Annotated in this window: 45 protein-coding genes and 1 pseudogene; 33 read left to right on the plus strand and 13 right to left on the minus strand. The window is 74.1% G+C overall.

From position 1 onward, the window contains the following. The 5 genes and pseudogenes from HOY81_RS27410 to HOY81_RS15515 form a co-directional block, all read left to right on the plus strand. Window positions 1-766 (plus strand): annotated as a pseudogene (locus HOY81_RS27410) (serine/threonine protein kinase); the annotation flags it as partial. A 53-nt stretch (window positions 767-819) separates the two neighbouring features. Further along, the gene (gene mqnC / locus HOY81_RS15500) at window positions 820-2,016 is read left to right on the plus strand and encodes a cyclic dehypoxanthinyl futalosine synthase (RefSeq protein WP_237320995.1); all 1,197 of its coding nucleotides are present in this window, start codon (window positions 820-822) and stop codon (window positions 2,014-2,016) included. A 134-nt stretch (window positions 2,017-2,150) separates the two neighbouring features. After that, a complete protein-coding gene (locus HOY81_RS15505; RefSeq protein WP_237320996.1) occupies window positions 2,151-2,762 on the plus strand; it encodes a Uma2 family endonuclease in 612 nt (203 codons plus the stop codon). A 66-nt stretch (window positions 2,763-2,828) separates the two neighbouring features. Next, complete coding sequence (locus HOY81_RS15510; RefSeq protein WP_237320997.1) at window positions 2,829-3,524, plus strand: demethylmenaquinone methyltransferase; 696 nt, start codon at window positions 2,829-2,831, stop codon at window positions 3,522-3,524. Between the two features lie 229 nt (window positions 3,525-3,753). Further along, window positions 3,754-5,049: a geranylgeranyl reductase family protein gene (locus HOY81_RS15515; protein ID WP_237320998.1), complete on the plus strand. Its 1,296-nt coding sequence runs from the start codon at window positions 3,754-3,756 to the stop codon at window positions 5,047-5,049. A 143-nt stretch (window positions 5,050-5,192) separates the two neighbouring features. On the opposite strand, the gene HOY81_RS15520 is transcribed toward HOY81_RS15515, so the two are convergent. Continuing rightward, window positions 5,193-6,014, minus strand: a complete 822-nt coding sequence (locus tag HOY81_RS15520) for a C40 family peptidase (protein WP_237320999.1) — start codon at window positions 6,012-6,014, stop codon at window positions 5,193-5,195. Window positions 6,015-6,452: 438 nt separating this feature from the next. Next, window positions 6,453-8,027 (minus strand): peptidoglycan-binding protein, encoded by a 1,575-nt coding sequence (locus HOY81_RS15525; RefSeq protein WP_237321000.1) that lies wholly within the window; start codon window positions 8,025-8,027, stop codon window positions 6,453-6,455. Window positions 8,028-8,619: 592 nt separating this feature from the next. Between HOY81_RS15525 and HOY81_RS15530 the strand changes: the two genes are divergently transcribed. The 18 genes from HOY81_RS15530 to HOY81_RS15615 all read left to right on the plus strand — a co-directional run bounded on the left by HOY81_RS15530 (window position 8,620) and on the right by HOY81_RS15615 (window position 31,441). Continuing rightward, a complete protein-coding gene (locus HOY81_RS15530) occupies window positions 8,620-8,979 on the plus strand; it encodes an NADH-quinone oxidoreductase subunit A (protein ID WP_237321001.1) in 360 nt (119 codons plus the stop codon). A 12-nt stretch (window positions 8,980-8,991) separates the two neighbouring features. Next, on the plus strand, window positions 8,992-9,546 hold the full coding sequence (locus HOY81_RS15535) for an NADH-quinone oxidoreductase subunit B family protein (protein ID WP_237321002.1): 555 nt from the start codon (window positions 8,992-8,994) through the stop codon (window positions 9,544-9,546). Further along, the gene (locus HOY81_RS15540) at window positions 9,543-10,286 is read left to right on the plus strand and encodes an NADH-quinone oxidoreductase subunit C (RefSeq protein ID WP_237321003.1); all 744 of its coding nucleotides are present in this window, start codon (window positions 9,543-9,545) and stop codon (window positions 10,284-10,286) included. Before HOY81_RS15535 ends, HOY81_RS15540 begins: the two co-directional genes overlap by 4 nt. Further along, window positions 10,286-11,623 carry an NADH-quinone oxidoreductase subunit D gene (locus tag HOY81_RS15545; protein ID WP_237321004.1) on the plus strand — a complete coding sequence of 446 codons (1,338 nt, stop codon included), beginning with the start codon at window positions 10,286-10,288 and terminating at the stop codon, window positions 11,621-11,623. The genes HOY81_RS15540 and HOY81_RS15545 overlap by 1 nt, the downstream gene beginning before the upstream one ends. After that, the gene (gene nuoE / locus HOY81_RS15550) at window positions 11,620-12,489 is read left to right on the plus strand and encodes an NADH-quinone oxidoreductase subunit NuoE (protein WP_237321005.1); all 870 of its coding nucleotides are present in this window, start codon (window positions 11,620-11,622) and stop codon (window positions 12,487-12,489) included. The genes HOY81_RS15545 and nuoE overlap by 4 nt, the downstream gene beginning before the upstream one ends. Beyond that, entirely contained in the window at window positions 12,486-13,829 is a 1,344-nt protein-coding gene (gene nuoF, locus HOY81_RS15555; protein WP_237321006.1) for an NADH-quinone oxidoreductase subunit NuoF, read from the plus strand. The genes nuoE and nuoF overlap by 4 nt, the downstream gene beginning before the upstream one ends. A gap of 97 nt (window positions 13,830-13,926) precedes the next feature. Further along, window positions 13,927-16,494, plus strand: coding sequence for an NADH-quinone oxidoreductase subunit G (locus tag HOY81_RS15560; RefSeq protein WP_237321007.1), 2,568 nt, complete (start codon window positions 13,927-13,929; stop codon window positions 16,492-16,494). Next, window positions 16,491-17,900 carry an NADH-quinone oxidoreductase subunit NuoH gene (nuoH, locus tag HOY81_RS15565; RefSeq protein WP_237321008.1) on the plus strand — a complete coding sequence of 470 codons (1,410 nt, stop codon included), beginning with the start codon at window positions 16,491-16,493 and terminating at the stop codon, window positions 17,898-17,900. The genes HOY81_RS15560 and nuoH overlap by 4 nt, the downstream gene beginning before the upstream one ends. Next, window positions 17,893-18,588: an NADH-quinone oxidoreductase subunit NuoI gene (gene nuoI, locus HOY81_RS15570; RefSeq protein ID WP_308341064.1), complete on the plus strand. Its 696-nt coding sequence runs from the start codon at window positions 17,893-17,895 to the stop codon at window positions 18,586-18,588. The genes nuoH and nuoI overlap by 8 nt, the downstream gene beginning before the upstream one ends. After that, entirely contained in the window at window positions 18,585-19,496 is a 912-nt protein-coding gene (locus HOY81_RS15575) for an NADH-quinone oxidoreductase subunit J (RefSeq protein WP_237321009.1), read from the plus strand. Before nuoI ends, HOY81_RS15575 begins: the two co-directional genes overlap by 4 nt. Continuing rightward, a complete protein-coding gene (gene nuoK / locus HOY81_RS15580) occupies window positions 19,493-19,792 on the plus strand; it encodes an NADH-quinone oxidoreductase subunit NuoK (RefSeq protein WP_237321010.1) in 300 nt (99 codons plus the stop codon). The genes HOY81_RS15575 and nuoK overlap by 4 nt, the downstream gene beginning before the upstream one ends. A gap of 13 nt (window positions 19,793-19,805) precedes the next feature. Then, complete coding sequence (nuoL, locus tag HOY81_RS15585) at window positions 19,806-21,752, plus strand: NADH-quinone oxidoreductase subunit L (RefSeq protein ID WP_237321011.1); 1,947 nt, start codon at window positions 19,806-19,808, stop codon at window positions 21,750-21,752. 1 nt (window position 21,753) lies between these two features. Beyond that, window positions 21,754-23,349, plus strand: a complete 1,596-nt coding sequence (locus HOY81_RS15590) for an NADH-quinone oxidoreductase subunit M (RefSeq protein ID WP_237321012.1) — start codon at window positions 21,754-21,756, stop codon at window positions 23,347-23,349. Continuing rightward, entirely contained in the window at window positions 23,346-25,010 is a 1,665-nt protein-coding gene (nuoN, locus tag HOY81_RS15595) for an NADH-quinone oxidoreductase subunit NuoN (protein ID WP_237321013.1), read from the plus strand. The genes HOY81_RS15590 and nuoN overlap by 4 nt, the downstream gene beginning before the upstream one ends. 125 nt (window positions 25,011-25,135) lie before the next feature. Beyond that, a complete protein-coding gene (locus HOY81_RS15600) occupies window positions 25,136-25,873 on the plus strand; it encodes an ABC transporter ATP-binding protein (protein ID WP_237321014.1) in 738 nt (245 codons plus the stop codon). Next, window positions 25,870-28,401, plus strand: a complete 2,532-nt coding sequence (locus tag HOY81_RS15605) for an FtsX-like permease family protein (protein WP_237321015.1) — start codon at window positions 25,870-25,872, stop codon at window positions 28,399-28,401. Before HOY81_RS15600 ends, HOY81_RS15605 begins: the two co-directional genes overlap by 4 nt. An 18-nt stretch (window positions 28,402-28,419) precedes the next feature. Further along, complete coding sequence (locus HOY81_RS15610; RefSeq protein ID WP_237321016.1) at window positions 28,420-29,784, plus strand: cytochrome P450; 1,365 nt, start codon at window positions 28,420-28,422, stop codon at window positions 29,782-29,784. Window positions 29,785-30,016: 232 nt separating this feature from the next. Continuing rightward, window positions 30,017-31,441 (plus strand): cytochrome P450, encoded by a 1,425-nt coding sequence (locus HOY81_RS15615; protein ID WP_237321017.1) that lies wholly within the window; start codon window positions 30,017-30,019, stop codon window positions 31,439-31,441. Between the two features lie 90 nt (window positions 31,442-31,531). Here the strand turns inward: HOY81_RS15615 and HOY81_RS15620 are convergent, their stop codons facing one another. After that, window positions 31,532-33,388 (minus strand): FAD-dependent oxidoreductase, encoded by a 1,857-nt coding sequence (locus HOY81_RS15620; RefSeq protein WP_237321018.1) that lies wholly within the window; start codon window positions 33,386-33,388, stop codon window positions 31,532-31,534. A 140-nt stretch (window positions 33,389-33,528) separates the two neighbouring features. Here HOY81_RS15620 and HOY81_RS15625 point away from each other — a divergent pair, with 140 nt between their 5' ends. From HOY81_RS15625 to HOY81_RS15635, 3 genes are all read left to right on the plus strand, one after another. After that, the gene (locus HOY81_RS15625; protein ID WP_237321019.1) at window positions 33,529-34,554 is read left to right on the plus strand and encodes a cyclopropane-fatty-acyl-phospholipid synthase family protein; all 1,026 of its coding nucleotides are present in this window, start codon (window positions 33,529-33,531) and stop codon (window positions 34,552-34,554) included. A 255-nt stretch (window positions 34,555-34,809) separates the two neighbouring features. Further along, window positions 34,810-36,045: an NAD(P)/FAD-dependent oxidoreductase gene (locus HOY81_RS15630; RefSeq protein WP_237321020.1), complete on the plus strand. Its 1,236-nt coding sequence runs from the start codon at window positions 34,810-34,812 to the stop codon at window positions 36,043-36,045. 145 nt (window positions 36,046-36,190) lie between these two features. Continuing rightward, entirely contained in the window at window positions 36,191-37,090 is a 900-nt protein-coding gene (locus HOY81_RS15635) for an NAD-dependent epimerase/dehydratase family protein (protein WP_237321021.1), read from the plus strand. Window positions 37,091-38,163: 1,073 nt separating this feature from the next. Here the strand turns inward: HOY81_RS15635 and HOY81_RS15640 are convergent. The 8 genes from HOY81_RS15640 to fahA all read right to left on the minus strand — a co-directional run bounded on the left by HOY81_RS15640 (window position 38,164) and on the right by fahA (window position 47,129). Beyond that, a complete protein-coding gene (locus HOY81_RS15640) occupies window positions 38,164-39,816 on the minus strand; it encodes a benzoate-CoA ligase family protein (protein ID WP_237321022.1) in 1,653 nt (550 codons plus the stop codon). Next, window positions 39,813-41,021: a beta-ketoacyl synthase N-terminal-like domain-containing protein gene (locus HOY81_RS15645; RefSeq protein ID WP_237321023.1), complete on the minus strand. Its 1,209-nt coding sequence runs from the start codon at window positions 41,019-41,021 to the stop codon at window positions 39,813-39,815. Before HOY81_RS15645 ends, HOY81_RS15640 begins: the two co-directional genes overlap by 4 nt. Then, window positions 41,021-42,526: a beta-ketoacyl-[acyl-carrier-protein] synthase family protein gene (locus tag HOY81_RS27415; RefSeq protein WP_272892854.1), complete on the minus strand. Its 1,506-nt coding sequence runs from the start codon at window positions 42,524-42,526 to the stop codon at window positions 41,021-41,023. The genes HOY81_RS15645 and HOY81_RS27415 overlap by 1 nt, the downstream gene beginning before the upstream one ends. Beyond that, on the minus strand, window positions 42,523-42,780 hold the full coding sequence (locus HOY81_RS15660; RefSeq protein WP_237321024.1) for an acyl carrier protein: 258 nt from the start codon (window positions 42,778-42,780) through the stop codon (window positions 42,523-42,525). The genes HOY81_RS27415 and HOY81_RS15660 overlap by 4 nt, the downstream gene beginning before the upstream one ends. A 26-nt stretch (window positions 42,781-42,806) precedes the next feature. Further along, a complete protein-coding gene (locus HOY81_RS15665; RefSeq protein WP_237321025.1) occupies window positions 42,807-43,847 on the minus strand; it encodes a UbiA family prenyltransferase in 1,041 nt (346 codons plus the stop codon). Between the two features lie 13 nt (window positions 43,848-43,860). Next, a complete protein-coding gene (locus tag HOY81_RS15670; protein ID WP_237321026.1) occupies window positions 43,861-44,871 on the minus strand; it encodes a polyprenyl synthetase family protein in 1,011 nt (336 codons plus the stop codon). 303 nt (window positions 44,872-45,174) lie between these two features. Beyond that, window positions 45,175-45,852, minus strand: coding sequence for a hypothetical protein (locus HOY81_RS15675; RefSeq protein ID WP_237321039.1), 678 nt, complete (start codon window positions 45,850-45,852; stop codon window positions 45,175-45,177). An 86-nt stretch (window positions 45,853-45,938) separates the two neighbouring features. Further along, a complete protein-coding gene (gene fahA, locus HOY81_RS15680; protein WP_237321027.1) occupies window positions 45,939-47,129 on the minus strand; it encodes a fumarylacetoacetase in 1,191 nt (396 codons plus the stop codon). A 221-nt stretch (window positions 47,130-47,350) separates the two neighbouring features. Between fahA and HOY81_RS15685 the strand changes: the two genes are divergently transcribed. The 6 genes from HOY81_RS15685 to HOY81_RS15710 all read left to right on the plus strand — a co-directional run bounded on the left by HOY81_RS15685 (window position 47,351) and on the right by HOY81_RS15710 (window position 54,158). Further along, window positions 47,351-48,361, plus strand: a complete 1,011-nt coding sequence (locus HOY81_RS15685) for a polyprenyl synthetase family protein (protein ID WP_237321028.1) — start codon at window positions 47,351-47,353, stop codon at window positions 48,359-48,361. Window positions 48,362-48,594: 233 nt separating this feature from the next. Next, window positions 48,595-49,842 carry a DUF2092 domain-containing protein gene (locus tag HOY81_RS15690; RefSeq protein ID WP_237321029.1) on the plus strand — a complete coding sequence of 416 codons (1,248 nt, stop codon included), beginning with the start codon at window positions 48,595-48,597 and terminating at the stop codon, window positions 49,840-49,842. Window positions 49,843-49,980: 138 nt separating this feature from the next. Then, the gene (locus tag HOY81_RS15695) at window positions 49,981-50,934 is read left to right on the plus strand and encodes an ABC transporter ATP-binding protein (RefSeq protein WP_237321030.1); all 954 of its coding nucleotides are present in this window, start codon (window positions 49,981-49,983) and stop codon (window positions 50,932-50,934) included. Further along, on the plus strand, window positions 50,921-51,940 hold the full coding sequence (locus HOY81_RS15700) for an ABC transporter permease (RefSeq protein WP_237321031.1): 1,020 nt from the start codon (window positions 50,921-50,923) through the stop codon (window positions 51,938-51,940). The genes HOY81_RS15695 and HOY81_RS15700 overlap by 14 nt, the downstream gene beginning before the upstream one ends. Before the next feature lie 326 nt (window positions 51,941-52,266). After that, window positions 52,267-52,773, plus strand: coding sequence for a phospholipase (locus HOY81_RS15705; RefSeq protein ID WP_272892856.1), 507 nt, complete (start codon window positions 52,267-52,269; stop codon window positions 52,771-52,773). Window positions 52,774-53,015: 242 nt separating this feature from the next. Continuing rightward, entirely contained in the window at window positions 53,016-54,158 is a 1,143-nt protein-coding gene (locus HOY81_RS15710) for a site-2 protease family protein (RefSeq protein ID WP_237321033.1), read from the plus strand. A 19-nt stretch (window positions 54,159-54,177) separates the two neighbouring features. Here HOY81_RS15710 and HOY81_RS15715 read toward each other — a convergent pair whose 3' ends face one another. Together HOY81_RS15715 and HOY81_RS15720 are read right to left on the minus strand one after the other, a co-directional pair. Further along, the gene (locus HOY81_RS15715) at window positions 54,178-54,627 is read right to left on the minus strand and encodes a VOC family protein (RefSeq protein WP_237321034.1); all 450 of its coding nucleotides are present in this window, start codon (window positions 54,625-54,627) and stop codon (window positions 54,178-54,180) included. 101 nt (window positions 54,628-54,728) lie between these two features. Then, window positions 54,729-55,550 (minus strand): AraC family transcriptional regulator, encoded by an 822-nt coding sequence (locus HOY81_RS15720; RefSeq protein ID WP_237321035.1) that lies wholly within the window; start codon window positions 55,548-55,550, stop codon window positions 54,729-54,731. Window positions 55,551-55,600: 50 nt separating this feature from the next. Between HOY81_RS15720 and HOY81_RS15725 the strand changes: the two genes are divergently transcribed. Next, the gene (locus tag HOY81_RS15725) at window positions 55,601-56,059 is read left to right on the plus strand and encodes a DUF2000 domain-containing protein (protein ID WP_237321036.1); all 459 of its coding nucleotides are present in this window, start codon (window positions 55,601-55,603) and stop codon (window positions 56,057-56,059) included. Window positions 56,060-56,237: the final 178 nt, after the last annotated feature.

Consider the following 56,237-nt stretch of genomic DNA (forward strand, 5'->3'; position numbering starts at 1 on the left):
GGCGGAGCCCGGGCGGGCCGGGCCGTCCGGTGCCGGTCCGGGCGTGCCCGGGCCGCCGGCGGCGGGCGGCTTCGGGCCGCCCGCCCCGGCGTACGCCCCGGACGACCCCGCCGGAGAACCGGGGCCGCAGAGCGGGCGGGGCCGTTTCCGGGTGGCCGCCGCGGCCGCCACCGGCACCCCGCCCGGCGCCACCCGTGGGCGCCAGGTGAGCTGCACGCTGGTGCTCTCCGTGGCGGGTGCGCTGGTCGCGGTGCTGCTCGCCGCGACCGTCGTGTTCGACCTGCTGCCCGGCGGGGAGCGGGGTGACACCGCCCGGCCCCCGGCCTCCGACGGGCCGACGGCCTCCGGTGCACCCTCCGCCGAGCCCACCTCCGAGGACTCGGAGGGCTCGACCGGCGGGGCGGACGGCGGGGACGACGAGCCCGCCGTCCCCGAGGACTTCCTCGGCACCTGGAAGGGCTCCCTGACCACGGACAGCGGACTCCCCGCCGGCACCATGGAACTCACCATCGAGCAGGGCGCCGAGGGCGAGAAGGTCGCCTCCGGCACGGTCACCCTGCTGAGCCTGGTCTGCCCGGCGGAGTGGACGCTCACCTCGGCCACCGGGAGCAAGCTCGTGATGGACACCTCCGTCACCCGGCAGACCCCCGGGTGCACCGGCGGCACGGACGAGTGGTTCACCCTCCGTGAGGACGGCACGCTCCGCTACGAGGCCCGGGACGAGGCGGGCGGCAACCCCACCGGGACGCTGCGCAAGATCGGCTGATCCACCTGGCGTACGCTGGAGCGGTCGTTGCCGCCACCCGAAGGGACGTCACGGTGCCCGAGCACGCCGAGTGGAAGTCCGTACTCGACCGCGCCGCCGACGGCGGGCGGGTCACCCCGCAGGAGGCGCTCGACCTCTACCGTTCCGCCCCCCTGCACGCGCTCGGCCGGGCGGCCGACGCGGTGCGCCGCCGGCGCTACGCCGGCACCGAGCACATCGCGACGTACATCATCGAGCGGAACATCAACTACACCAACTCCTGTGTGACGGCGTGCAAGTTCTGCGCCTTCTACGCCTCACCGAAGAGCGACCAGGTGTGGGTCCGGGACCTGGACGACATCCTGCGGCGCTGTGCCGAGACGGTGGAGCTGGGCGGCACCCAGATCATGTTCCAGGGCGGCCACCACCCCGACTTCGGCGTGGAGTACTACGAGAAGCACTTCGCCGCCATCAAGAAGGAGTTCCCGCAGCTCGTCATCCACTCGCTGGGCGCCTCCGAGGTGGAGCACATGGCGCGGATCTCCGGGGTGAGCCCGGAGGAGGCGATCCGCCGTATCCACGACGCCGGGCTGGACTCCTTCGCCGGTGCCGGCGCCGAGCTGCTGCCCGAGCGGGCCCGGAAGGCCATCGCCCCGCTGAAGGAGTCCGGCGAGCGCTGGCTGGAGATCATGGAGACCGCCCACCGGCTGGGTGTGGAGTCCACCTCCACCATGCTGATGGGCACCGGCGAGACCAACGCGGAGCGGATCGAGCACCTGCGGATGATCCGGGACGTGCAGGACCGCACCGGCGGCTTCCGCGCCTTCATCCCGTACACCTACCAGCCGGAGAACAACACCCTGAAGGGGCAGACGCAGGCCACCCTCTTCGAGTACCTGCGCATGATCGCCGTTGCCCGGATCTTCCTGGACAACGTCGCGCACATCCAGGGCTCCTGGCTGACCACCGGCAAGGAGGTCGGCCAGCTCTCGCTGCACTACGGCGCGGACGACCTGGGCTCGGTGATGCTGGAGGAGAACGTCGTCTCCTCCGCGGGCGCCCGGCACCGCTCCGACCAGATGGAGCTCATCGAGCTGATCCGCGCGGCCGACCGGGTGCCGGCACAGCGCAGCACCACCTACGAGCACCTGGTGGTGCACGACGACCCGGCGCAGGACCCGGTGGACGACCGGGTGGTCTCGCACTTCTCCTCCACCGCCCTCGACGGCGGCAGCGCCCACCCCGAGCTCAAGCTCGTCGACACGGTCTGACCGGCCCCCCTCCACCCGGCCGCCCGGCCCCACGCCGCCGGGCGCGTCAACCGGCATGGCGGCCGTCCCTCCCGTCGAGTGAGGGTACGGTCGTTTCAGGGACCACGGCACGTGTGTCGTCCACGCTTGCGCCCATGGGAGTAGTGATGACCCGCGAACGGCAGGAGCAGGCCACTCCGGACACCTGGATGAGCCCGCCGGAGGGCGGCTGGCGCTACGACCAGGTCAGGGAACTGGATCTCCCCTTCGACTGGGAGCTGGTGGACGGAGAGATCGTGCCCCGAGGGATGACGCACTTCTGGCATGACCGTGTGCGCAACAGGCTCTTCCTTGCCCTGAGCAAGGCAGAAAGGGCCCCGTACACGGCAGATGTCGAACGCTGCGTCATGCTCGACGAGCACACGGTGATCAAGCCGGACCTCGTCGTCTACGACAAGACCGGCCTGGACGTCTTCACCCTGGAATGCCTGCCGGTGTCGCAGGTGCGTCTGGTGGTGGAGGTCGTCTCGCCCGGCTCGCGCAGCGAGGACCGGTTCCGCAAGCCCGGGATACTCGCCGAGGTGGGCGTGCCGTACTACTGGCGCGTCGAGCGGGGCGAGGAGGGGGTGCCCGTGGTGCACGAGTTCTGGCGGCACCACGAGGCCGGGACGCTCGCGCCGCCGGATCACCCCACCCACCGCCTGCGGCTGAAGACCGACGTGCCGTTCCCCGTCGCCGTGGACCTGGCGGAGCTGGTCGAGCTCTGAGGACCCCGCCCCGCCGGAGGCGTGCCCCGGCCGCCGGGGGCCGGGGCGGGGCGGGACAATGGTCGTGTGACCCGAGCATCCCTGGAGAAGCAGCCGCACGAAGTCGCCGCGATGTTCGACGACGTGGCGGCGCGCTACGACCTCACCAACGACGTGCTGTCGCTCGGCCAGGCCCGGCTCTGGCGGCGAGCCGTGGCACGGGCCGTCGACGCCCGGCCGGGCGAGCGGGTGCTGGACCTCGCCGCCGGTACGGGCACCTCCTCGCTGCCGTTCACCGGCGCCGGCGCGTACACCGTGCCCTGCGACTTCTCCACCGGCATGCTCGCCGAGGGGCGCCGCCGCCACCCCCGGTTGCCGTTCACCGCGGGGGACGCCACCCGGCTGCCCTTCCGGGACGGCGTCTTCGACGCCGTCACCATCTCCTTCGGGCTGCGGAACGTGCAGGACACGGACGCCGCGCTGGCCGAGACGCTGCGGGTGACCCGGCCCGGCGGGCGGGTGGTCGTCTGCGAGTTCAGCCACCCGGCCTGGGCGCCCTTCCGCACCGTCTACACGGAGTACCTGATGCGGGCGCTGCCCCGGGTCGCCGAGGCGGTCTCCAGCAGCCCGGACGCGTACGTCTACCTCGCCGAGTCCATCCGCGCCTGGCCGGACCAGCCGGCGCTGGCCCGGCGGCTCCAGGCCGCCGGCTGGTCCCGGGTGGCCTGGCGTAACCTCAGCGGCGGGGTGGTCGCCCTGCACCGCGCCTGGCGCCCGGCGTAGCGGCTCCGCACCGCCGGCGCGGGCCGCCTGCCCGGAACCCCGCCGTCCCGGCATGCCCGCAACCTGCCTGCCGGGGCCGTGCCCGGGGCCGGCACCGGGCGACGCGACCCCGGCCGCGCGGCGTCCGTGCGGGCCCGTCCGGCCCGGCGCGGGGCGTCCTCCTAGACTGGGCGTGTCCAGCGCCCGGCACGGCCGGCACGCGCCACACCGAGTCTTGCGGGAGACCGTCGTGACCGAGCCCCAGACGAAGGCAGCCTCCGAGCACCACGCCGACGTGATCGTGGTCGGCGCCGGGCCGGCCGGGTCCACCACGGCCTACCACCTCGCCCGCTCCGGCCTCGACGTGCTCCTGCTGGAGAAGACGGCCTTCCCGCGGGAGAAGGTGTGCGGCGACGGCCTGACGCCGCGCGCGGTGAAGCAGCTCGCGGGGATGGGCGTCGACATCTCCGAGGAGGCCGGCTGGCTGCGGAACAAGGGCCTGCGGATCATCGGGGGCGGTCAGCGGCTCCAGCTCGACTGGCCCGAGCTGGCCAGCTACCCGGACTACGGACTGGTCCGCAAGCGGGACGACTTCGACCTCCAGCTCGCCCGCCAGGCGGAGAAGGCCGGGGCCCGGCTGCACGAGCGGTGCAACGTCGGCGAGCCGCTCCTCGACGACCGTACGGGCCGGATCATCGGCGTGCAGGCGAAACTCGGCGAGGAGCGTACCCCGGTGACCTTCCGGGCGCCGCTGGTGGTCGCCGCCGACGGCAACTCCACCCGGCTGTCCCTCAAGATGGGCCTGCACCGCCGGGACGACCGCCCGATGGGCGTCGCGGTGCGCACCTACTTCACCTCGCCCCGGCACGACGACGACTACCTGGAGTCCTGGCTGGAGCTCTGGGACCGCCGGGGCCCGGAGGACCGGCTGCTGCCCGGCTACGGCTGGATCTTCGGCATGGGCGACGGCACCTCCAACGTGGGGCTGGGCGTGCTCAACACCTCCGCGGCCTTCAAGGACCTGGACTGGCGTGAGGTGCTCAAGGCCTGGTGCGCCTCCATGCCCGAGGACTGGGGCTACACCCCGGAGAACATGACGGGCCCGATCCGCGGCGCCGCGCTGCCGATGGCCTTCAACCGGCAGCCGCACTACACCCGCGGTCTGCTGCTGGTCGGCGACGCCGGCGGCCTGGTGAACCCGTTCAACGGCGAGGGCATCGCGTACGCCATGGAGTCCGGGGAGATCGCCGCGCAGGTCGTGGTGCAGGCGCAGGCCCGCAGCACCCCCTCCCAGCGGGAGCTGGCGCTGCGCTCCTACCCGCGGGTGCTCAAGGACACCTACGGCGGCTACTACACCCTGGGCCGCGCCTTCGTGAAGCTCATCGGCAACCCGAAGGTGATGAAGCTGGCGACGGAGCGCGGGCTGAGCCACCCGGTGCTGATGCGCTTCACCCTCAAGATGCTGGCCAATCTCACGGACCCCACGGGCGGGGACGCCATGGACCGCATCATCAACGGGCTCTCCAAGGTGGCGCCCAAGGCCTGAGGGGCCACCGCCCGGCGGGTCCGTGCGACGGGCCCGGACAGAGCGACGGGCCCCGGACGCGAAGGCGTCCGGGACCCGTCGTGGCTGTGCGGTGCCGGGGCGCGACTGCGGCGCGGCGGTCGTGATACGGCGTCAGCGCGGCGTCACAGGACGCGGGTCGCGCCGTCCGGCGGCCAGTCGGAGACGTTCTGCACCACGACGCCCTTGGAGGGGTTCGCCGCGTCGATGTACTGGCCGCCGCCGACGTAGACGGCCACGTGGTGGGCGCTGCCCGCGCCGCCCCAGTAGAGGATGTCGCCGGGCTGCGCCTGGCTCACGGACACCTGGGTGCCGGCGGCCGACTGGCCCTGCGAGACGCGCGGCAGGCTGACGCCGATCTGCCGGAACGCGGTCTGCACCAGTCCGGAGCAGTCGTACGCGCTCGGCCCGGAGGCGCCCATCACGTACGCCTTGCCGACCTGGGCGCGCAGGAAGCCGACCAGTTCGCCGACGCTGCCGGTGGCTGCGACGTCGATCTCGGTGCGGGGTGCCGCGCGGGACGCCCGCTCCTCCTCGGCGGCGGCCCGGGCACGGGCCTCGGCCTTGCGGCGGGCCTCCGCCTTGCGGTGGGCCTCGGCCTCGGCCTTCGCCTTCTTCTGGGCGGCGATCTCGGCGGCCTCCTCGGCCGCCCTGTCCCGTGCGGCCGCCAGGTCGTAGCGGGCGGCGGAGGTCTGGAGTGCCTGCGCGGTCCGCTCGGTGCCGGCCGTGAGGTCGGCGGCGAGCGTGGGGACCGTGGGGATCTCTGCGGTCGTCTCGGCGGCGGTCTCGCCGGCGCCGTCGGCACCGTGCGCGGAGGAGGGCGTGGCGCCCGAGGTCACCGCGATGGTGCTGAGCACGCCACCGGCGACTCCGGCGCGCCAGGCGGCCTGACGGCCGCTGCGCACCCGGGGCTTCCGGTGGCTGGGTATGACTGCGTTCGGGGACATGGGAACTGGCTATCAGGGGGCCCGGGTTCCCTTCAATTGGGGTGGGATGCGCCACACTCGTCGGCTACCGGGCCTGTTGGGGGGATTCGGAGCCCTCCGTGCACCCCGGAGGGCGGCCTTCCGCGCCCGACTACGCGGCCATACCCAGGGAGTTGTCCGGGAGGTCCGGATTGCGTCTTCGGCTTATCACGCGACGGTAACGCGCGCAACGACGGCGGATCGCGGCGGCCCGGGGGCGTGGTGCACCTCACGTGGCGGTGTCGCACCGTCAGGTGGAGGTGCCCGAAGTGCCCCTGCAAAGCGGTCATTCCGCCGTTAACGGAGCATCGGCGGACGCACTGCCCGCCGCGTCGTGGTGCCGCCCCGTCCACGGCGGGCGGCGCGCCGGCCGCACGGGGGCGTGCGGCCGGCGCGCCGTCAGGAGCGGGTGGCGGCCGGTCACCGGCCGGACTGCAGCGCTCCCCAGGTCTCGTCGCCGACGAGGCCGTCCACGCCCAGTCCGCGGCCGGTCTGGTAGTCGCGGACGGCTTCCTCGGTCTTCGGGCCGAAGAGCCCGTCGGTCTCGACGGTGCGGCCGAGGGCGGCGGTCAGGGCCCGCTGGAGCCGGGTCACCGCGGCGCCCGAGTCGCCGTTCTGCAGCAGCGGTGTGGACCCGGCGGAGAGCAGCGCCGTCCAGGTGCGCTTTCCGACGACGCCGTCGGCGGTCAGTCCGCGGTCGCTCTGGAAGGAGCGCACGGCGGCGTCGGTGGCGGGCCCGAAGATCCCGTCCACGCTGCCGGCGTCGAAGCCCTGCGCGTTCAGCAGGTACTGGGCCGCCTTCACCTGGTCGTTCCGGTCACCCTCGCGCAGGGTGTCGTAGGAGGGGAAGCTCAGCCGGGGCGTGACCTCGCCGCTGCCGCCGACGAGTTCCATGTAGTAGTCCCAGTCCCAGTACGGCCCGGGGTCGGTGTGGTCGTTGCCCGGCACCTCGTGGTGGCCGACGACGTGCGCCCGGTCCTTCGGGATGCCGTACTCGTCGCACAGGTGGCGGGTGAGCGCGGCGGAGGAGCGGTACATGGCGTCGGTGAACCAGGTCGGGTCGTCGACGTACCCCTCGTGCTCGATGCCGACGGAGTAGGGGTTGCCGGAGCGGGCGTGCCAGGCGGTGTCCCGGTCCCGCACCATCTGCGTCACCTCGCCGTCCGAGGAGCGCACCACGTAGTGGGCGCTCACGTCGGAGGAGGGGTTCTGGAACCAGCTGATGGTCCCGGCGTAGCTGCCCTGGGTGACGTGGACGACGACGGTGGTGATCGAGGAGGCGCGGCCGGAGGAGTAGTTGCTGGGGTCGGCCGGCACCCAGCGGGCCGGCGGGTAGTCGGCGCTCTGCAGGGCCGCGCCGTCACCGGAGCCGTCCAGGGAGGGCACCGCGGCGTACCGGCCGCGCTCGGGGTCGACCGGGCGCGGGCGCACGGTGACCCGCTCGCCGGCGGGGGTGTGGGCGCTGACGCCGTCCGCGAGGAAGCGGTAGACGGTGTCGGCGTAGAGCCGGGCGGTGCGCGGGTCCTCGGCGCCGCCGTAGCGGGCCACGGCCGGGTACCAGGCGTCCGGGTCGCGGCGCTCGGCGCCGGTCAGGCCCAGCGCCCGGGCGTGGTCGGCGAGCACGGCGGCGCCGCCCCGGATGTTGGCCACGGTGTCCCGGCGGAGCACGGAGCGCGGGGTGCCGGTCAGCTCGGCGGCCCGTTCCAGGCTGTGCTGTCCGGGGTTGTCGGCCAGGTGCATCACGCCGTAGCCGTTGGCGTGGCTGGGACGCCCGTCGTGGCCGTCCAGATGCGTCTCGCCGTACCCGACGGCGACCAGCAGGTCGCGCGGGACCCGGTACTCCTCGGCGGCCTCCGTGAAGGCGTGGTTCATCGTGGGGGGTTCCGCGGGCGCGGGGGCGGCCTGCGCGCTCTGGCCGGTGAGGACCAGGGCGGCGGCCAGCCCGCCGAGAGCGACGGAGCGGAGCCGCCGCCACAGCGGGGTTCCTCTGGACATCGGTGACCTCCTGCGGGGGTCTCGTGGGGGTGAGCCCGGCCGGTGGACGGCACTGTCGAGGGCATGTCAAACATGCGGGTCGCGCGTGACGCACGTCAACCAGCGGTGCCCAGGAAAGAAAGAGCCACAGGAGCAGACCACTGAAGCGTCCCCCGCGGGTGGCGGCGAGGCCCCGGAGGATGCGCTTCCGTCTTGTGCCGGCGTTCACGACCGGCGCCCTCCCGTCCGTGCGCGCGAGGGGCGCCCCCGGTCGCCGGGCCGCTCGCCGCGGGCGGTGCGAGTAGCACGCGGAGCTGTCCAGCGCGAATTTGCCATCGCATTATGCTGGGTGCTAAGGGGACCTGCTGCACGGCAGGTCAGGCGCCTTGGGACGTCACCGTTGGTGATGGCTTCAGAGCTTCGCGTATGAAGATCGCCAGATGTGTGACCGGGTGATCCGCCGCCGGGTGGTGAAGATCACAAAGTCGTTGTCGTACCCCGTGTCGCAGATCACAGAGCCGCAGGCATAGGATGCCCTTCGCCAGGGCTTGTGAACTGCCTCACATAGGAGCGATCTTCCTGACGTGGGGGCGACCGGAAGGAGCGAGGAGCGGTGAACGCGTACGCGCCCATCCTTGTGCTGGGGGGCCTGGGAGCGGCCTTTGCGATCTTCTCCGTGGTGATGGCCTCGATCATCGGCCCCAAGCGCTACAACCGGGCCAAGCTCGAGGCCTACGAGTGCGGGATCGAGCCGACTCCCCAGCCGTCCGGCGGCGGCCGCTTCCCGATCAAGTACTACCTGACGGCGATGCTGTTCATCGTCTTCGACATCGAAATCGTCTTCCTCTACCCCTGGGCGGTCACCTTCGACGCCCTGGGGCTTTTCGGGCTCGTGGAGATGCTGCTCTTCGTGCTCACCGTCTTCGTCGCCTACGCCTACGTGTGGCGGCGCGGCGGCCTGGAATGGGACTAGGGGCGTAGAGAAATGGGACTCGAAGAGAAACTGCCGAGCGGCTTTCTGCTCTCCACCGTCGAGCAGGCCGCCGGGTGGGTCCGCAAGTCGTCGATGTTCCCGGCGACCTTCGGACTCGCCTGCTGTGCCATCGAGATGATGACGACAGGCGCGGGCCGCTACGACCTGGCCCGCTTCGGCATGGAGGTCTTCCGCGGCTCACCCCGCCAGGCGGATCTCATGATCGTGGCAGGGCGGGTCAGCCAGAAGATGGCCCCGGTGCTGCGTCAGGTCTACGACCAGATGCCCAACCCGAAGTGGGTCATCTCCATGGGCGTGTGCGCCTCCTCCGGCGGGATGTTCAACAACTACGCGATCGTGCAGGGCGTCGATCACATCGTCCCCGTGGACATCTACCTGCCCGGCTGCCCGCCGCGCCCGGAGATGCTGATGGACTCCATCCTCAAGCTCCACGAGCACGTCAAGAACGAGAAGCTCGGCGTGAACCGCGAGCGCGCGGCCCGCGAGGCGGAGGAGGCGGCGAAGCGTGCGCTTCCGACGATCGAGATGAAGGGGCTGCTGCGGTGAGCGCATCGAGTGAGCAGAACGGGCACAACCCCGACCAGGACGTGAACGCGAACAACCTCCCCGGGCAGCGCGGGGACGCCGGCGAGGTCATCGGCGTACGCCGCGGGATGTTCGGCCCCAGCGCCGGCGGCGACACCTCCGGCTACGGCGGTCTGGTCCGTACGGTGCGGCTGCCCGGTGCGGCCCAGCGCCCGTACGGCGGCTGGTTCGACGAGGTGGCCGACGAGCTGGAGGGTGCCCTGGAGGAGCAGGGGCTCGCCCCCGAGGAGGCGCTGGAAAAGACGGTCGTCGACCGCGAGCAGCTCACCTTCCACGTGGCCCGGGAGCACCTGCGGCAGGTCGCCCGCACCCTGCGGGACGACCCGGCGCTGCGCTTCGAGATGTGCACCGGCGTCAGCGGGGTGCACTTCCCCGGCGACGAGGGCCGCGAGCTGCACGCCGTCTACCACCTGCGCTCGCTCACCCACAACCGGATGATCCGGCTGGAGGTGAGCGCGCCCGACGCGGACCCGCGCATCCCGTCGATCGTGGAGGTCTACCCGACCAACGACTGGCACGAGCGGGAGACCTACGACTTCTTCGGCATCGTCTTCGACGGCCACCCCGCCCTGACGCGGATCATGATGCCCGACGACTGGCAGGGCCATCCGCAGCGCAAGGACTACCCCCTCGGCGGCATCCCCGTCGAGTACAAGGGCGCCCAGATCCCGGCTCCCGACCAGCGGAGGTCGTACAGCTGATGTCCACTGCACACGCACCCCACGCGACGGCCGGCGCCCGTGAGACCACCGAGGGCACCGTCTACGACGTCACCGGCGGCGACTGGGACGAGCTCGCCTCGGCGGCCGCCCGCAGCGACGACGAGCGGATCATCGTCAACATGGGTCCGCAGCACCCGTCCACGCACGGCGTGCTCCGGCTCATCCTGGAGATCGACGGCGAGACCGTCACCGAGGCCCGCTGCGGCATCGGCTACCTGCACACCGGCATCGAGAAGAACCTCGAGTACCGCACCTGGACCCAGGGCACGACCTTCGTGACGCGCATGGACTACCTCATGCCGCTGCACAACGAGGCGGCCTACTGCCTGGCGGTGGAGAAGCTGCTCGGCATCGAGGACGACGTGCCGCAGCGGGCGAACGTCATCCGGGTGCTGCTGATGGAGCTCAACCGGATCTCCTCGCACCTGGTCTACCTCGCCACCGGCGGCATGGAGCTGGGCGCCACCACCGTCGCCATCTCCGGCTTCCGGGACCGCGAGATGATCCTGGACCTCTTCGAGCTGATCACCGGCCTGCGGATGAACCACGCGTACATCCGGCCCGGCGGTCTCTCCCAGGACCTGCCGCCCGGCAGCATGGACGCGCTCCGCGAGTTCGTGAAGAAGTTCAAGAAGAACCTGCCGGAGTACGACAAGCTCGCCGTCGGCAACCCGGTCTACAAGGCCCGGCTCAAGGACATCGGCTACCTCGACCTGGCCGGCTGCATGGCGCTCGGCGCCACCGGGCCCATCCTGCGCTCCGCCGGCCTGCCGTTCGACCTGCGCAAGGCCCAGCCGTACTGCGGCTACGAGACCTACGACTTCGACGTCCCCACCACCGACACCTGCGACTCCTACGGGCGCTTCCTGCTCCGCATCGAGGAGATGCGGGAATCCCTGAGGATCGTCGAGCAGTGCCTCGACCGGCTGGAGCCCGGGCCCGTGATGGTGGCCGACAAGAAGATCGCCTGGCCCGCCCAACTGGCCCTCGGCCCGGACGGGCTGGGCAACTCCCTGGACCACATCCGGAAGATCATGGGCACCTCCATGGAGGCCCTGATCCACCACTTCAAGCTGGTCACGGAGGGCTTCCGGGTGCCGCCGGGGCAGGCGTACGCGGCCGTGGAGTCCCCCAAGGGCGAGCTGGGCGTGCACGCCGTGAGCGACGGCGGCACCCGCCCCTACCGGGTGCACTTCCGCGACCCGTCCTTCACCAACCTCCAGTGCATGGCGGCGATGTGCGAGGGCGGCCAGGTCGCCGACGTCATCGTCGCCGTCGCGTCCATCGACCCCGTGATGGGAGGCGTCGACCGATGACCGACGTAGAGCTGGGCATCCCCGGGATGCCCGCCCCCGACTACCCGTCGGACGTACGGGCGCGGCTGGAGCAGGACGCGAAGGAGATCATCGGCCGCTATCCGGACAGCCGCTCCGCGCTGCTGCCGCTGCTGCACCTGGTGCAGTCCGAGGACGGTCACGTCACCCGCACCGGCCAGCGGTTCTGCGCCGAGATGCTGGGCCTCACCACCGCCGAGGTGAACGCCGTCGCGACCTTCTACACCATGTACCGGCGGAAGCAGGGCGGCGACTACCAGGTCGGCGTCTGCACCAACACGCTCTGCGCGGTGATGGGCGGCGACGCCATCTTCGCCGAGCTCCAGGAGCACCTCGGCGTCGGGAACGGCGAGACCACCGGCGACGGCAGGGTGACCCTGGAGCACATCGAGTGCAACGCGGCCTGCGACTACGCGCCCGTGGTGATGGTCAACTGGGAGTTCTTCGACAACCAGGACCCCGCCTCCGCCAAGCGTCTGGTGGACGACCTGCGGGCCGGCCGCGAGGTGCGGCCCACCCGTGGCGCCCCGCTGTGCAGCTTCAAGGAGACCTCCCGCATCCTCGCCGGCTTCCCCGACGAGCGCCCCGGCGCCGTCGAGGCCACCGGCGGCGCGGGACCGGCCTCGCTGGCCGGGCTGCGGCTGGCCAAGGGCGAGGCGGAGTCCCCGGCCCGGGTGGTCGCGCCGCGCGGCGCGGGCGGCGACGAGGGCGGGGACGTGCCGGGCCCCGGCGCCCGTACCACCGGCGAGGAGCGGGCCACCCACCCGAGCTCGCACGACGCGCCGCAGGCCACCGCGCCCGCCGACCCGGCGCACCCCAGCGGACCGGTCACCGAGGAGGACCAGTGAGGACCACCGAGTCGCCCGAGAAGCTGCTGGCCCCGGTGCTCTCGGCCTTCTGGGACCAGCCGGAGTCGTGGACGCTGGAGACCTACCGGCGGCACGACGGCTACCAGGGCCTGCGCAAGGCGCTGGCGATGGACCCGGACGACCTCATCGCCTACGTCAAGGACTCGGGCCTGCGCGGCCGCGGCGGCGCCGGCTTCCCCACCGGCATGAAGTGGCAGTTCATCCCGCAGGGTGACGGCAAGCCGCACTACCTCGTCGTCAACGCCGACGAGTCGGAGCCCGGCACCTGCAAGGACATCCCGCTGCTCTACGCCAACCCGCACTCCCTCCTGGAGGGCATCGCGATCGCCTGCCACGCGATCCGCTCCGACCACGCCTTCATCTACCTCCGCGGCGAGGTCGTCCCCGTGCTCCGCCGGCTCCACCTGGCGGTGCGCGAGGCCTACGAGGCGGGCTACTTCGGCAAGGACGCCCTCGGGCCGGGCAAGGACCTCGAGGTCACCGTGCACGCCGGCGCCGGCGCCTACATCTGCGGCGAGGAGACCGCGCTGCTCGACTCCCTGGAGGGGCGCCGCGGCCAGCCCCGGCTGCGTCCCCCCTTCCCGGCCGTCGCCGGTCTCTACGCCTGCCCCACCGTGGTGAACAACGTCGAGTCCATCGCCTCGGTTCCCGCCCTGCTGCACCGCGGCAAGGAGTGGTTCCGCTCGATGGGCAGCGAGAAGTCCCCGGGCTTCACGCTCTACTCGCTCAGCGGCCATGTCGCCCGGCCGGGCCAGTACGAGGCGCCGCTCGGCGTCACGCTGCGGCAGCTCCTGGAGATGAGCGGCGGCATGCGGCCCGGCCACCGGCTGAAGTTCTGGACGCCCGGCGGCTCCTCCACCCCGCTGCTCACCGATGAGCACCTGGACGTCCCGCTGGACTACGAGGGCGTCGGCGAGGCCGGCTCCATGCTCGGCACCAAGGCCCTGCAGTGCTTCGACGAGACCACCTGCGTGGTCCGGGCGGTGACCCGCTGGACCGAGTTCTACGCCCACGAGTCCTGCGGCAAGTGCACCCCCTGCCGGGAGGGCACGTACTGGCTGGTCCAGCTTCTCCGCGACATCGAGGCCGGCAAGGCAGGCCAGGCCGACCTCGACAAGATCGCCGACATCGCCGACAACATCAACGGCAAGTCCTTCTGCGCCCTCGGCGACGGCGCCGCGTCCCCGATCTTCTCCTCGCTGAAGTACTTCCGCGAGGAGTACGAGCAGCACATCGGCGGCCGGGGCTGCCCCTTCGACCCCGCCCGGTCCACCGCGTGGGCCGACGCGCAGAACCCGCACATGGAGGTGTCCGCATGACCGTGGCGCCCGGGCCCGCGCGGGGCCGCGGCTTCGCCGCCGGCCGCCCCGCGGGCCGCGCACCGCTGAGCAGCCCGTCCCACCCGGAGGTGCAGGCATGACCGTCACGTCCTCTTCCGCACCCTCCGGCGGGGGGAACGCGGTGCCCCCGGCCGAGGAGATGGTCTCGCTGACCATCGACGGCGCGGAGATCAGCGTGCCCAAGGGCACCCTGGTGATCCGCGCGGCGGAGCAGCTCGGCATCGAGATCCCGCGGTTCTGCGACCACCCGCTGCTGGACCCGGCGGGCGCCTGCCGGCAGTGCATCGTGGAGGTCGAGGGCCAGCGCAAGCCGATGGCCTCCTGCACCATCACCTGCACCGACGGCATGGTGGTGCGCACCCAGCTCACCTCCCCGGTGGCGGAGAAGGCCCAGCGCGGCGTGATGGAGCTGCTGCTCATCAACCACCCGCTGGACTGCCCGGTCTGCGACAAGGGGGGCGAGTGCCCGCTGCAGAACCAGGCCATGTCCGCCGGGCAGGCCGACAGTCGTTTCGAGGGCCGCAAGCGCACCTTCGAGAAGCCGGTGCCGATCTCCACCCAGGTGCTGCTGGACCGCGAGCGCTGTGTGCTCTGCGCGCGCTGCACCCGCTTCTCGAACCAGATCGCGGGCGACCCGATGATCGAGCTGCTGGAGCGCGGCGCCCTCCAGCAGGTGGGCACCGGCGAGGACGAGCCCTTCGAGTCCTACTTCTCCGGCAACACCATCCAGATCTGCCCGGTCGGCGCCCTCACCTCCGCCGCCTACCGCTTCCGCTCCCGCCCCTTCGACCTGGTCTCCTCGCCCGGCGTGTGCGAGCACTGCGCCGGCGGCTGCGCCATCCGTACGGACCACCGGCGCGGCAAGGTGATGCGCCGGCTGGCCGCCGAGGACCCGGAGGTCAACGAGGAGTGGGTGTGCGACAAGGGCCGCTTCGGCTTCCGCTACGCCCAGCGCCCGGACCGGCTCACCACCCCGCTGGTGCGGAACGCGGAGACCGGTGAGCTGGAGCCGGCGAGCTGGCCGGAGGCGCTGGAGGCCGCGGCCCGCGGGCTGGCCGGCTCCTGGGGCCGTACCGGTGTGCTGACCGGCGGCCGGCTGACTGTCGAGGACGCCTACGCCTACGCGAAGTTCGCCCGGGTCGCGCTCGGCACCCACGACGTGGACTTCCGGGCCCGGGCACACTCCGCCGAGGAGGCTGCCTTCCTCGCCGCGCACGTCGCCGGGCGCGGCCGGGACCTGGACGGCACCGGGCTCACCTACACCGCGCTGGAGCAGGCGCCCGCCGTGCTGCTGGCCGGTTTCGAGGCCGAGGAGGAGGCCCCCGGCGTCTTCCTGCGGCTGCGCAAGGCGATGCGGAAGCACGGCCAGCGCACCTGGTCGCTCGCCCCGTACGCCACCCGGGGCCTGGAGAAGGCCGGCGGCACCCTGCTGCCCGCCGCGCCCGGCACCGAGACCGAGTGGCTGGACGCGCTGGCGGGCGGCGTCGGGCTGGAGGGCGACGGCGAGCAGGCGGCCGAGGCGCTGCGCCAGGAGGGCGCGGTGCTGCTGGTCGGCGAGCGGCTGGCCACCGTGCCGGGCGCGCTGACCGCCGCCGTACGGGCCGCCACCGCCACCGGGGCCACCCTTGTGTGGATCCCGCGCCGGGCCGGGGAGCGCGGGGCGCTGGAGGCCGGCGCCCTGCCGACCCTGCTGCCCGGCGCCCGCCCGCTGGACGACGCCCGTGCCCGGGAGCAGGTCGAGCGGGTCTGGGGCATCGGCACGCTGCCGTTCGGGCAGGGCCGGGACACCGCGGGCATCGTGGAGGCGGCCGCCTCCGGCGAGCTGACCGCGCTGGTGGTCGGCGGCGTGGAGCTCGCCGACCTGCCGGACCCGGCCCGCGCGGCCGAGGCACTGGACACGGCCGGCTTCCTGGTCAGCCTGGAGCTGCGGCCCTCCGCGGTCACCGCCCGGGCCGACGTGGTGCTGCCGGTGGCCGCCGCGGCCGAGAAGTCCGGCACCTATCTCGACTGGGAGGGCCGTGCGCGCCCCTTCGAGGCCGCGCTGAAGCCCGACCAGATGACCCGGCGGCACGTCCAGTCCGACGGCCGGGTGCTGCACATGCTCGCCGACGCCCTCGCCGCCCGCGCCGAGGCCGACGGCGGCTCCGCCGCGGCGCCGCTGGGGCTGCCGGACGTGTGGGCCGCGCGCCGCGAACTCGACCGGCTCGGCGGCTGGGACGGGCCCCGCCCCGCCGCCCCGATGGAGCGGGCGCGGCCGCTGCCGCAGCCCGGCGCGGGCCGCGCGGTGCTCGCCGGGCACCGGCTGCTGCTGGACCAGGGCCGGCTCCAGGAGGGCGACGAGGCGCTGGCCGGCACCCGGCACGCCGCGCTCGCCCGGCTCTCCGCGGCCACCGCCGCGCAGGCCGGCGTCCGGGACGGCGATCTGCTGGCCGTCGAGGGCCCGCGGGGCTCGGTGAGCTTCCCGCTGCGGGTCACGGAGATGCCGGACCACGTGGTCTGGCTGCCGCTCAACTCGGCCGGGGACGGCGTCACCGCCGACACCGGCGCGCTCCCCGGCGACCTCGTACGGATCGGTCCGGACGGGCCCGGCGACGGGCCGCAGGACGCCCCCGGCGGGCAGGACGCACAGGAGGTGGAGGCGTGACGCAGGGCACCGGCCCGCAGGGCTTCGAGGGGGCGCTCGCCGCCGCGGACCTGTCGGCCTTCGGCACCGACCCGTGGTGGCTCATCGGGATCAAGGCGGTCTTCTGCTTCGCCTTCCTGATGGTCACCGTGCTGCTCTCCATCGTCTTCGAGCGGAAGATCCTCGCCTGGATGCAGCGCCGGGTCGGCCCCAACCGCCACGGGCCGTGGGGCATGCTCCAGTCCCTGGCGGACGGCATCAAGCTGATGCTGAAGGAGGACGTGATCGTCCGGGGCGCCGACAAGGCGGTCTATCTGCTGGCCCCGATCGTCGGCGCGATCCCCGCCTTCATGGCGTTCGCGGTGATCCCCTTCGGCCCGGCGGGCAACGAGGTCTCCATCTTCGGCACCCGCACCGCCATGCAGCTCACCGATCTCCCGGTGGCGGTCCTCTACATCCTGGCCACCAGCTCCATCGCCGCCTACGGCGTGGTGCTGGCCGGCTGGTCCTCCGGCTCCACCTACCCGCTGCTCGGCGGTGTGCGGGCCACCGCCCAGGTGATCAGCTACGAGGTCGCGATGGGCCTCAGCTTCGCGGCGGTCTTCCTGCACTCCGGGTCGATGTCCACCTCGGCCATCGTCGACGCGCAGGACGAACGCTGGTTCGCGGTGCTGCTGCCGGTGTCGTTCCTCATCTATCTGGTGTCGATGGTCGGCGAGGCGCACCGTGCGCCGTTCGACATGCCGGAGTCCGAGGGCGATCTGGTCGGCGGCTTCAACACCGAGTACTCGTCGATCAAGTTCGCGATGTTCATGCTCGCCGAGTACATCCACATGGTCACCGTCTCCGCCCTCGCGGTCACCCTGTTCCTGGGCGGCTGGCGGGCCCCGGCGCCGCTCTCCACCTGGTGGGAGGGGGCGAACCACGGCTGGTGGCCGCTGCTCTGGTTCACCGTCAAGATGAGCGTGCTGCTCTTCGGCTTCATCTGGCTCCGGGCCACGCTGCCGCGGGTCCGCTACGACCAGTTCATGAAGCTGGGCTGGAAGGTGCTCATCCCGGTCGCCATGGTCTGGCTGATGCTGGTCGCCGCCGTCCGGGCCATGCGGAACGAGAACTACTCCTTCACCGACATCATCTACTGGGTCGGCGGCGGCGTGATCGCGCTGCTGCTCCTCTCCTTCCTGATCGACGTCTTCCGCGAGCGTGCGGAGAAGGCCGAGGAGGCGCGGAAGCGGGCGGAGGCCCCGCCGGACACCGCGTTCGACCCGATGGCGGGCGGCTACCCCGTGCCGCCGCTGCCCGGACAGACCCTCCCGCCCGTGCCGCGGCGCCGCTCCCGTGCGGACCGCACGCTCGTCGGCACGGCGGCCGAGACCGAGGGCGCCCAGGACGGGACCAACGAAGGAAGGGAGGCCGACGGTGCCTGACAACCCCGTGGCCGGCTTCGGCGTGACCTTCAAGGCCATGTTCAAGAAGCGGCTGACCGAGCAGTACCCGGAGTACAAGAAGCCCACCGCGCCGCGCTTCCACGGCCGTCACCAGCTCAACCGGCACCCGGACGGGCTGGAGAAGTGCGTGGGCTGCGAGCTGTGCGCCTGGGCGTGCCCGGCGGACGCCATCTACGTGGAGGGCGCGGACAACACCGACGAGGAGCGTTACTCGCCGGGCGAGCGGTACGGCCGCGTCTACCAGATCAACTACCTGCGCTGCATCCTGTGCGGGCTCTGCGTGGAGGCGTGCCCGACCCGTGCGCTGACCATGACCAACGAGTACGAGCTCGCCGACGACTCGCGGGAGTCGCTCATCTACACCAAGGAGGAGCTGCTCGCGGGCCTGGAGGAGGGCATGGTCGACACCCCGCACGCGATCCACCCGGGGATGACCGAGAAGGACTACTACAGCGGCCTGGTCAGCGAGGCCGCCCCCGGCACGGTCCAGCAGGAGGCGCACTCCAGGACCCCGCTGAACGAGCCGCCGCAGGCCGCGAAGGAGACCTACGGTCCCGACGAGCCCGCTGCCGCGGCGGCCGCCGCGCACGGCGCGGCAGCCCCCGGCGGCTCGGCGGAGGGCGAGGCCGCGGGCGGCGTCGACGGCGCCGGGGAGGCCCACCGATGACGTACGCAGACCTGGCGGCGACCACCACCTCCACCGGCGAGGCGCTGCAGTTCTGGGTGCTGGGCACGGTCGCCGTGCTCGGCGCCCTGGGCACGGTCCTCATGAAGCGGGCCGTGCACTCCGCGCTCTGCCTCGCCGGGACCATGATCGTCCTGGCGGTCTTCTATCTCGCCAACGGCGCCTACTTCCTCGGCATCGTGCAGATCGTCGTCTACACCGGTGCCGTGATGATGCTCTTCCTCTTCGTGCTGATGCTGGTCGGTGTCACCGCCGCCGACTCGCTGCGGGAGACCATCAAGGGCCAGCGGTGGATGGCCGCCCTCTGCGGCCTCGGCTTCGGCATCCTGCTGCTCGGCGGGCTGGGCAACGCCTCGGTCTCCACCTTCACCGGGCTGGCCGAGGCCAACGCGGGCGGCAACGTGCAGGGCCTGGCCCGGCTGGTCTTCACCGACTACGTCTTCGCCTTCGAGCTCACCGGGGCCCTGCTGGTGACCGCGGCCGTCGCCGCCATGGTGCTCACGCACCGCGAGCGGACCGAACGCCGCGGCACCCAGCGGGAGCTGGCCGAGCAGCGGGTGCGCGAGGGCAAGCACCTCCCGCCGCTGCCCGCCCCCGGCGTCTACGCCCGGCACAACGCCGTGGACCTGCCCGGCCTGCTGCCGGACGGCACCCCGTCCGAGCTGACCGTCAACCCGACGCTGCGCAGCCGGGGCCAGGTCCGGGACGTCTCCCGGCAGGCGCTGGCCGACCTGGCCGCCCTGGAGCGGCGGGCCGAGCAGCACCTGGAACGCGCCCACCCGGTCGAGCCCGCGGAGCCGGAGGGCCCGGACGCCCCGGAGGGCCGGGACGCGAACGGGCCGGGCCGGACGGCCGGCGATCGCGACGGTGACAAGGAGAACGCCCAGTGAATCCGGTCAACTACCTCTACCTCGCCGGGCTGCTCTTCACCATCGGGGCCACCGGCGTGCTGATCCGGCGGAACGCCATCGTCGTCTTCATGTGCGTCGAGCTGATGCTGAACGCGAGCAACCTCGCCCTGGTCGGCTTCTCCCGGCTGCACGGCAACCTCGACGGGCAGATCATGGCGTTCTTCACCATGGTCGTCGCCGCCGCCGAGGTCGTGGTCGGCCTGGCGATCATCGTGACGCTCTACCGCTCCCGCCACTCGGCCTCGGTCGACGACGCCAGCCTGATGAAGCTGTAAGGAGTACGGACCAGTGGAATCACTCATCGGGCTGCTCGTCGGCGCCCCGCTGCTCGGTGCGGCCGTCCTGCTCTGCGGCGGCCGCCGGCTCGACCGCACCGGACACTGGCTGGGCACCGCCCTGGCCGGCGCGTCCTTCGCGATCGGGCTGGTGCTCTTCGCGGAGATGCTGAGCAGGGACGCCGAGGACCGCGCCCTGCACCAGCACCTCTTCAGCTGGATCCCGGTCGGCGGCTTTCAGGCGGACGTCGCCTTCCAGCTCGACCAGCTCTCCATGACCTTCGTCCTGCTGATCACCGGGGTCGGCTCGCTGATCCACCTCTACTCCGTCGGCTACATGGAGCACGACGAGCGGCGCCGGCGCTTCTTCGGTTATCTCAACCTCTTCCTCGCGGCGATGCTCCTGCTGGTGCTCGCCGACAACTACCTGCTGCTGTACGTCGGCTGGGAGGGCGTCGGTCTCGCCTCCTACCTGCTGATCGGCTTCTGGCAGCACAAGCCCAGCGCGGCCACCGCCGCCAAGAAGGCGTTCCTGGTGAACCGGGTCGGCGATGTCGGCCTCTCCATCGCGATCATGGTCATGTTCACCACCTTCGGCACCTTCGCCTTCGAACCGGTGCTGACCTCGGTGGGGGAGACCGGCGAGGGCACCCTGACGGCCATCGGCCTGATGCTGCTGCTCGCCGCCTGCGGCAAGTCGGCCCAGGTGCCGCTGCAGTCCTGGCTCGGCGACGCGATGGAGGGCCCGACCCCGGTCTCCGCCCTCATCCACGCCGCGACCATGGTGACCGCGGGCGTCTACCTCATCACCCGGTCCGCGGACATCTTCAACGCCGCCCCGGACGCCCAGCTCGCGGTGGTCACGGTCGGCGCGGTCACGCTGCTCTTCGGTGCCATCGTCGGGTGTGCCAAGGACGACATCAAGAAGGCGCTGGCCGGCTCGACCATGTCGCAGATCGGCTACATGATGCTGGCCGCCGGGCTCGGCCCGATCGGCTACGCCTTCGCCATCATGCACCTGGTCACCCACGGCTTCTTCAAGGCCGGGCTGTTCCTCGGCGCGGGGTCGGTGATGCACGGGATGAACGACGAGGTGGACATGCGCCGCTACGGCGGCCTGCGGAAGTACATGCCGGTCACCTTCGTCACCTTCGGACTCGGCTATCTGGCGATCATCGGGTTCCCGCCCCTGTCCGGCTTCTTCTCCAAGGACCTGATCATCGAGGCGGCCTTCGCCAAGGGCGGCACCCAGGGCTGGATCCTGGGCTCCTGCGCGCTGCTGGGCGCGGCCCTCACCGCGTACTACATGACGCGGGTGATGGTGCTGACCTTCTTCGGGGAGGAGCGCTGGCGGAACCGGCCGACGCCGTCGCCCGAGGCGTCGGACGTGGAGCCGGCGGCGCAGCACCGCGGCGAGCACGCCGAGCCGCACCCGCACGAGTCGCCGAAGACCATGACGATCCCCATGATCGTGCTGGCCTTCGGTTCGGTCTTCGCGGGCTTCTTCTTCGACCTGAACGAGGCCTTCGTGCACTGGCTGGAGCCGGTCACCGACTTCGAGCACGGTCACCCGCCGGTGTCGGCCTTCACCGTCACCACCGCCACCGTGGTGGCGCTGCTCATCGGTGCGGGCACCGCCGTGGCCCAGTACGGCCGCCGCCCGGTCCCGGCGACCGCCCCGCGCGGCAGCCTGCTCACCCGGGCGGCCCGGCGCGACCTGCTCCAGGACGACTTCAACCACGTGGCGCTGGTCAAGCCCGGCGAGTACCTGACGCGCGGCCTGGTCTACCTCGACCACAAGCTCGTCGACGGTGTGGTCAACGGCACCGCCGCCGCCTTCGGCGGCGCGTCCGGACGGCTGCGCCGGGTCCAGAACGGTTTCGCCCGCTCGTACGCGGTCTCGATGTTCGGCGGTGCGGCGGTGCTCGTCGCCGCCACCCTGCTGATGAGGGCGGTCTGAGATGTCATTTCCCCTGCTGACGGTCACGGCCGCGGTCCCGGCGATCGGTGCGATCGCCACCGCCGCCGTGCCCGCCGCCAAGCGCACCACGGCGAAGTGGCTGGCGCTGTTCACCTCGCTGGCGACGGTCGTGCTGGCCGCCGCCGTGCTGGTCCGCTTCGACCCGGGAGGCGACCGCTACCAGCTCACCGAGTCGCACGCGTGGATCGCCGACTTCGGCGTCCGCTACGAGCTGGGCGTGGACGGCATCGGCGCCGTGCTGGTGGCGCTGACCGCGGTGCTCATCCCGTTCGTCATCCTGGCCGGCTGGCACGACGCCGACCTCCGGGAGGGTGAGGAGCCCCGCGGCCGGTGGCGGCCCACCCAGGGCTTCTTCGCCCTGATCCTGGCCGTCGAGGCGATGGTGATCCTCTCCTTCCTGGCCACGGACGTCTTCCTCTTCTACATCTTCTTCGAGGCCATGCTCATCCCGATGTACTTCCTCATCGGGGGCTTCGGGGACCGTGCCCACGAGCACGGCGAGGAGGAGGCGGCGCGGCAGCGCAGCTACGCCGCGGTGAAGTTCCTCCTCTACAACCTGGCCGGCGGCCTCATCATGCTGGCCGCCGTCATCGGGCTGTACGCGGTCACCGCCGACCAGCTCGACGCCGGCACCTTCTCCCTGCAGGCCATCACCGAGGCGCGCGCCGCCGGCGAGCTGGACATGGCCACCAGCACCGAGCGGCTGCTCTTCCTCGGCTTCTTCTTCGCCTTCGCGGTGAAGGCGCCGCTGTGGCCGCTGCACACCTGGCTGCCCAACGCGATGGGCGAGTCCACCGCGCCGGTGGCCGTGCTCATCACCGCGGTGGTCGACAAGGTCGGCACCTTCGCGATGCTCCGCTTCTGCCTCGGCCTCTTCCCCGGCGCGAGCGAGTGGGCCACCCCGGTGGTGCTGGCGCTGGCGCTGGTCAGCATCGTCTACGGCGCCCTGCTGGCGGTCGGCCAGCGGGACATCAAGCGGCTGATCGCCTACGCGTCCATCTCCCACTTCGGCTTCATCATCATGGGCATCTTCGCGATGACCTCGCAGGGCCAGGGCGGCGCCACGCTCTACATGGTCAACCACGGCCTCTCGACGGCCGCCCTGATGCTGGTCGCCGGCTTCCTGATCTCGCGGCGCGGCTCCCGGCTCATCGCGGACTACGGCGGCGTGCAGAAGGTGGCCCCGGTGCTGGCCGGCACCTTCCTGGTGGGCGGCCTGGCGACGCTGTCGCTGCCCGGGCTGGCGCCGTTCGTCAGCGAGTTCCTGGTGCTGGTCGGCACCTTCAGCCGGTATCCGGTGGTGGGTGTCATCGCCACCGCGGGCATCGTGCTCGCCGCGCTCTACGTCCTGGTGCTCTACCAGCGCACGATGACCGGCCCGGTGCGGGCCGAGGTCCGCCGGATGCCGGACCTGCGGGTCCGGGAGCTGGCCGTGGCGGCACCGCTGATCGCCCTGCTCATCTTCCTCGGCGTCTTCCCGAAGCCGCTGACGGAGATCGTCAATCCCGCCGTCGAGCACACCCTCTCGGACGTGCGGAAGGAAGACCCTGCTCCGGAGGTGGAGGCGGCCAAGTGAGCGTGAGCCAGAGCACCACACACGCCGTCCACGGTCTGTGGACGCTGGGGGCGGAGTCCCCCGAGAAGATCCCGACCCCGCACTTCGAGTACGCCCAGCTCTCCCCGATGCTGATCGTGCTCGGCGCCGCGCTGGTCGGGGTCCTCATCGAGGCGTTCGCGCCCCGCCGGGCCCGCTACGGCGCCCAGTTGCTGGTCGCCGTCGCCGGTCTGGCCTCCGCCTTCGCGGCGGTGGTCGCCCTGGCGCTGGGCGGGCACGGCACCACCGAGGCGCAGATCGCCGCCATGGGGGCGATCGCCGTGGACGGCCCGGCCCTCTTCCTGCAGGGCACCATCCTGCTGGTCGGGCTGGTGGCCGCGTTCACCTTCGCGGAGCGCAGGCTGGACCCGGTCGCGCACGGCCGGCGGGTCGACTCCTTCACCCCGCAGGCGGCGGCCACCCCGGGCGGCCCGGCCGAGGAACAGGCGCTCAAGGCGGGCTTCACCACCACCGAGGTCTTCCCGCTCGCCCTGTTCGCGATCGCCGGCATGCTGATCTTCCCGGCGGCCAACGACCTGCTGACCCTCTTCGTGGCGCTGGAGGTCTTCTCCCTCCCGCTCTACATCCTCTGCGCGCTGGCCCGCCGCAACCGCCTGCTCTCGCAGGAGGCGGCGGTGAAGTACTTCCTGCTGGGCGCCTTCTCCTCCGCCTTCCTGCTGTTCGGCATCGCGCTGCTGTACGGCTACGCGGGCGCGGTGGACTACGCCGGCATCGCCCGGGTCATCGGCAACGCCGAGACCACCACCACCCCGGCGCTCGCGGAGACCACGGGCAACGACGCGCTGCTGCTGGTCGGCGGCGCGATGGTGCTGATGGGCCTGCTCTTCAAGGTCGGCGCGGTGCCGTTCCACATGTGGACCCCGGACGTCTACCAGGGCGCTCCGACCCCGGTCACCGGCTTCATGGCGGCGGCCACCAAGGTGGCGGCCTTCGGCGCGCTGCTGCGGCTGCTCTACGTGGTGCTGCCGGGGCTGCGCTGGGACTGGGAGCCGGTGCTGTGGGGCGTCGCCATCGTCACCATGCTGGGCGGCGCGATCGTGGCCATCACCCAGACCGACATCAAGCGGCTGCTGGCCTACTCCTCGATCGCGCACGCCGGCTTCATCCTCGCCGGTGTCATCGCGACCTCGGAGGACGGCGTCTCCTCTGTGCTGTTCTACCTGGGCGCCTACTCGTTCGTGACGCTGGGCGCGTTCGCGGTGGTGACCCTGGTGCGGGACGCCGGCGGCGAGGCCACCCACCTGTCGAAGTGGGCCGGGCTGGGGCGGCGTTCGCCGCTGGTGGCCGCGGTCTTCGCGGTGTTCCTGCTGGCCTTCGCGGGCATCCCGCTGACCTCCGGCTTCGCCGGGAAGTTCGCGGTGTTCAAGGCCGCGGCGGAGAGCGGCGCGGGCGCGCTGGTGGTGGTCGGTGTGATCGCCTCCGCCATCGCCGCGTTCTTCTACGTCCGTGTCATCGTGCTGATGTTCTTCAGCGAGCCCAAGGCGGACGGGCCCAGCGTCGCGGTGCCCAGCCCGCTCACGGTCACCGCCATCACCGTCGGCGTCGTGGTGACCCTGGTGCTGGGCGTCGCCCCGCAGTACTTCCTGGACCTGGCGAGCCAGGCCGGGGTGTTCGTGCGGTAGCCGCTTCTGCCGAAGCCCTCACCCGGCGGCGGGCGTACGCGTATCGTCGCCGGGTGCGGGGCCGGGCGGCGCCCGGGGGGACTCCGCACCGTACGGAGGGACGAGGGGAGCTGGGGGGCAGCAGCATGGCCGGTACGGTCAGGGTCGAGCTCGACCGGGTCGTCCACGACTACCGGCGCGGAGAACAGACCGTCCGCGCCCTGAACCAGGTGTCCTTGTCCCTCGAGGCCGGGCGGTGCGTCTCGGTGCTGGGCCCCTCCGGCTCGGGCAAGAGCACGATGCTCCACCTCATGGGGGCCCTGGACACCCCCACGGAGGGCCGGGTGCTGCTGGACGGCACCGACCTCGGCGCGCTGGGCGACGACCGGCTCTCCGACCTGCGTCGCGCCCGCGTCGGCTTCGTCTTCCAGTTCTTCCACCTGCTGCCCGCGCTCACCGCGTGGGAGAACGTCGCCGTGCCCCGGCTGCTCGGCGGCGAGCCGCTGGGCGCCGTCCGCGACGAGGCCGTCGCGCTGCTGGAGCGGGTGGGCCTCGGGACCCGCACCGACCACCGCCCGCAGGAGATGTCCGGCGGGCAGATGCAGCGGGTCGCCATCGCCCGCGCCCTGGTGATGGACCCCGCGATCATCCTCGCCGACGAACCCACCGGCAACGTCGACACCCGCACCGGCGAGGAACTCCTCGACCTGCTCACCGGCCTCGCACACGACGGCTCCGGACGGGCCGTGGTGATGGTCACGCACAGCATGGACGCCGCGTTACGCAGCGACCGGGCGGTACTCCTCACCGACGGCGCGGTGGTGGCCGACGGCGCGCCGCAGGACGTGGTCGCGACCTACGCCGGGCAGGGAGGCGCGCGGTGACCGGGCCCCGCGTGGTGCTCGCCCGGCTCCGGCTGTTCCACCTCCGCACGCTGCGCACCCGTCCCGGCCGCAGCCTGCTCTCGCTCGGCGTGATCACCGTCTCCGCCGCCCTCATCGTCTCCGTCCTCGGCATCTACGGCTCGGTCAGCGGCTCCGCCGGAAGGCTCGCCGAACGCCTCTCCGGGCGCGCCGAACTGGAGATCACCGGGCGCACCGACGGCGGGCTGGACCCGTCGGTGCTGCGGCGGGCCGCGGAGACCGAGGGCGTCGCGGCCGCCGTGCCGCTGGTCCGCACCCCGGTGCTGCTGGACGGCGAACGAGTGCTGCTGCTGGGCACCGACGCCTCCGCCGCCGCGCTGGACAGCACCCTCGCCGCGGTGGTGCGGAAGGCCGGCGCGGAGGCCCGGCCGGGCGGCGACGCGGTGCTGGCGGGGCCCGGCCTGGCGGCCCCGCCGGGCGGCGAACGGATCACCGTGCAGGCGATGACCGGCGAGCAGCACACCGTACGCCTCGCCGGCACCCTGGAGGGCGGCCCCGCCCGGCGGGTCAACAGCGGCGACTACCTGCTGGCGCCGCTACCGCTCGCCCAGCGGCTCGGCGGGCTGGACGGGCGGTTGCAGTCGGTGCTGATCGTCCCCGAGGCGGGCACCGGACGGGACACCCTGGAGCGGGAACTCTCCACCGCACTGGGCCCGCAGGCGTACGTGGCGGACACCTCCTTCCGCGCCGAGCAGGCCGCGGAGGCCACGGCCATGGTGCGCAACGTGACGCTGCTGGTGGCCTTCATCGCCCTGGTCGTGGCGGGCTTCCTGGTCTTCAACACGATGAACATGGCGGCCGCCGAACGCCGTTCCGAGCTGGCCGCGCTGCGCGCCCTGGGTGCCCGGCGGCGGCCGCTGACGCGGGACTTCCTGCTGGAGGCCGCACTGCTGGCGGCGCTCGGCGCCGCCCTGGGGAGCGCGCTCGGCCGGCTGCTGGCCGGGGCCGGCATCGACGCGCTGCCCCCGGTGGTCACCGACGCGGTGGACGCGCGGATCGAGCTCGCGATGCCCGCGACGGCCGTCCCGGCGGCGCTGGTGGCCTGCGTCGCCGCCGGGCTGGCCTCCGCCTGGCCGGCGGCCCGCCGGGTCTCCCGGGTGCAGCCGGTGGAGGCGCTGCGCACCGCCGACCCGGTGACGGAGCGCGCGGAGCCCGCCCGCAGCCCACGCCGGATGGCGGCGCTCACCGCGGGTCTGGTGCTGGCCGCGCTGGCCTTCGTGGTCGCGGCCGCCTTCGACGACACCCGCTCCTTCGGCGCGACCAGCCTCTTCGTGCTGGGCGTGCTGCTGGTGGCGTACGCCCTGACCCGGCAGCTCGTCCGGGCGGCCTCCTGGCTCGCCGGGCGGTTCGGCGCCCCCGGCCGGATCGCCGCCTCCGCGGTGGAGCGGGCGCCGCGCCGGGTGTGGGCGACGGGCATGACGGTCTGCCTGGCGGTCGCGATCGGCGCGGCCACCACGGGCTCCTCGCAGAACACCGTGGCGGCGGCCTCGGAGAACGTCTCGACGCTGGCCGACACCGATGTCATGGTGCAGCGCGCCGCGGAGGACGTGCTGCCCGTCCGCCCGCTGCTGCCGCGGGAGACCGGACGCGAGCTGGCGGCCGTGGACGGCGTGGCCCGGGCCGTCCCCGGCCAGTTCACCTTCCTGCACCTGGACGGCGACCGGGTGCTGCTCCAGGGCGTCGGCGGGCGCAGCAACTCCACCGCCTACCGGCTGGCCGCCCCCGAGGCGCGGAAGGCCCTCCGGGAGGGCACCGGCGCCGTGGTCTCCACCGGCTTCGCCCGGGACCACGGCCTGGCCGCGGGCGACGTGCTGCGGCTGCCCACCCCGCACGGCGAGCAGCGGGTGCGGATCGTGGACGTGGTGGACTACGTGTCCCTGGGCGCCGGGCTGGTCGCCGTCTCGCTGGACCGGCTCGGCGCGTGGTTCGGGCCGGACGGCGCCTCCTTCTACGAGGTGCAGACGGCGGACGGCGCCCCGGTGACGGAGGTGCGGCGGCGGCTGGAGGAGTGGGCCGGCCGGCAGCCGTACCCGGTGCACGTGCTGACCGGTGCGGAGTCCGTCGCCGCCACCGAGTCCGCGGTGCGCCAGGTCGGGGCGCTGGCCCTGGTCCTCCAGTGGATCATCGCCGGTGTGGCGGCGCTGGCCCTGCTGAACACCCTGATGCTCGCCGTCGTCGAGCGCCGCCGCGAGCTGGGCATCCTGCGCGCACTGGGCGGCAGCCGGCGGTACGTCCGCCGGGTGATCCTCGCCGAGGCGGCGGCGGTGAGCGTCGTCGGCGGGGCCGCCGGCCTGCTGGTCGGCACGGTGCTGCACGCCCTGTCGACCGCCGTGATGGCGGACGCGCTCGCGCTGGACATCCCGTTCGCGCCCGCCCCGGCCGCGGTGGCGCTGGCCGGCGGCGCGATCGTCGTCGCGCTGGCCGGCGCGCTGCCGCCGGCCCGGCGGGCGGGGCGGCTCGACGTGGTGCAGGCGATCGGCTACGAGTGACGAGCGGAGTGCGGACGAATGCGTGACAGCGAGGTGCCGGGACCCCGGCCCCACCAGATCCCGGCCCTGCTGCGGCTGGCCGTCAGCGACCCGCTGCGGTCCATGCGGCAGACGGTCGCGCGGTACGGCGACGTGGTGCGGCTCCCGATCGCCCCGGGCCGCAGCATCCACCTCTTCTGCCGCCCGGAGCACGCCGAGCATGTGCTGGTGGCGCAGCAGCAGCGGTACGGCAAGGCGTTCACCTACCGGCCGCTGCGCGAGTGGATCGGGCTCGGCCTGATCACCAGCGACGGCGAGCTGTGGGAGCGGCAGCGGCGGCTGATCCAGCCGCTCTTCTCGCACCGCCGGGTGCTGGGCCTCCAGCCGCTGATGGCCGAGGCGGTCTCCCGCACCCTGGACTCCTGGGACCGGCTGCCGGACGGCAGCGTGCTGGAGGCCACCGAGGCGATGAGCGGGCTGACCATCGACATCGTCGGTGCGACGCTCTTCGGCGCGGACCTCTCCGGCGACAAGGACCGCGTCTACCACGCCGTCGAGTCCCTCCAGCACGCCGTGACCCGGGTGGTGAAGAACCCGTTGACCTGGGTGGCGCCCCGGCTGGCCTACCGCACCACGCCCGGCTACCGGGAGTGGGACCACGCCAAGTCGGTGATCGACGCCGTGGTCGCCCGGGTCATCGCCGCCCGCCGTGCCCGGGACCGCGGGGACGAGGGCCGCGACCTGCTGGACGCGCTGCTCGACGCCCGCTACGAGGACGGCTCGGCGATCGGCGACCGGCAGCTCCGGGACGAGATCGTCACCTTCTTCATGGCCGGGCACGAGACCAGCGCCAACTCGCTGGCCTGGACGCTCTACCTGCTCTCCACCGCGCCCGCGGTCCGCGAGCGGCTGGAGGAGGAGGTGGACACGGTGCTCGCCGGCCGCGTACCCGGCCCGGAGGACCTGGACAAGCTGGTGTGGACGAAGGCCGTGCTGAGCGAGTCCCTGCGGCTCTACCCGCCGGTGTGGACGGTCGAGCGGGACGCCGAGGCCGAGGACGAGGTCGGGGGCGTACGGGTGCGCCCGGGCAGCACCGTGATCGTGCCGCCGTACCTGGTGCACCGGCACCCGGCGGTCTGGCCGAACGCCGAGGCGTTCGACCCGGAGCGCTTCCTGCCGGAGCGGGCCGCGGGCCGGCACCGCTACGCCTACATCCCCTTCGGCGGCGGGCGGCGGATGTGTGTCGGCAACGCGTTCGCACTGATCGAGGTGGTGCTGGCGCTGGCGATGATCACCCAGCGGTACCGGCTGAACCTGCTGCCGGGATTCGACCCGGCGGCGAAGTTCACCGTCACCATGCGGCCGCTGCACGCGATGGCGATGTCGCTGCACCGGCGCGGGTGAGCCGGGCGGTGGCGGTGCGGGACGGCGCGCGCGGCCGCGGTGCTGGTGCCGGAAGCCGGTCCCGGCATGGGCCGGCGCGGCGGTGGACGCGGTGGCTGCGGCGAGGGGGCGCCGGGGCGGTGGACGCGGCGGGCGCGAGGCCCGGGACGTACGGCAGGTGGGGCGGCGCGAGCAGGACGCGCCGGGCGAGCAGGGCGCGCGGGATGCACAGGAGCGGTGGGAGGAGCACGACATGACGGGGAGCAGCGGCGGCGCCGGAGCGGCCACGGCGGCGCGGGACGGGCGCGGGCACGCCGGGCGGCGGCCGCCCGGCCCCGGCCGGGCGGAGACACCGCGGGTGCTGGCGGCGCTCGCCCGCGACCCGCTGGCGGCCGGCCTCGGCCTCTACCGCCGGTACGGCGATCTGGTGCGGGTGCCGCTGCTGCGCGGGGACCGCGCGCTCTTCGTGCTCTCCCACCCGGACCACGCGGAGCACGTCTTCGTCACCCGCCACGCCGACTACCCGAAGTCGGTGACCTACCGGCCGCTGCGGGAGTTCCTCGGCGACGGCCTGGTCACCAGCGAGGGCGCGCTGTGGGAGCGGCAGCGGCGGCTGATCCAGCCGCTCTTCTCGCACCGCCGGGTCGCCGCCTTCCACCCGGTGATGGTGCGGAACGTACGGCGCATGCTGGACGACTGGGACCGCCGCGCCCCCGGCGACGTGGTGGACGTCTCCGAGGCGATGAGCCTGCTGACGCTGAACATCGTGGGCGAGGCGCTGTTCGGGGCCGACCTGCGCGGGCCCGGCGCCCGCGTCTCCCCCTCGGTGACCGCCATGCAGGACTTCGCGGTCACCGCCATGCGCAACCCGCTGCTGCTCCGGGCACCCCGCCTCGGCCTGCGGACCACCCCCGGTTACCGGAAGTGGGCCGCGGCGGTGCGGGCGGTGGACGAGGTCGTCGCCACCGTGATCGCCGCCCGGCGCGCGGGCGGCACGCGGGACTCCGCCGGGCCCGACCTGCTGGACGCGCTGCTCGACGCCCGGCACGAGGACGGCACCGCACTGGGCGACCGGCAGCTCCGCGACGAGATCGTCACCTTCCTGATGGCCGGGCACGAGACCAGCGCCACCGCCCTGGTGTGGGCCCTGTATCTGCTGGCCACCCATCCCGCGGCCCGGCAGCGGCTGGAGGAGGAGGTGGACACCGTGCTCGCCGGCCGGGACCCGGGTCCGGAGGACCTGGACGGGCTGGTGTGGACGAAGGCCGTGCTGTGCGAGGCCCTGCGCCTCTACCCGCCGTTCTGGACCCTGGAGCGGGACGCGCTGCGGGACGACGAGATCGACGGGGTGCGGGTGCCCGCGGGCAGCACGGTGGCCGTGCCGCCCTATCTGGTCCACCGGCACCCGGACTTCTGGGAGAACCCGGAGGGCTTCGACCCCGGGCGGTTCCTGCCGGGACGCGGGGCCGGGCGGCACCGCCACGCCTTCATCCCGTTCGGCGGCGGGCGGCGCGGGTGCGTGGGCAACGCCTTCGCGATGACGGAGACCGTGGTGGTGATCGCGATGCTGGCGCAGGGCCGGCGGCTCGACGTGCCCTCCGGGGGTGTGCCCGCCGTACAGCCCACCGTGACGCTCCGGCCGCGGGGCGGCCTGCACATGGTCCTCCGCCGCCGCTGACCGGGCCCGGTCCCGCCCCGGGCGGGCCGCCGACGGCGCGCGGCCCGTCCGCGGGGCGGACGGGCCGGGGCGGCGGGTGCGGGCGGCCGGTCAGGGCCAGGGCAGGTCCAGCACGTGCGGCAGCCCCAGGCGGTAGCGGACGTCGTCCGCGGTGCGCAGCAGGCGGAACTCCGGCGGCACGTACAGCCCGTGCACCGGGCAGGCGTCGGCGTCCGACCCCGCCTCCTCCAGCAGGGCGTTCACCGCGCGCTTCCCGGTCTCGTTGGCGCCCTCCATGGTGGCGCAGCTCAGGGTGTTCCGTACGTAGTCCGAGGCGAGGAAGAGGTTCGGGACCGCGGTGGCCGGCTCGGGGCGGTCGTTCCAGGCGCCCACCGAGGAGACGGTCAGCGGCTCGTCGTTCTCCGCGGTGCCGCCCTCCCCGCCGGGGAAGGTGATCGCCGGGTCGAGGTGCCAGGAGCGGATGTGCGCTTCCGGCAGCACCTCGCGCCCGGTGTCCTCCAGCGCCGCCCGCATCTGGGCCAGGGTCTCCGCGGCGATCTCCTCGCGGGTGCACTCGCGGGCGGGCTTGCCGTAGAGGACGCCCGGCGTGTCCCAGCGGGCGATGTTCACCGAGAAGCAGTCGTGGACGGTCCCGTCCCCGTAGCCGGCGGGGAGGTCGCGGGCCCAGTTCTGGGCCTGGCTGATGGAGACCAGCGCCCAGGGGGAGTCCAGGTAGTCGACGAAGCCGTTGATCACGGGGGTGGGGCGGTCCAGATAGAACTGGATGCCGTTCATCCACTCGGTGCGCAGCCGGTCCATACGGGCCAGCGCCGGGTCCGCCGCGCGCAGGGCGGGGCTCCACAGGGCACGCGCCCGTTCGACCGGGATCGCGCACACGTACCAGTCGGCCTCCGTGTCGTGCAGCCGTCCCTGCGGGTCCCGCACCCGGGCGCCGGCGATGCGGCCGCCGGACGGGCGCAGTTCCTCCACGGCCCAGCCGACCCGGAAGCGCACGCCGAGGGCGCGCAGCCGGGCGACCCACGGGGCGATCCACACCTCGCTGGTCGGCCCGTCCAGCACCCGGCCCATGTACCCGGTGCTGCCGCGGCCCGCGAGGGCGTAGAAGTAGAGCTCGGAGAGGATGCCGGTGGCCCGGGTGGAGGCGACGTCCGGCCGGGAGGCGACCAGGTGGGTGGTCATCCCCTCCGCGAACATCTTCCGGAACTCCTCACTCATCCGCTCCGCGCGCAGGAACTCCATCCAGGGCGTCTGCTCCCACTCGCCGTTGCGGCGGAGGTCGCCGCTGGTGGCGAAGACCGCCATCTGCCGGGCGAAGAACGCCGTCTCGTGTGCGGGCAGGGCGGTGAACTGCTGGAAGAGGGCGATCAGGAACCGCTGGAACTCCTCCACGGAGGGCAGCCCGTCCGGGTTCGACTCGAACTGGAGATCCTCGCGGCCGCCGATGCGGCTGTAGAGCACGCCCGCGAGCGGCTCCAGATGGTCGTGCACGCTTCCGGACCCGTCGGCCGCGGGGATGCGGGCGAGGGTCTCCGGGAGGTTGTGGTAGAAGCCGGGGACGAAGCGGAACCCGTGCTCACCGGGGAGGTCGCGGCGGCCGCCGGTGCCGGTGCCCGGCACGGGTATGGAGCGGGACTTGCCGCCCAGCTCCTTGCGTTCGTAGACGGTCACCTCGAAGCCGCGCTCGGCCAGCTCCTGGGCCGCGGTCAGCCCGGCGACCCCGGCGCCGAACACGGCCACCCGGCGGCCGGTACCCCCGGCCGGTGCCCGGGGCGCCGCGTGCGCGGCGGTGCCGAGGCCGAGCGCCACCGCGCCGGCGCCGAGGGCGCCCCCGACGAAGCGCCGCCGGGTGGCGGCCGCCGGCGTCGCGGGGGCCGGACCGGATGGAGATTCCGCGGGACCCGCCGTGGCAGGGGTCGTCGCGGCGGAGGTCAAGGAATCGCCCGTCATCCGGTGCTCCCTGGATGCTCGGAATTTCATGATCACGTCAGCGTGCGGAGAAAGACGCTACCGCTCGTCATCTGGTGTGCGTCAAGGGGGAGTTCTAGGCTGACCGCCGCCCTGTTGTTTCGTGAAGAGGAGATCTCGCAGTGCCTTCCAGCAAGTGGCGCAGAACATTCCGTGCGGTGTTCACCCAGCCGGATCCGCGGGCCCACGCACTTCTGCTGCGGGACTCCCAGACCGTCACCCGCATCCATTTCCTGCACGCCGCCGCCCATCTGGGCCTTTTCGCGGAATTGAAGAGTCCGGATTCCGCCGCGGCACTGGAACAGCGGCTCGGCGTCAAGCGGCCGCAGCAGTTCCGCCTCTTCCTCGACCTCGGCGTCGCACTCGGGGAACTGAGCCGGCGCGGCGACGCGTACGCCCTCAAGGGCGCCCGGGCCCGCGCCCTGGCCGGCCGCAACGGCAGCGTGCTGCGCGCCCTGCTCGACGAACAGCTCGGCTACCACGGCTCCGTCTACCAGCACCTGCCCGAGCGGCTGCAGGGCGCCGAACTGGGCGACTACCTCACCGAGACCGCCGCGGTCGTCGCCGAGTCCTCGCGCATCGCCGAACCCGTCGTCTCCGCGTACGTCCGGGAGGCCGTCGCCGAGGCACCGGGCGCGGGTGCGGACGGGCCCCGGGTACTGGACGCCGGCTGCGGCTCCGGCGTCTACCTGCGGGCCGCCGCGCACCGCCCCGGCACCACCGGAACCGGCATCGACCTGCGCGAGGCCTCCGTCGACATGACCCGCCGGAACCTCGCCGAGTGGGGCCTCGCGGACCGCTTCACCGTGCGGCAAGGGGACGTGCGCGACGCCGGGCCGGACGGCCCGTACGACGTCGTGCTGCTGCTCAACAACATCTACTACTTCGCACCGGAGGAGCGGGCCGGGATCTTCCGCACCCTGCGGGAGGCGCTGCGGGACGGCGGGACGCTGGTGCTGGTGTCGATGTTCCACGGCCAGAGCCCCACCGGGCTCAACCTGGACCTGGTGCTCGCCTGCACCCAGGGGTGCTACGCCCTCCCCACCCCCGAGGAGCTCCGGCCGGAGCTGCGCGAGGCCGGGTTCGCCGACGTGCGAGTGGACCAACTCGTCGCCGGGCAGGACCTGTTGGCGCTCCGCGCCCGCTGAGCGGCCGGAGCGGGTGCGGGCCCGGCGCGGTCGGCGCGGAAGTCGATCGCTTGTCTTGCGCACCGGCCCGGCGGGTGCGAATGTGGGCTCCGTCCGCTGACACGTTCGAGGTCCGCCGAGTCGCCCGGGGCCGTTCCGGAGCCGTTTCCCGGGCCGTCCCGACGGCGCCTCGGATCGGTTCCGCGCCGTGTCAGCGGTGTTTCAGTGGCATTTCAGGGGTGAGGTCACCGTCCTGTCCGGGCGCACGGGGGAGACATGAACAGCACCACCGAGAAGGCCGATGTCGTCATCATCGGGGGCGGCCTCGCCGGGCTGTCCACGGGTATCGCACTGGCCGGTTCCGGAATCGACACCGCCATCGTCGAAACCCGCCGTGCGTCCGCCGCGGACGTCTTCGGATTTCTCCTCTGGCCGCCCGGGACACGCTGCCTGCAATGGTTAGGGGTGCTTCCCGAAGCACGCGCCGCCGGTGCGGAACTCGAAGCGCTGAGCTGGTTCGTGGCGAGCGCGCCGAAAACCCCCGGGGGGACCGGCCCGAATACCGGAGACGACCTCCGCCGCACCTGGCTCAGCGTCCGTACCGCGGAACTCGGCGCGGGCGTCTTCCTCGGCATCCTGCCCTCCCGGCTGGAGGAGATCCTGCGTGCCGCGGCACTCCGCTCCGGCGTACGCATCCTCGACTCCGCCCAGGGCTGGTCGCTCACCCGTGAACCGGCCGCCTGGACGGTCCACGTCGACCGGCCCGACGGCACAGAGTCCGTCCGTACGCCGCTGCTGGTCGGCGCGGACGGCGCCGGCTCCCGGCTGCGCGACGAACTCGGCCTGACCCACAGCCGCTGGCAGCCGCGCGGCCAGGCCGTCGTCACCGGCGTCGGCGGCCCGGTGCCGCGGCGTGAGTCGCGGCAGGCGCTCTCCGCCGAGGGCTCCGGCGGCTGCGTCAGCCTCGGCGAGGCGCAGAGCTGGCTCTACGCCGTCGTGCACGAGTCCGCCGCCGCGGACCCGGACCGCGCGGTACGCCACTACGCCACCCTCGACCCCGAGCCCGCCGCCGCCTTCGACGCGATCGAACGCGTCGCCGTGGTGCGGCCCTGGAACATCCGGGTCCCCCGCTGGGCCGCGGACGGCGCCGTGCTGATGGGCGACGCCGCGCACGGCATGCTGCCGCACTTCGGGCTCGGCGGCTCGCTGACCCTGGAGGACGTGCCGATCCTCTGCGAGGTGCTGGCGGAGGCGCTGCGCACCGGCGACACCTGCGCCGCGCGGCTCGCCGCCTTCCAGGAGCGCCGGCGCGCCCGCACCGCCTACGCACAGCGCACCTCCAACCAGTGGGCCCGGCTGCTCAGCCACCGCTTCCCCGGCGTGCAGACCGCCCGCGACCTGGCCGTACGCCGGCTGGTACGGGACATGGACCTGGTCGAGAGCTTCTACCGGGAGCTGGCCTCGCCCGCCGTGCCCCGGCTCAGCACCCGCGCGAAGATGCTGCTTCTCTGACGGAGCGCCGCCGGCCGGAGGGCGCCGCCGGCCGGGGCACGGCTGTCCGGGAGGCCCGTCCGTCCGGGGGCGCCGCTCCGCCTCAGGTGAGGAGAGCGGGCGCGCGGGACCGTACACGCACACACAGAGGTGAGGGATGGCCCAGATGGCCAAGCAAGGTACGGCCGCCGTCGTCGGCGGGCGGGGATTCATCGGCGGGGCGATCGTGGAGGCGTTGCGCTCGGCCGGCTGGGATGTCGTCGTGGTCACCCACAACGCCGCGCTGGCGGCCCGCCACCCGGGTTACCGCTGGGGCGACATGCTCGACCCCACGACCCTCGGACCCGCCGTCGAGGGCGCCGAACTCGTCGTGCAGAGCGCCAACTTCCCCGACTACCCCTTCGAGAAGCCCCAGCACCGGCACACCTATCTCGAGTACGACGGCCTGGGCACGGAGCGCCTGGTGCGCGCGGCCCTCGCCGCGGGCGCCCGCCGCTACGTCTTCGTCTCCGGGGTCGGCGTCACCGAGAACCCCACCAAGCCGTACTACCAGGCCATCCGCCGCGGTGAGCAGGCCGTGCTCGGCTCGGGCATGGAGGCCCTGGTGGTCCGCCCGGCGTTCGTCTACGGCCCGCGGGACAACGGCATCAACCGCATCGTCCGGGCCACCCGCTTCCTGCCGGTGCTGCCGCTGCCGGAGGCGGGCGACCAGGCGCACCAGCCCGTCCTCGTGGACGACATCGGGCGCCTCGTCGCCCAGGCCGTGGCGCCCGGTACGCCCCAGGGCGTCTACGAGATCGGCGGCCCGGACCGCATGACCATGCGGGAGATGCTCCGGCACGCCCTGAAGCTGGTCGGGCGCGACCGGCGGGTGGTCTCCGTCTCCGACGGCTTCGCCCGTCCCGTCGCCCGCGCCCTGTCCCACCTCCCCGGGCCGCTGATCACCCCGAACGCGCTGGACTTCATGCTGGAGGACTTCACCGCGGACCTCGGCCCCCTGCACAAGGACTTCGACCTGCGCCTGACCCCCTTCGACGAGGGGCTGCGCTCCTACCTCACGGCCTGACCCGCGTGGCGCGGGGCGCGGCGCGCGCCACGCGGGTCAGGGGGCGGGCCGGGGCGTGTCCGATTGCGCCTTCGCGGCCGGGTGGCGGGGCTGGGCATGGCTTCGCCGCCGGGGTGGTGGCGGGGCGTTGCCGGGTGCGGGGCTCGTTCTGTTGCGGTCACTGCTTGGCGGGCTACGGGGGGAGGGGTGCCTCGCCGGGGCGCGCTCATGCTGCGGGCGCGGGTGGTGTGGTCGGCTGGCGTTCACCCACCGGTGACGGGGCCGGGCGGCGGGGCGGTCGGTAGCCGGTGACGGGGGTGCCCTGGCGAGCTGCTGCCGCGCTGTGCCTGAGCTTTCGTCTTCTCGCTCCGCTCGTTCCCGGTGCGTGGCACTGCGGCGTCCGGCTGCGGGCCGTTCCGGAGTGGGTGTGCGCCTGCCCACAGCCTGTGGACAGAGCCGTCGCCCGGCGATTTCCTCGAGCCCCACCCTGCGGTCTCGCGGATCCCGGACGTCCGGCGCGCAGCCTCCGGCCCCTGGGTTCGGGCGTCCGGCGCGCGGCCTGCGGCCCATGGGTTCGGGCGTCCGGTGGTCGGCGTGCCACCTGGCGGGGCCTGTCCGCCGTCTGTCGGCAGTCGGGTGTCCGGCGCGCAGTAGGCGCAGCCCCGCCACACGCACCTGCGCCGGGCTCGACGAGGGCCATCGGTCCTGCGGTGCGACCCGGCCATCGGCGCACCCCCACTCCGGAACGGCCCGCAGGCGAACCCCGCAGTGCCACCGGCGTGACACGAGCGGAGCGAGAAGACGAAAGCTCAGGCACAGCGCGGCAGCAGCCCGCTAGAGCAACCCGTCTCCGGCTTACCGACCTGGACATGCCGCCCGGCCCCGTCACAGGCGGGTTGACCCCAGCCCACCACGCCACCCGCGCCGGCAGCCTGAACGAGCCCGGCACCCACCACCCCTCCCCTCGTAGCCCGCCAAGCAGTGACCCCAGCCAGGGACCGGCCGCATCCGGCCGGAACCGCAGCCGCTTCCGCCGCGACGCCGCCCCGCACGCCGCGATGCCGCCCCACCCGCCGCCCGCCGCCCGGGCGGCGTCACGCGGTGACGCGCGGGGCTGCCGCCTCCGCCCGCAGCACGTGGCGGGCGATCTTGCCGGTGGTGGTCCGGGGCAGGTCCGCCACCAGGCGGATCTCCCGCGGCTGTTTGTACGACGCCAGGTGGGTGCGGACGTGTGCGCGCAGCTCCCGGCGCACGGCGTCCTCGGACCCGTCGCCGGCGGGGGCGTCCGGTCGCAGCCGGACGTGGGCGATCACCTCGGTGGTGGCGTGCCGCCCCGGCACCCCGACGACCGCGCACTCCAGCACGGCCGGGTGCCGCAGCAGACAGTCCTCGATCTCGGTCGGCGCGACCTTGAACCCGCCGACCTTCAGCACGTCGTCGGAGCGGGCCACGAAGTGGTAGACGCCGCCCTCGTCCCGGCTGAGCTGGTCTCCCGTACGGGTCCACTCGCCGGCCATGGTGGCGGTGGTCGCGGGGTGGTTGTTCCAGTACCGGGCGGCGTTGGCCTGCCCGCGGACCCAGAGCTGGCCGATCTCCCCGTCGCCCAGCACCCGGCCCTGCTCGTCGCGGAGTTCGGCCTCGTACCCGGGCACCAGGGTGCCGGAGCTGCCGCGCGGGGTCCGGCCCGGCTCGGTGGCGAGGAAGATGTGCAGGCACTCGGTCGAGCCCAGGCCGTTCACGATCTCGACGCCGAAGCGTTCCCGCCACCGGTCCGCGAGGCTGGCCGGCAGCGGCTCGCCCGCCGAGACGCAGCAGCGCACGCTGGACAGGTCCACCTCGGCCCCGCGTTCGGCCACCGCCAGCATCGCCGAGTACAGGGCCGGTACGCCGAAGAAGACGCTGGGGCGGCAGCGTGCCGCCAGCCGCAGCACCCGTGCCGCGTCGGCGGCCTCCGGCAGCAGCAGCGTGCCCGCGCCCACGGACAGCGGGAAGAGGAACGAGTTCCCGAAGCCGTAGCCGAAGGACAGTTTGGCGGCGGAGAAGCAGAGGTCGCCGGAGGTCAGCCCCAGCCGGGCGGGCAGCCCGTCCAGTACCGCCTGCAGCCCGCGGTGCAGGTGGACGACGCCGCGCGGGGTGCCGGTGCTGCCCGAGGTGTACTGGATGACGGCCATGTCGTCGATGCTGGTCGCCCGGACCGGGACGTGGTCGTCCGGGGCCTGGTCGAGGAGGCGGGACAGCAGCGGCTCCGGGTACGGCACACCGCCGGGCTCGCCCGCACCGCCGGCGGCCGCACCGGACTCCTCCGCGCTCCCGCTCGCCCCCGGCTGCTCCGCGGCGGCCACCCACACCTGCTCCGGCCACTCCCCGCCGTCTCCGCGGGCCGCCCGTACGGCCGTGAGCTGCCCGGCGCCGACGACGGCGAGCCGCGGACGGCAGTCCGCGAAGACCCGGGCGTAGTCCTCCGCGGTGAGCTGGGTGGCCAGGGGAACCGGCACCGCGCCGATCCGCAGCAGGCCCAGCAGGCAGGCGAGATGGTCCGGGCCGTCGGGCAGGATCAGCGCCACCCGGGTCTCCAGGGTGACCCCGGCGTCGCGGAAGGCGTGTGCCGCGCGGCAGGCCCGGCGGTGAAGCTGCGCGTAGCTGAGGCGCTCCTGTTCGGTCCGCACGCAGAGGGCGTCGCCGTGGCCCCGCTCCAGGTGGTCGTCGAGCAGCCGGTGGACGATGTTCGCAGGGGGCAGACGGTTCACGGATGACCTCCGGGAGCTCCGAGGAGAAGGGCCGTCGCACAGCCGTGCGGGTCGGTGGAGAGGACGAGCAGCCGCCGCAGCGTTCGCCGGACGGCGGTCGGCCGCACGTCGAGGGCCGGCAGTGCCGGGTCGGGGGTGCGGAAGCCGGAGGTCCCGGGCAGCAGCCCCGCGCCCAGCGCCCGTACGGCCACCGCGGCCTGCACCGCCCCCGCGGCGCCCGCGCTGTCGCCGAGACCGCCGAGCACCGCGCACACCGGGACCCCGTCCGGCCGGAGTGCGGCCACGGCCTCGGCCTCGGCGGCGTCCAGCGGCCCGTCGCCGCAGGCGGAGACGAGGACGGCGTCCAGCTCCCCGGGCTCCCGGCCGGCCTCCGCGAGCGCCGCCTCGGCGGCCCGCCGGGCGGGCGACTCCCCGCCGAAGGCGGCGCCGGTGCCCAGGACCTCGGCCAGCGCCACGGTGCCTCGCCGCGCGGCGGCGCCCGCGTCCTCGACGGCCAGCGCGGCCGCGGCCTCGCCGGGCACCGCGCCGCTGCGGTCCCGGTCGAAGGGGCGGCCGGCCTCGGTGGTGCCGTAGGACGGGTCGGCGGTGCGCCGGGCGCGCAGCTCCGCGTAGCCGAGGGTCTGCACGCCGCCGGCGAGCATCAGTTCCGCCCGCCCGAGCCGCACCGCCCGTACGGACTCGGCCAGGGCGTCCAGCGCGGCGGCGCGGCCGCTGGACAGGGTGAGGTGCGGGCCGGCGGCGCCGAGCAGGATCGAGGCGGCGGCGGCCGGGGCGTTGAGGCCGGTCTGCGGGCCCTGGGCCGGGTTCACCTTGCGTACGCCGCCCTCCAGCCGGGCGGCGAACAGCTCCGCGTAGTCGTCCAGCCCGCCGGAGGTGGTCCCGGCGGCCACGCCGACCGACGGGTCGGTGTCCCAGCGTCCGGCCAGCCCGGCGTGCCGGGCCGCGGTCACCGCGGCCACCGCGAACGCCTTGCTCTCGGTGGAGAGGGTGCGCAGCCCGCGCCGGCCCAGGTGCTCCTCCGCCTCCGTCGGGCCGAGCCGGGCGACCCGCGCCGGTCCGGTGCCGGGGAGGCCGGGCGGTGCCGGCAGCGGCTCGGCGGGGACGGCGGGCGGGGGGTCCGTCGCGGTGGCGCGGTCCCAGAGCGCGCGGTGTCCGGAGCCGGCGGCGGTCAGCGCACCGATGCCGGTGATCACGACGCGGCGCATCAGCGCTCCGCTCCTTCCCGGCCGCCTCGGCCGCCACCGCCGCTTCGGTCGGCCGTGGTGCGGCCGGCCCCGGCGGGCCCCGGCCGCTGCGCGGGGGCGGTGATGACCGTGCAGCAGTTGTTGCCGCCAAAGCCGAAGGCGTTGTTCAGCGCCGCACGCACCGGGGTGCGGTGCTCCGCCCCGCGGACCAGGCGCGTCTCCGGCGGCAGGCAGCCGGGGTCCGGCTCGGTCACGTGCGCGGTGGGCGGCACCACCCCGTCCCGTACGGCCAGCACGCAGGCCACCGCGGCGATGGCGCCCGCCGCGCCCTGCGCGTGCCCCAGCAGCGACTTGAGCGCGGTGACCGGCACCGGCTCCCGGGACCGCCCGGCGAAGACCTCCGCGAGCGCGCGGGCCTCGGCGGCGTCGTTGGAGGGGGTGCCGGTGCCGTGCGCGCTGACCATGTCGATGTCCGAGGGCGTCAGCCCCGCCGCCTCCAGGGCGGCCCGCACGGACCGTACGGCGCCCAGGCCCTCGGGGTGCGGGGCTGTCATGTGGTGGGCGTCGGCGTACGAGCCGTACCCGGCGAGCTCCGCCAGCACGGTGGCGCCGCGGGCCCGGGCGCACTCCTCGGCCTCCAGCAGCAGCACGCCCGCGCCCTCGCCGAGCATCAGGCCGGCGCGGTCGGTGCCGAAGGGCTGCACCGCCTTGGGCGCGAGCGCCCGGAAGCTGTTGAACATCAGGAACATCGCCTCGGAGAGCTCGTCGGCGCCGCCCGCGACCATGGCGTCCGCGCGTCCGTCCGCGACGGCGTCCGCGGCGTGGGCGAGCGCGCTGTTCCCCGCCGCGCAGGCGGTGGCCAGCAGCAGGCCGGGGCCGTGCAGGGCGAACACCTGCGCGGGCAGCCCGTTGATGCGCTGCGGCAGGTGGGCGGTGACGCCGCCCGTGCCCGTGGCGCCGCCCGTGCCGCCGGGCGCGCCCGGGCCCGTGGTGCCGCCCGGTGCGGGCGCGCCCGGGCCGCTCCCCGCCGCCGCGGCGCGCCAGGCGCGCAGCGGGCCCTCCATCCCGGGCCGGTTGCCGACCACCACGCCGAAGGCGGTGCCGATCCGCTCCGGTGCGTACGCCCGGAGGGGGCCGCCCGGCAGCGCCGGGCCGCCCGCGGGCAGCAGTCCGGCGTGCTCCAGCGCCAGCCGGGTCGCGGCCAGCGCGAAGGACTCGCTCCGGGTCAGCGGACCCAGCCCGTACGCGGCGTCGGGGACGGGCGGCGTCCAGTCCCGGATCTCCCCGCCGCGGTGGGTGAGGCAGTCGCCGGTGTCGAAGAGGGTCACCTCGCCGGTGCCGGACCGTCCCGCCCGGGCCGCGGCCCAGAACTCCTCGGCGCCGGTGCCGATCGCGGACACCACGCCCAGCCCGGTGACCACCACCCGGCGGCGGCGCGTCCCGTCCCGTGTCACGTCCGCCGTCCCCTCCGGCTCCTCGCCGGGCGCCGCCCGCCCGGCGGCCTCCTGCGCGGGCGTCGCCGTCATTCCGCCAAAGCCTGCTGGGCGACCTCGACGGCGGCCTTCACCGAGGTGATGCGCACCTCGTCGTCCACCGAGAACTGCACGCCGAGCTCGTCCTGGAGGACGGAGACCAGCTCCAGCCGCTGGAGCGAGTCGCCACCCGCGTCCTCGAACGTGGTGGCGTCGGCGAGCTCCTGCGGCTCCAGCTCGAGGATGCGCAGCGCGTGTTCCCGTACCAGCGTGCGGAGGGCGTCCTCCGTCAGCGGGGCTCCTGCCATGTCCCTTCGGTTCCTTCCCTTTCCGTTCACGCTTGCTGCCGCAGCCGCCCGCCGGCGCCCTGCGGGCGGACCAGCGAGAGGACGGCGCGGAGCGTCGCCCGGCGCACACCGGGCGACCAGTGGAGGCGCTGCGTCGTGAGGCCCCAGAAGGCGAGGGTGCCCGCGACCGCGGCCAGGGTGCCGGGCCGCGGCGCGTACAGCAGGGCCGCGACGGACAGCGAGAGCATCCAGTACTGGTAGAAGAACTCCCGCGTCGCGAGCTGCTGCTCCGGGGAGGCGGCCCGCCAGAGGCAGCGGCCCAGCGCCGCGCCCACCGGCGCAAGCAGCAGCCACAGCAGGAAGCGCGCCGGGAAGAGCCCGGCCGCGACGAAGACCAGCACCAGCAGGTAGGTCGACCCGACCATCACGCCGGCGATCCAGGCGCCGCGCCGCTGGAGCAGCTCCACCCAGGCGCTGTGGTAGCCGATGCGTGCGTCGCCGGCCAGGTCGGTGAGGTCCTTCGCGCCGCCGAGGGCCAGCAGGGTGACCATCCCGGTGACGAAGAAGGGCAGCGGGTAGCCCGCGAAGTCCCGCCACACCTGGGCGTCCCAGTGGTCCTGGGCCAGCACCCAGCCGATCACGAAGGTGCCGCCGAAGTGGAAGGTGAGCAGCAGCGGCGCGAGCCAGCGGTTCCGGGAGAGCCGCAGCCCGTACGAGTAGTTGACCGCGCTGAGCCCGGCGAGCAGCAGGAACAGCGCCAGCACCGGGTCCGGGTGCAGCACCAGCAGCACCACGTCCAGCAGGGCGACGGTGCTCCAGGCGGCCACCGCCGTGCGGCGGATGGCCGGGAAGCCGGCGCGGTGGCAGAGGGCGGTGCGTTCGGCGCGGTTGATCTCGTCCTCGGTGCGGTCCGCCAGCCGGTTGAGGCTCTCGGTGCCGAGGCCGTGGGCGAACCAGTACACCGCGCCGAGCACCAGCCACAGCCAGCGTGCCTGGCCGGCGGCGAGCAGCGCGGTGCAGTAGGGGAGGTAGTAGAGGGCGGTGAAGCGGACGCTGGTGGCGCGCAGCAGCGCGGGGACGCGGGACACCGGGCGGTCCCCCTTACCGGTCGCGTTCCGCGACGGCCACGCAGAGCGAGGCCAGCCCGTCCTTCGCGGGGCCGTCGGGCAGCGGCGCGAGCGCGGCGCGGGCCCGCTCGGCGTACTCCCAGACCTGCTTGCGGGTGCGGTCCAGGCTGGGGTGGGCGCGTAACAGGGCGAGGGCCTCCTCGCGTTCGGCGCCGCTGAGCCCGTCCCGCTTCCGGCCGGGGGCGAGCAGTTCGTTGAGCCGGCGGCTCTCGGCGTCGGTGCCCTGGAGGGCGTAGAGCACGGGGAGACTGGTGACGCCCTGGTCGAGGTCGGTGCCGGGGGTCTTGCCGGAGCTGGCCTTCCGGCCGGTGACGTCCAGCAGGTCGTCGGACATCTGGAAGGCGATGCCGAGCAGAGTGCCGTACTCGGCGAGGGCGGTGACATGGGCGTCGGCGGCGGCGGCCGTCAGGGCGCCGATGCGGACGCAGGTGCGCATCAGGGAGGCCGTCTTCTCGGAGACGACGGCGAGGTAGTGGTCGAGGGGGTCGTCGTCCGGTCCCGGCCCGTCCATCTCCCGTATCTGTCCCGTGACCAGCTCCGCGAAGGTGCCGACCTCCAGCCGGGCAGGGAGCGACGGTAACGCGGCCATCAGCAGGAAGGAGCGGGAGAAGAGGTAGTCACCGGCGAGCAGCGCGACGTCGTCGCCCCAGCGGGCGTTGACGCTGGGCACGCCGCGGCGCAGCGGCGCCTCGTCCATCACGTCGTCGTGGCAGAGCGCGGCCATGTGCACCAATTCGACCGCGGCGGCCGCACGGAGCACGTCGGGGTCGGTGTGTTCGCCGAAGCGGGCCGCGAGGAGCGTGAGCAGCGGGCGGTGCCGCTTGCCTCCGGCGTCCACGAGGTGCCGGGAGGCGTCGTGCAGCAGGGCGACGTCGCAGTGCACGCTCTCCTGGATGATGTTCTCCACCGCTGCGAGATCCGTGTGGAGTTCGGCGGCGAGCTGCGGATCGAGCTGCGGAGACTTCGCGGAATCCTCGGTAGTCACGCATTCCCCCAGATGAGTACGCCGAGGTCGCCGGGACCCTGCGCGGGGCCCGGTACGGCGGGTGCCGCGGCAAGCGTACGGAACCCTACCCGCGTCACAACAGGAGTTCGACAGGAAAACGGACGCTCGGGAAAGGGCCAAAGTCCCGGAAAACAGGGGGAGTTGACGGTTCCGTTTGGTCTGGCGCCGAAAGGGCGGGGCGGAGAGGGTCCGGGCCGCGCCGGGAGACGGGGGGCGGCCGCCGGGGGAGGAGGCGCACCGCGTACCCGCACCGCCGCGCCGGCGGTGCGGGTACGTGCCGGGTCAGCCCTCGGGGAACTCGGGGCCGGGCAGCCCGGAGGCGTCGTCGGCCCGGGTGAAGGTGTCGGTGCCGCCGCCCTTCCAGTCGACGGTCAGCTTGTCGCCCTTCAGGCTCGTGACGGTGCCCTTGTCGTAGTCGCCCTGCATGCACCTCAGGTCCAGCGTGACCGGGTCGGCGTCCCGGGCGACGGTGCCGGTGCAGCTCGCCCCGCCTCCGCTGAGCAGGGCCTCGCCGTCGTCGACCAGCAGGATGAGGTGGCCGGGCTCGGTGAGCTCGCCGGTGGACCAGCCGCCCTCCAGCCCGGCCCCGCCGGACTCGCCGCCGCCACCGCTCCCCCCGCCGGACGAGCCGCCGGTGCCGCCGCCGCTGCTTCCGCCGGAGCCGCCGTCGCCGCCCGACGCGGAGCCGCCGTCGCCGCCCCCGGAGGCCGAGCCGCCGCTGGTGCCGGACGAGCCGCCGTCGCCGCCCCCGGAGCCCGAGCCGCCGTCGCCGCCCCCGGAGTCGTCCCCGCCGGAGCCGCCGGTCGTGCCGCCGTCCTCCTGCTGCTCGCTCGCCTTTCCGCCGGACGCGCCGCCGTCGCCCTTCCCGGAGCCGCCGTCGTCGCCGCTTCCGCAGCCGGTCAGCAGCAGTGCGGCGGCGACGGCCGCCGTGGCCGCCGCGCTACGCGCCGTTCTGCGCACGTTGCCCACCCTCCGTCACGACAGGGCTCGCGGCCGTGTCGGTGCTGTCATGAACAGATCGCGCCATCGTAGTCCTCGGGGTCCGCTCATCCGGCCGGGTGAATCAGGCCGGTGACCTCGCCGAGGCCGATGCGACGGCCCTGCGGGCCGGGCGCCCAGGCGGTGAGGCTGATCTCGTCCCCGTCCGCCAGGTAGGGGCCCTTGCCGGCGGTCAGCTCCAGCAGGCAGCCGAGCTGGTCCGGCTCCGGCCCGCTGACGGTGCCGGAGGCGAAGAGGTCCCCGGTGCGCAGCGAGGCGCCGTTCACCGTCATGTGCGCGAGCTGCTGGGCGGCCGTCCAGTACATGGCCGAGAAGGGCGGCTCCGCGATCTTCTCGCCGTTGCGCCGTACGGTGATCCGGATGTCGTAGCCGTCCTGCTCGCCCGCGTCGTCCAGGTAGGGCAGCAGCGGCAGGTCCCGGGCCGGCGGCGCGGTGCGGGCCGTCTCCAGGGCGTCCAGCGGCGTGATCCACGGCGAGACCGAGGTGGCGAAGGACTTGCCGAGGAAGGGGCCGAGCGGCACGTACTCCCAGGCCTGCAGGTCCCGGGCCGACCAGTCGTTCAGCAGGCACACGCCGAAGACGTGCTCCCGGAAGGACTCCCGGCCCACCGGCGTGCCCAGGGCGGAGGGCCGGCCGACCACGAAGCCGACCTCGGCCTCGATGTCCAGCCGTTCCGAGGGGCCGAAGAGCGGTGCGGGCTCGGCCGGGGGCTTGCGCTGGCCGTGCGGCCGTACGACCGGGGTGCCGGAGACCACCACGGTGCCGGCCCGGCCGTGGTAGCCGATCGGCAGGTGCTTCCAGTTGGGCGTCAGCGGGTCGCCGTCCGGGCGGAAGATCCGGCCCACGTTCGAGGCGTGGTGCTCGCTGGCGTAGAAGTCGACGTAGTCGGCGACCTCGAACGGCAGGTGCAGCGTGACCTCGGAGAGCGGGTGCAGGTGCGGCCGCACGGTGTCCCGGTGGGCCGGGTCGGTCAGCCAGCGGCGCAGCTCGGCGCGGACCGGCTCCCACACCGGGCGGCCGGCCGCCATCAGCGGGTTCAGCAGCGGCTGCCGCAGCAGCTCGGCGTGGCCGGAGCCGAGGGCCGTGGCCGCGGCGCCGGCGTCCAGCACGCACGCGCCGTAGCGGACGCCGATCCGGCGGTCCTGCGGCGCGTCCGGGGTGGTGAACAGCCCGTACGGGAGGTTGTCCGGCCCGAAGAGGTCGTCCTCGGGGAGGTCGAACGGGGTGGCTTCGGTCATCGGGGGTGTGCCTCGCCTTCGAGGTCGTCGCCGGTCAGGGCCGCGCACAGGCTATCGGCACCCGACCGGCCGCCCCCTACGGGACCGGGGGGCGCGCCCCGGGGTACGCGCGGGGGTACGCGCCGGGAGTGATCCACACCCGACCGGATACGCTGCCCGTGATGGTGACAGCGATACGTCGACATACCGCGCAGTACACCGCGTAGACAGGAGATCCCCTCGTGACCGTGGTCGGACCCTTCGGGCTGAGCCTGCGGGACCAGGTCCTGGAAGCCGACGTCCAGGCAGGGTTGGCGGCTGTCGAGGAGGGCCTCCTGGAGGCCACCAAGAGCTCCGTGCCGTTCATCACCGGTGCCGCCCAGCATCTGGTGCACGCGGGCGGGAAGCGCTTCCGGCCGCTGCTGGTGATGCTGGCCGCCCAGTTCGGCGACCCGCACGCGCCCGGGGTGGTGCCGGCCGCCGTGGTGGTCGAGCTGACCCATCTGGCGACGCTCTACCACGACGACGTGATGGACGAGGCGGATGTGCGGCGCGGGGTCCCCAGCGCCAATGCGAACTGGGACAATTCGGTCGCGGTGCTCACCGGCGACTTCCTCTTCGCCCGCGCCTCGCACATACTGGCCGACCTCGGACCCGAGGCCGTCCGCATCCAGGCCGCCGCCTTCGAACGCCTGGTCACCGGCCAGATCATGGAGACCGCCGGCCCGCAGAACGGGGAGGACCCCGTCTCCCATTACCTGGACGTCATCGCCGGCAAGACCGGCTCGCTGATCGCCGTCGCCGGCCGCTTCGGGGCGATGATGTCCGGCGCCGACGAGCGGGTCGTCTCGATCATGACCCAGTACGGCGAGCGGATCGGCACCGCCTTCCAGCTCGCCGACGACGTGCTGGACATCGCCAGCGACTCCCGGGAGTCCGGCAAGACCCCCGGTACCGACCTGCGGGAGGGCATCCCCACCCTGCCCGTGCTGCATCTGCGCGCCCGCGCCGCGCGCGGCGGTTCCCCGGAGGACCGGGAGCTGTGCGCGCTGCTCGACGGCGATCTCACGGACGACGCCCGGCATGCGGAGGCGCTGGCCGCGCTCCGTGCGCACCCGGCGCTGGAGCAGGCCCGCCGCGACACCGTCCGCCATGCGGACGAGGCCCGGGCGATGCTCGCGCCGCTGCCCGAGTGCGGGGCGCGCACCGCCCTCTCCCAGCTCTGCGACGCGGTCGTCCACCGCGCGGGCTGACCGCGGCGGCCCGGGGCGCCCCTCAGGGGCCCGCTCACCCGGGCGGCGCAGCCGCCACGGGCGGCGTCCTACCCGAGGAGTACGCGGAGTTGCCTCCGCCGGCTGACGCCCCGGCGCCGGGTCTTTGGTCGTATGGAGTGACCATCCCGCACCGAGTCGGGTGACAATGGGCGGCGAGGGACGGACGAGTGCGAGGTCAGAACCGCCGCCGACCACGGAGGTAGGGCACACACATGGCACAGATCCAACCGATCAGGGCGCACGGCAAGCTGGCCCGCTACGGCGTACCGGTCGCGGTCGCCGGGGTGGCGGCGGCCACCATCGGGCTGGTCCCGGCGCTCGCCGACTCCGGCGACCCCGACCTGCCGAAGATCAGCGCCGAGGAGCTGATCGCGAAGATGGCCGAGTCCGGCACCGACCGGCTCTCCGGCACGGTCAAGGTCACGACCGACCTCGGCCTCCCCGCCCTCCCGGGCGCCGCCGGCGGCGGGGGCTTCGGCGGCGGCCCCGGCGAGCCTTCCGGGCAGGGCGCCGAGGGCTCCGGGGAGGAGGGCTCCCCGGCGGCACCGCAGCGGAAGCTGGCGGAGCTCGCCTCCGGCGAGCACACGCTGCGTGTCGCGGCCGACGGCCCGGAGAAGCAGCGGCTCTCGATCGTCGAGGACGCCGCCGAGTACAGCCTCATCCGCAACGGCAACGAGGTGTGGGCGTACGACAGCGCCAGCAACTCCGTCTTCCACGGCGTCGGGCCCGAGGACGCCGGTGCGGAGCGGCAGCGGCACGAGGAGCTGCCCGGCGGCCTCGGCGACCTCACCCCGCAGGAGGCGGCCGACCGGGCCGTCGCGGCGGTCGGGGACTCCACCACGGTGACCGTGGACGGCACCGCCAAGGTCGCCGGCCGGGACGCCTACCAGCTCCTCATCAAGCCGAAGGCGGAGACGCACTCGACGGTCGGCGCCGTCCGTATCGCCGTGGACGCCGAGAAGAGCGTGCCGCTGAAGTTCACGCTCACCCCGCGCGGCGGCGGTGAGGCCGCCGTGGACATCGGCTACACCACGGTCGACTTCGGGAAGCCGGACGCGGACACCTTCCGCTTCTCGCCGCCGGAGGGCGCCGACGTCACCGAGAAGCGGTTCACCGGGGAGGAGCGGCAGCACCGCGGGGACCGGAAGGGCGAGGAGCCGCGGTCCGGCCTCTCCGGCCTGGAGATCATCGGCGAGGACTGGAACACCGTCGCCGAGCTGGAGTTCCCCGAGGGCCAGCTCGGCAGGCCCGGCGACCGCGGCCCGGAGGGGCTGGACGACCCGCGGGCGAAGCGCCTGCTGGACGCCTTCACCGACGAGGTCCGCGGTGACTTCGGCACCGGCCGGGTCTTCGAGTCCACGCTGTTCAACGCCCTGCTGACGGAGGACGGTACGGTCTACGCCGGCGCCGTCACCAAGGAGGGCCTGATCGAGGCCGCCGAGAAGGGCGCCCAGCGCTGACGTCGCGCCCGCGCGGCTCCGCCCGTACGCGGGGCCGCGGGGGCGGACACGGGGTCGGCGGGCGCCGCCGGCACGTCGCCGGGGCGGCCCGGGAAGCCGTCAGCGGCCGTCACGGGCCGTCAGGAAAGCGGGAAGCAGATGACAGAGGCGTCCGGCGCGGTGGTCGAGACGCGCGGGCTGAGCAAGCGGTACCGCGGCGGGCAGCTCGCCGTCGACGGGCTGGACCTCACCGTGCCGCGCGGCAGCGTCTTCGGCTTCCTGGGCCCCAACGGCTCCGGCAAGACCACCACGATCCGCATGCTGCTCGGGCTGATCGAGCCGACCGGCGGCAGCGCACGGCTGCTCGGCGAGCCGGTGCCGGAGGCGGCCCGGCGGGTCCTGCCGCGGGTCGGCGCGCTGATCGAGGGGCCCGCGCTCTACGGCTTCCTCTCCGGTCGCGACAACCTGCTGCGGTATGACGCCGCCGACCCCACCGCCGACCCGGCCACCCGCCGCGCCCGGGTGGCGGAGGCCCTGGACCGGGTCGGGCTCGGCGCGGCCGGCGGCAAGAAGACCCGCGCCTACTCGCTGGGCATGAAGCAGCGGCTCGGGCTGGCCGCCGCACTGCTGCGGCCACGGGACCTGCTGGTCCTGGACGAGCCCACCAACGGCCTGGACCCGCAGGGCATGCGGGAGATCCGGGCGCTGGTGCGGGAGCTGGCCGGGGACGGCAGCACCGTCTTCCTCTCCTCCCACCTGCTCGACGAGATCGAGCAGGTCTGCACGCACGCCGCGGTGATGCACCGCGGCCGGCTGGTGACCCAGGGGACCGTCGCCGAGCTGTCCGCGGACGCGCGTGGCCGGCTGGCCGTCACCACGCCCGACCCGGCGGACGCGGCCCGCATCCTGAAGGAGCACGGCCTCACGGACCTCACCGTCACCGACGACCGGGTCACCGGTGCGCTGCCCGCCGCCGCGCCGCCGGACCCGGCCGAGCTGAACGCCGCGCTGGTGCGCGGCGGGGTCCGGGTACGGGCCTTCGGCCAGGAACGGGTCTCGCTGGAGGACGCGTTCGTCGCGCTCACCGGGGAGGGTTTCGATGTCGCGGGCTGAGTCACGGGCTGACGCGCAGGCTGGTGCGCCGGCCGAGTCAGGGTCCGGAACCGGGCCCGCCTCCGTGTCCGGGGCGCGTGCCGAGGCGCCCGGGGCCGGGCCGGCCGCGGGCGCCGGGGGACCGGGCGTGCCGCCGGGTCCGGACGCGGGGCAGCGGCCCGTACGCCGGCTGCCGCGCCCGTCCGGCCTGCTCCGCAGCGAGCTGCTGACCACCCTGCGGCGGTGGCGCACGCTCGCGCTGCTCGGGGTGCTGGCGCTGGTCCCGGTGCTGGTGGGCATCGCCGTGCGGATCGAGACCGGCGACGGCGGTTCGGTCGGCGGTGGCGGCGGTGAGGGCCCCGCCTTCATCACCCAGGTGACGAACAACGGGCTCTTCCTGGTCTTCACCGCGCTCGCCGCCACGCTGCCGTTCTTCCTGCCGATGACGGTCGGCGTGGTCGCGGGGGACTCCGTGGCGGGGGAGGCGGGCGCGGGCACCCTGCGCTATCTGCTGGTCGCACCGTCCGGCCGGACCCGGCTGCTGCTGGTCAAGTTCACCGCGGTGGCGGCCTTCTGTCTCGCCGCCACCGCGGTCGTCGCGGCCTCGGCACTGGCGGTGGGCGCCCTGCTCTTCCCGCTCGGCGAGGTGACCCTGCTCTCCGGCACCACGGTGTCGTTCGGCGAGGGCCTGCTGCGCGCGGCGGCGATCGCCGTCCTGGTGGCGGCCTCACTGCTGGGACTGGCGGCGATCGGGCTGTTCGTGTCGACGCTCACCGACAGCGGGGTCGCGGCCATGGCCGCCACGGTCGGGCTGCTCATCACCGTGCAGATCGTGGACCAGATCCCGCAGCTCGACGCCGTGCACCCGTATCTCTTCCCGCATCACTGGCTTTCCTTCGCGGACCTGCTCCGGGACCCGGTCTACTGGGAGCCGGTGCTGCGGAACCTGGGGCTCCAGGGGCTGTACGTGGCCGTGTTCGGCTCGGCGGCCTGGGCCCGCTTCACCACCCGTGACGTCACCGCCTGAGTCCGCCTCAGCTCGGCTCGGCTCAGCTCCGCCCGCCTCCACCCGCCTCGACCCGTCTGCGCCGGGCGTCCGGCAGCCGCACGGGCGGGCGGCCCGGACGGCCGGGTGGTGGGTGGCGGGTGTACCGGCCGAACCGGCGTGCGGGGGAGGGGCGTTCACTCACCCGGGCGAAATTCCGGGCTCTGACACCTCGTGTGAGTGCGGTGAAGGCGCGGTGACAGCGCACCCGTTGGACACTGGTTCCGTTTCTGTCCTGGCCAGGTAGAGAAGCGCACCCCCCGTCCACGGCCCACCGCGGGCCGACACCCTCACCCGGAGGAACACGGATGCGTCGCCGCGTGATCTTTGGCATGTCCGCAGCAACCAGCGCCTTCGCCGCCACCCTCGCCCTCTCCGCCCCCGCCCACGCCGTACCGTCCGACAAGCTCGACGTGATGGCGAGCTGGACCCAGACGAGCGCCGCCAGCGAGCAGGCCTTCCACCACGCACGGGCCCGGCAGGGAGACTGGGCCGCGTACCAGTTCGACTGGTCGACCGACAAGTGCAGCAGCTCCCCCGACAACCCCTTCGGCTTCCCGTTCGAGAACTCGTGCATCCGGCACGACTTCGGCTACCGCAACTACAAGGCCGTCGGGCAGTTCGAGGCGCACAAGGACCGCATCGACAGCGCCTTCTACGCCGACCTGAAGCGCGTCTGCGCCGGCTACTCCGGCGGCACCCGCACGGCCTGCAACAGCACCGCCTGGACCTACTACCAGGCCGTCAGCATCTTCGGCATCTCCGCGGCGGACGCCCCGGCGAAGGCCGCGCCGCCGGCCGGCGCCGTGCGCTGACACCCGGCGGGCCCTGCCCGCACGACGCGCGCGGCATGTGCCCCGCGCCCCCGGCCCCGGACCGCCGACGGCGGTCCGGGGCCGGACGTACGCGACCGGCCGTGACGAGTGCCCCGGCGGCCCCGCGGCAAATCTCCCGTACGCCGGTCCGCGGGGCGGGTGGCGCCGCCCGCCCCGGGTACCCGGTCCGCACCGGCGCACCGCAGGGGAGGAGCGGGCGTGCCGCACGGGAGGAGGTCGCCGTGAGAGAGACGTTCTCGCTGGGGCGCCTGGCCGGGATACGGGTCGGGGTGAACTGGAGCGTCCTGGTCATCTTCGTGCTCATCGCCCTCGGGCTGGCGGAGGGCCGCCTCCCGGAGGCGCACCCGGACGGCTCCTGGTGGCAGTACTGGCTCGTCGGGCTGGCCGCCGCGGTCGTCTTCTTCGCCTCGCTGCTCGCCCACGAGATCGCGCACGCCGTGGTGGCCCGGCGTAACGGCGTCCATGTCGACGGCATCGTGCTGTGGATGCTCGGCGGAGCCGCCCGGCTGCGCAGCGAGGCGCCGAACCCGGGCGCCGAGCTGCGCATCGCGGGCGTCGGGCCGCTGGTCAGCCTGGTGCTCGGGGTGGTGTTCGGGCTGCTCGCCGGGGTGCTGGGCGGGCTGCTCGGCGGCGGCTTGGCCGTCGAGGCCGTCGCCTGGCTGGCGGCGATCAACGTCCTCCTGGCCCTCTTCAACGTGCTCCCGGCCGCACCGCTGGACGGCGGACGGCTGCTGCGGGCCGTGGTGTGGTGGCGTACCGGCAGCCGGCTGCGGGCCACCCGGGCGGCCACCGTGGCCGGCCGGGCGCTCGGCTGGGCGCTGGTCGTCCTCGGGCTCTACCTGCTGGTGGCGGGCGCCGGCTTCAGCGGCGTCTGGCTGGCGATCATCGGCTGGTTCCTGGTGGCCGCGGCGACCATGGAGGGCAGCCAGGCACAGCTCCGCGAACTGCTCTCCGGCATCCCGGTGCGGCAGGCCATGACCGCGGACCCCGTCACCGTCCCGGAGACGGAGACCCTGGCGGAGTTCCTGGAGGGGCCGCGCTACCGCTACCGGCACTCCGCCTTCCCCGTGGTCGCCGAGGACGGCTCACCGCGGGGACTGATCACCCTCCGGCGCGCCCGCGACGTCCCCGAGGAGCGGCAGGCGACGGCCACCGTCGCGGACGCGATGCTCCCGGCCGCGGACGTGCCCACCGCCGGCCCCGAGGACCCGCTCGCCCAGCTCCTGCCCGAGCTCCAGGCCGGCGACGTGCGCCGGGCTCTCGTGGTGGCGGACGACCGGCTGGTCGGGATCATCTCCTCCTCCGACCTCGGCCGCATCCTCTCCTGGCTGACCTCCACCACGCCCTGGGCCACCCGCCGGTGAACCCGGCATGGCGTGGTGCTCAGGCCACGCAGAACTCGTTCCCCTCCGGGTCGGCCAGCACCGTCCAGCTCCCCTGCGGCTCCGCCACCTCGCGCAGCACCCGCGCCCCCCGCGCCTCCAGCCGGGCGACCGTGGCGGCCCGCGCCCCGGGGCCCGCGTGCACATCGATGTGCAGCCGGTTCTTCACCGTCTTCGCCTCGGGGACGCGCTGGAAGAGCAGCCGCCTGCCGAGCCCCGTGCCGCTCTCCGCGTCGAACGGGTCGTCCGGGTGGCGGGCGGCGGCCGCGTCCCGGAAGAACCGCCGCCCGGCGAACTCGGTCACCAGGTCCTCGCCGATCACGCCACCCGCGAGCAGCCGCTCGATCAGCGTGCTGTTGTCCTCCAGCTCGTAGCCCAGTGCGTCCGCCCAGAAATCCGCCTGGCGGTGCGGGTCGGCCGCATCGATCACCAGCTTCCAGCCCAGCGCCATCGCCCTGCTCCTTCCTCCGCGCCCCGCTCGCTTCTCCGTCTTCCTCATCCTGCACGCCGGCACCGACAGCGGGGGCCCCGCCGGGACGCCGCCGGGCCGGTTCAGCCCGTACGGGCCCGCGGACGGCGCCCGCGTGGGCGCCCCGAGCCGGTGAAGCGGCCCGGGCCGACGCCCACCACCCGCGTGAAGTGCCGGGTGAGATGGGACTGGTCGCAGAAGCCCGCCGCCACGGCGGCCTCCGGAACGGGCCACCCGTCGAGCAGCAGCCCGCGGGCCAGGTCGACCCGCCGGGTGGTCAGGTAGCGGTGCGGCGGCATGCCGAACTCGCGGCCGAAGGCCCGGACCAGATGCGAGGGGTGGGCGTGCAGCTGCGCCGCGGCCTCGGTCAGGGTGAGCCCCTCGGCGGTGCGCGCATCCAGCAGCTCGCGCAGCCGGCGGGCGAGCCCCGGGTCCCGGCGGACCGGCACGGGGGCGACCGCATGGCGCAGATGCTGCTCCAGCCGCTCCCGGATGAGCGTGAGCCGGCTCTCCGCCTCCAGCTCCTCGCCGGGCGCCGCCAGGGCGGTGTGGAGCTGGTGGACGCGGCGCCGCAGCACCGGGTCGGCCAGCTCGGGGCGGTCCACCGCCATGCCGATCAGCCGCTCGCCGAGCTGTGGCCCCTCCAGGTAGACCACCCGCTTGCGGAAGCCCCGCGCCGTGGCCGCGGCGCCGTTGTGCGGGACGTGCGGGGGCAGCAGGGTGACCACGTCCCGTGGGGCGCCGTGCCGGTGCCGGTCCAGGTCGTAGCGGACCACGCCGTCGTCGACGATCAGCAGCGTCCAGGTGCCGTGCGCGTGCATCGGGTACGCGTGATCGGTGAAGTGCGCGTGGAACACCTCGCGGACCCCTGCCACGGGCGGGCGCCAGGCGCGGACCTCGGCCATGCAAGAAACGTACAAGACCCCGGGGCCCGGCGCCCGCGAGCATCGGGGCCATGACCGATCCGCATCCCACGCCCCCGGACACCCCCGCGCCCGCCACGCCCGGACCCGAGGCGTCCGGCGCGGCTCCCGCCGGGGACGCCGCGCCCGTACGCTTCGACACCAAGGTCGCCGTGCTGCTCCGGGACGACCTCGCCGTCTGGCAACGCCTCAACGTGACGGCGTTCCTGGTCAGCGGCCTGGGCACGGCCCGCCCCGAGGTGATCGGCGAGCCCTACGCGGATGCCGGCGGCACCGGGTACCTGCCGATGTTCCGGCAGCCCGTGCTGGTCTTCGAGGGGACGAAGGAGACCCTGACGGCCGCGCACGCCCGCGCCCTGTCCCGCGGCCTCGCCGTCGCCGTCTTCACCGGCGATCTCTTCTCCACCGGCAACGACCGGGACAACCGGGCGGCGGTGCGTGCCGTGCCCGGGGACGCCCTGGACCTGGCCGGGCTGGCCGTGTACGGGTAGCGGAACGCGGTGGACAAGGCGCTCAAGGGCGCGCGGATGCACCCCTGACCACCGGCGCGGGGGCCCGGGCCCCCGGCGGGGCCCCCGCGCCGGGCGGGCTCAGCCGGTGGTCTCGTGCTCCGCCGGCCCGGCCGCAGCGGCCCGTGCGGGCGGCAGCGTGCCGTCCGGCTCGCCGGGG

The sequence above is a fragment of the Streptomyces sp. JJ36 genome (genome assembly GCF_021696945.1).
Lineage (GTDB): Bacteria > Actinomycetota > Actinomycetes > Streptomycetales > Streptomycetaceae > Streptomyces.

Bases quoted from the DNA above. Each gene is read 5' to 3' on its own strand.
- HOY81_RS15660 (WP_237321024.1), bottom strand. From the start codon at position 42,780: ATGGCAGGAGCCCCGCTGACGGAGGACGCCCTCCGCACGCTGGTACGG.
- HOY81_RS15715 (WP_237321034.1), bottom strand. From the start codon at position 54,627: ATGGCGCTGGGCTGGAAGCTGGTGATCGATGCGGCCGACCCGCACCGC.
- HOY81_RS27415 (WP_272892854.1), bottom strand. From the start codon at position 42,526: ATGACGGCGACGCCCGCGCAGGAGGCCGCCGGGCGGGCGGCGCCCGGC.
- HOY81_RS15505 (WP_237320996.1), top strand. From the start codon at position 2,151: ATGGGAGTAGTGATGACCCGCGAACGGCAGGAGCAGGCCACTCCGGAC.
- HOY81_RS15610 (WP_237321016.1), top strand. From the start codon at position 28,420: ATGCGTGACAGCGAGGTGCCGGGACCCCGGCCCCACCAGATCCCGGCC.
- HOY81_RS15630 (WP_237321020.1), top strand. From the start codon at position 34,810: ATGAACAGCACCACCGAGAAGGCCGATGTCGTCATCATCGGGGGCGGC.
- HOY81_RS15520 (WP_237320999.1), bottom strand. From the start codon at position 6,014: ATGTCCCCGAACGCAGTCATACCCAGCCACCGGAAGCCCCGGGTGCGC.
- HOY81_RS15695 (WP_237321030.1), top strand. From the start codon at position 49,981: ATGACAGAGGCGTCCGGCGCGGTGGTCGAGACGCGCGGGCTGAGCAAG.
- HOY81_RS15525 (WP_237321000.1), bottom strand. From the start codon at position 8,027: ATGTCCAGAGGAACCCCGCTGTGGCGGCGGCTCCGCTCCGTCGCTCTC.
- HOY81_RS15600 (WP_237321014.1), top strand. From the start codon at position 25,136: ATGGCCGGTACGGTCAGGGTCGAGCTCGACCGGGTCGTCCACGACTAC.
- HOY81_RS15560 (WP_237321007.1), top strand. From the start codon at position 13,927: ATGACCGTCACGTCCTCTTCCGCACCCTCCGGCGGGGGGAACGCGGTG.
- HOY81_RS15700 (WP_237321031.1), top strand. From the start codon at position 50,921: ATGTCGCGGGCTGAGTCACGGGCTGACGCGCAGGCTGGTGCGCCGGCC.
- HOY81_RS15615 (WP_237321017.1), top strand. From the start codon at position 30,017: ATGACGGGGAGCAGCGGCGGCGCCGGAGCGGCCACGGCGGCGCGGGAC.
- HOY81_RS15690 (WP_237321029.1), top strand. From the start codon at position 48,595: ATGGCACAGATCCAACCGATCAGGGCGCACGGCAAGCTGGCCCGCTAC.
- HOY81_RS15645 (WP_237321023.1), bottom strand. From the start codon at position 41,021: ATGCGCCGCGTCGTGATCACCGGCATCGGTGCGCTGACCGCCGCCGGC.
- HOY81_RS15575 (WP_237321009.1), top strand. From the start codon at position 18,585: ATGACGTACGCAGACCTGGCGGCGACCACCACCTCCACCGGCGAGGCG.
- HOY81_RS15725 (WP_237321036.1), top strand. From the start codon at position 55,601: ATGACCGATCCGCATCCCACGCCCCCGGACACCCCCGCGCCCGCCACG.
- fahA (WP_237321027.1), bottom strand. From the start codon at position 47,129: ATGACCGAAGCCACCCCGTTCGACCTCCCCGAGGACGACCTCTTCGGG.
- nuoE (WP_237321005.1), top strand. From the start codon at position 11,620: ATGACCGACGTAGAGCTGGGCATCCCCGGGATGCCCGCCCCCGACTAC.
- HOY81_RS15620 (WP_237321018.1), bottom strand. From the start codon at position 33,388: ATGACGGGCGATTCCTTGACCTCCGCCGCGACGACCCCTGCCACGGCG.
- HOY81_RS15590 (WP_237321012.1), top strand. From the start codon at position 21,754: ATGTCATTTCCCCTGCTGACGGTCACGGCCGCGGTCCCGGCGATCGGT.
- HOY81_RS15535 (WP_237321002.1), top strand. From the start codon at position 8,992: ATGGGACTCGAAGAGAAACTGCCGAGCGGCTTTCTGCTCTCCACCGTC.
- HOY81_RS15720 (WP_237321035.1), bottom strand. From the start codon at position 55,550: ATGGCCGAGGTCCGCGCCTGGCGCCCGCCCGTGGCAGGGGTCCGCGAG.
- HOY81_RS15705 (WP_272892856.1), top strand. From the start codon at position 52,267: ATGCGTCGCCGCGTGATCTTTGGCATGTCCGCAGCAACCAGCGCCTTC.
- HOY81_RS15545 (WP_237321004.1), top strand. From the start codon at position 10,286: ATGTCCACTGCACACGCACCCCACGCGACGGCCGGCGCCCGTGAGACC.
- HOY81_RS15635 (WP_237321021.1), top strand. From the start codon at position 36,191: ATGGCCAAGCAAGGTACGGCCGCCGTCGTCGGCGGGCGGGGATTCATC.